Here is a 57,671-nt window from a genome sequence, read left to right on the forward strand (position 1 = left end):
AAGTACAGAAAATTTTTTTATCTGTGAACTGAACTTCAAAAATAACGATTTTTTTAAAACAAATTAATTATTGGAAAAACATTAAAATTCTTCTTTTTTAAAAGAAAAAAACTATAATCATCTTGGGTAGATTATAGTTTTAAAATTTTAAAATCTTTGCGTTTAAATGACGTCGAGATTTTTTGATTCTATTTCTAAAAGTCATTTATGGAAAAACTCTAGAATTTCATCGTTTTGAACAACAATATTCTTTAATGTTTCATCATCTGGATCAAACTTAATTAAAGCTTCTTTAAGCTTAAAAACTAAGTCATCAAGCATTCTATAAAAAGAATAGCCTCTTTTAAATCATTGATATATTTCTTTCGAATATGACTGACTAGAATCAAATTTAAAGTGAATACAAAATTGCTGAAAATCATTTAGCTCCTTGTCTTTTAAAATTTCAGTTTTGTATTCTTTTTGGTTTATTAAGAAACATAAACTTCCATCACTTTTAATAATAAATGCAGCATCGTCATCAGGCGAAATAAATTGCCTTTTGTTTTCTTCATTAACAGCAACATAAAACTTATTTTGAAATTGTACAGTTGATGCGTATATCTTTCTTTTTATTGTTAAGTAGACACTACATTGACTTTCATCCATTTTCGAAAATATATTTTTCTTGTACTCATAATCTTTTTTATTTCTTTTATTATAAGCTTGAATGATTTCTTCTTTATTGTGAATAAAATCTTCAAATGTTTTTATTTTCTTTAAATGTAAATATGGAGGTAAGAATTGTTGTAGAGAATTATTTGCTCTTTCAACATGAGGTTTAAAAATGGCAATACTAGAGCTTTGGAGTTCTATACCTTTTGAATTTAAATACTGTTTTAAAGGCGTATCCGAATAATCAGTACCTCAAAAAGTTCTTCTTTTATCAGTTCTAATTATTTTTGGTTTACCATAATTTCTAAATAAATCTTCCAATAATTTCATATAGCATAGATTAGTCTCTTCTTGTTCAATATGTACTGCTAAAACTCTTGAAGTTGATGAATCTACAGCTACATAAATATTAGATTTTTCGCCATTCATTCAACGATGTTCACAAGCATCAAGTTCAACTATTTCACCAAAATCAAGGTTATTATCTCTACATTTTCTTGCTTTAAACATTGTCGTTTCCATAGTTTCATTATATTTAATTAATCTTTTTATTGCTATTACATCTCCATTATTTTCTTTAAGTTTTCTTAAATTTTCTCTTGCTTTTTTCTTTGTTTTCTTGGTCATATTTTTTGAATAAAAACCCTTAGCAACCAGATTCTTTATGAATAATTTATAAGTCATATTGTTCTTGCCAAAATCTTTTAAGCAATAATCATAAAAAAATATTAATGAAACAGAACAATCGCATTTTCGGTCATATACATCATCAATAAAAGTGAGATATTCATTAATCAACTCATCAATCCTATTAGTGCTAATTTTTCTATGGTGTTGATTACCTTTATTTTTATGAGAAATAATTAAGCAATTGTTTAACACTTTATCTCTAAGTTTCTTTGCTGTATGCCAATTAATTTGCAAATATTTACTAATTCAAGTGATGGATTTATTCATATTTTTTGCTATAAATTCTAATCTGTACTCATTTCTAAGTTCATAATTAAAACAATTTATTTTTTCAATTTTTTTCATAGCATAAATAAAGATACCAAAAAGTTAAAAATTCGTTATTTTTGAAGTTATTATAAGTATCGTATTTTTGAAGTTCACTTCACATTTTATTTTCGTATATGTTTAGCAATTGAATAAATGGTTTTAAACAATAGTATAATTATTTTATGAACAAAAAAGTCATGTTTATTAATATTATGAATTTAAATTTCTCACCAAAATATAAATTAGCAATTTATGATAATCAATTCATAAGTGCACTAACTTATTTTGAACATATGTGCCCTAATGTTGAAATAAAAGATAGTTTTTTAACAAAGGAAGATATTAAAGATTTTTTATCTAAAATTGAATCAAATAAAAAGCTATTTATTTTAACTAATCAAGATAAAAATTGAGAATTAAGTCAAAAAAGCAAAACTGTTTTGGTTGAAAATTTTAAAGAATGAATTAATGTAATTAAAAATATAGATCTAGATTTTGGCTTGAATAACTCTTTTGATTTTATTTATGCACAATATGTTTTTGATAATAAATATATTGAAAATTTACAACTTAAAGATAATTTAGAAGAAGTTGATAGTGCATTATATAACTTGCTTGAAAATAATTTTTTCAGTAATTCCAAATATTTAACAATAATACTTTTTAATAATGATATACAAAATTTTATATGATTTATAAACACAGACAAGCAAACGAAAATGGATTTAAAAACCAAAGATGAAATTATAGAATATATCTATAAAACAGTAGAATAAGAAAAAAGCACACCAACGTGTGCTTCCTTTTTTACATGTTAGAATCTTAGTGAAAGACAGCTTAAACCACCATCAAGTTTTTTGTATTCACTTGTGTCACAAGTTATAACACGGTAAATACCTAAATCTTTAACAGCTTTTAATACTTTTGGATATCCTTCTGGAACAATAACTGTTTCATTAACTCAAATACAGTTTGCTGCATATGCTTCGCTAGCTGGAACTACAATTTGGTTAAATGATTTAAATGTTGGGTATTGTAAAAATTCTCCAGAAATTAATAAGTTATTGTGTTCAAGATAGTTAACTCCAGTTTTAAGGTGAAGCATTTCAGTCATTGGAACTGGAACACATTTTTTATTAACTTTAGCTAAAATGTTGTGGAATTGTCTAATACCTTCGCGGTTTGTTCTTTCAGACATACCAACATAGTATGTATCGCCAACCATCATTACGTCACCACCATCGATTGTTCCTGGTGCTTCAATTTTGAATAAGTGTTTGTCATCAAAGAATTTTTGAAGATATGGCAGCATATCATGTTTTTCACCATTACGGCTAGGTGCTCCTGGGTTTGTTAAAATTGCTATTTCTCCAGTTACGATTACAGCATCATCTTCAACAAAGCATGAATCTGGGAACTTTTCATTTTTATCCATTACTGTAACTTGTACGCCACATGATTTTAAAGCTTCTTGATATGCTTTGTGTTGTTTTAGGGCTAATTCATAATTTGGTTTACCTAATTCAGGTGCTGATGTAATACCATCTACCATGCTACTTGCAGGTGTTCTTACGATTACGTTCTTAAATTTGTTCATCATTTTCTTTTCCATTTTTTAACTCCGTTCTAGTAGTTTATTCTTCTACTAATTAAATTATATTTATATTTATTAAAAGAATAAATATAAGTGATAAAAATGCATTTTTTACACAAAATATTCATAAAAATTATTCATTCCAGAAATAAAAGTCCCAACATTTGAAAATGTCGGGATTTTTCTGTCCTTTTGGTAAAATAAAAATGATAAAAAGAAAGGACAACATAATTATATATGAAAAACGATAAAAAAATTTTCTGTACTTTGGTTAGAAGTAAAAATGTGCATAACAAAATTCAAACTTCACAAATTCATTTCGCTGTTGATAAGAATTACTCTGAAATTTTAAGCCGCTCGAAAAACTACTCGACACACAAAAACCATATCGGTTTTGCAGAAGTGTTTCAGATAATATATGGATTACTAAATTTTCAATCTTTAAAAGAAATATCTCAAAATATTGAAATATCGACTAAAGCGATTAAAAGGTTTTTATTTAAATATTCAAAAGGAATATATTTAGGCAAAGGCGATAGAAAAACCTGTGATTGTTGTGATGCTAAAATTAAAAAAGTTCGTTATTTAAATCTTGATGAATTTATGATAAATGTTGCTAATTTTGATAAAAGTAAAAGAATAGCATATTCAAAAAAGAAAATAGAACAATATCAAGATTTTAGAAATTTTTGAACAGAGCTTTTTGATGATTATACCCAAAATAGAAATAATAAAGATTTAGCAAAAAGAACGCCTAAGCTAAGCGCTAACGAAATATTAAGAAGATTTGAAGAAAAGTATCCAAACAGCTATAAACCTTCAAAATCTATGGTATATAATTTGATATCACAAAGAGTCTTTAAAGACCTTGAAATCGGCATTTTGGTCAATTTATCCACCAAAGGAATTAAACAAAAACGACCCCCAAAAAGAGACAGTCGAAAGCTTAAAAAGATTGGAGTTAGCATTGATCAACGCAGCACAGAAATCAATGAAAGACTTAGAGATAATGATTATGAATTAGATACTGTTATTGGTTCAAAAACTGATCAATGTTGTTTCGTAACGCTAATTAATAGAAAGACTAGACGCTTCTATTTTCATATGGTACGGCGGACTAGCACTGGTGTTAGAGATGGGCTGATATACCTAATGCAAAAATATAACTTGACAATAGATTCGCTAACCATAGATAATGGTAGTGAAAATGCGAAACTAGATGAAGTGCCAGGTATTAAGCAAATATATAAATGTCACCCATATTGTTCGGGAGAAAAAGGCTCTATCGAAAACTGCCACAGGTTATTAAGACGGTATTTTAAAAAAGGCAAGTCTATAGACCCTTACTACGGTCAAGATTTGACTCCTGTTATGGATTTTATAAATAATTACAAGAGAAGCATTCGCTTCTAATCCAAACTTTTTATGTGCTAAAAAGTTTGACAAAAAGGCACTTACTTTTTTGGAAAAAAGTAAGCAAAAACTCAAGTTTTTTACAAAACTTGGTATTTTCGTTTAAATTTTTTTAGGATTTTAAAGCTTTTCTTGGTAATAATTTATAATTTTTGTAACATTTTTGATTTTACGCAAAATTAGGACTTTTAAAATTGGAATTTATAATATTCATAAAAATTATTTTAATTGTTTGTTTATTATAAATAAAATTTATAATATGTAGTAATTGTGTTTTGTTTATAACATTTAAAGGGAGGCATATGGCATTAAAAAGAAAAAATACTAAAATGAACCAAATAATTAATGAAAATGCAAAACTTAGTTTAGTTTATGCTTCCCAAACTAGCAACGAAGAATTATTTGAAAAATATAAAACTTCTGCTCAAGGGATTATTGATGAAGAACAAATCGAAAAAAATCAACTTGAACATGGTAAAAATGTTTTAAGTAAGAAAAGCAAAAATAGTGTTTGAAAAAGAATTGCTGAAGCTTTCTTTAATCCTTTCTCAATTATTTTATTAGTGCTTTCATTGATTTCTGCTGTTACAGACATTATTATTCCTCTTAATCAGCATGAAAAAGCAGAACCAGCGACAGTTATCATTATTTTATTAATGGTTCTTATCAGTGGTATTTTAAATATAGTTGAAAATACAAGGAGTAGTTCATCGGCGGCTAAACTGGTTAAGATGATCGAAACTACTACTAAAGTTGAAAGAAATGGAGTCCATTATGAAATTCCACTTGATCAAGTTGTAGTTGGAGATATTATTATTTTAGCAGCTGGTGATATTATTCCGGCAGATGTTAAAATTTTAAGCGCAAAAGACTTGTTCGTTTCACAATCATCATTAACTGGTGAAAGTGAATCAATTGAAAAGTTTCCAAATTTACCTGAAGGACAAGATTATCAAAATATTACTGATAGACATAATTTAGCATTTATGGGTTCTAATATTATTTCAGGTAGTGCTAGAGCATTAGTTGTTGTAACTGGTGATAGGACATACTTAGGACAAGTAGCTCAAAAAATTAATGAAAAGCCTGTTAAAACAAGTTTTGAAAAAGGTATTAGATCAATTTCTATGTTGCTTCTTAAAATTATGGTGACTGTTGTACCAATTGTCTTTTTAATTTTAGGAATTAAAATTTGAGTTAAGCATCAAGGTGCTAGTCAATGAATTGAAGCATTAATGTTTGCTATCTCAATTGCAATCGGTTTAACCCCTGAAATGTTGCCTATGATTGTAACCAGTACTTTGGCGAAAGGCGCTGTTTCAATGTCGAAAAAGAAAACTATCGTTAAGAGTTTAAACTCAATTCAAAACTTTGGAGCAATGGATGTTTTCTGTACAGATAAGACAGGAACTTTAACCTTAGACCAAGTTGTTCTTGAAAGACACTTAGATGTTTTAGGACAAGAAAATGTTAAAGTTTTAAGATATGGTTTTTTAAATAGTTATTATCAAACTGGTCTTAAAAACTTATTAGATTTATCTATTATTAATAAAACGGATGAACTTAGTGATATTCATGAAGAGTTAAGAAGTTTAGAAACAATCTATGAAAAAGTAGATGAAATACCTTTCGATTTTAACCGTAAAAGAATGAGTGTTTTAGTTAAAAACAAAAACAAAAATGGTCGTTTAGAAATGATTACAAAAGGTGCTGTTGAAGAAATTCTTTCAGTATGTAACAAAATTGAACTTAAAAATGAAGTTATCGATTTAGATGATCACATGATTAAAAAAGTTCTTAAACAAGTTGATGATTTAAACGATAGCGGTATGCGTGTTATCGCAGTTGCTCGTAAAAGCAATCCAAGCTCAGTTGGTAAATTTAGTGCAGCTGATGAAAATAATATGGTTCTTATTGGATATCTAGTCTTCTTAGATCCTCCTAAAGAATCAACAAAAAGCGCTATTAAGAATTTATATGACCACGGTGTTGATGTCAAAATTTTAACAGGTGATAATGCTAGAGTAACAAAAGCTATTTGTGAAAAAGTAGGCATTCCTGCTGAAAACATTATGGTTGGTAAAGACTTACTAGGTTTAAGCGATGAAGAATTAAGAGAAGCTGTTGAAAAACATAATATTTTTGCTAAACTTAGTCCTGATCAAAAAGCTAGAATTATTACGGCTTTAAGAGATAATGGACATGTTGTAGGTTATATGGGTGATGGTATTAATGATGCACCAGCTATGAAAGTTGCTGATGTTTCTATCTCAGTTGATACAGCAGTCGATATCGCTAAAGAAAGTGCTAATATCATTCTTTTAGAAAAAGACTTAAATGTTTTAGCCACTGGAATTATTGAAGGTAGAAAAACTTACGCTAATATGAATAAATACATCAAGATGACTGTAAGTAGTAACTTTGGAAACATCTTAAGCATGATTTTAGCAGCAGCCATTTTACCATTTGTGCCTCTTGCTGCCGCTCAAATATTATTCCTTAACTTAATTTATGATATCTCTTGTGGAGCTATTCCTTGAGATAATGTTGATAAAAAATTCTTATTGAAACCACGGCAATGAAATACAAAAAGTATCTTGCGCTTCATGCTTTGGTTTGGTCCAACAAGTAGTATTGTAGATATAACATCATTTTTAATTTTAAGATACTTATTTATTCCAAAACTTTACCCTGGTTTACAACCAAACGATGCTGAATTCATTGCTTTATTCCAAACTGGTTGATTTATCATTTCGATGTGAACCCAAAGCTTAGTAATTCACTTTATTAGAACTGAAAAGATTCCATTTATTCAATCTCGTCCTGGATGACCATTATTTGTATTTTCAATACTTGGTATTGTTATTGTAACAGTTAGTCCATATATTCCAGGTTTAAATTCAGCCTTAAAAATTCAAGCATTAAATCCTTGATTCTATCTTTTATTAATTAGTCTTGTTGCTTTATATATTGCTCTTGTTATGATTGTTAGAGTGATTTATAAGAAGCTATATAAAGGATTATTATAATAATTAATTATTATGCAATGCCTATCTTATGCGTTGCATAATTTTTTTCCCGAGTTTCCAACTTTTACAATGTAATTTTTAACAACTCATCTGTTTGATGAGCTGTTTTTAATAATTTAAAATTTTAATTCATTTAAAATTCTTAAATATGTTTGATAATCTTGAATTGCTTGATTATTGTTGTCGTTAATAATATATTCTTCACTTTCAATTTTTCCGTCAATAATCTTGCATGTTTTGATTGTTTCTTTTATTACATCTTGTAATTTTTTGATTGTGATTTTTTCATCTACAACACCGAGTTCTTTCAAACCTTTGTTTAAATAATAAATAACAAAATTTAATAAAACAAGAGATAAGAAGCAAAGTACGAAATGACCTTCAATATGCTTTTCACTTCATACATAAATAGGTCTTACAGCTAAAGCACTTTTTAAAGCTCTAAAGTTTGATTCTATTTGTCATTGTTTTGAATATAAATTCACAATTTCTTCAGGTGATAAATCAAATCTAGAGGTTTCATAAGCATAATATCCGTCAAACTTTTCATCTTCGATAATTTTGTCATAGTTAAGTTTGTAATAACCTTTACCACCAACTTTTTCGAAGAATTTAAACTTCTTTTGACCGAACATTACTTGAACATGAACTAGTCCGTCTTTATCTTGTCTTTTAATAAAATTATCGATTAAAATTTGTCTATCATTTTTATCTTTTAATGCTCTTTTTTTACTATATGTTACTACCAATCTTCTCTTGTGTCCGTTTGCTCTTCTATTCTTTCAAAACGAATAAAAAGTAGTTTCTTTATATTCAAAATTATTGTCTCCAAAATAGCCGGATTCATCTATTGCAAAGGTCTTTCGGTCATTTGAAGCCGCTTTTAATCTATAAGATAAAATGTAATCAATATCGTTATCTTCTAAGAATCTTATGTTTCTATTTGTACTCATTCCTCTATCAGCAATGAGTGTTACTTTGTTTAATTCATATTGTGATTTTAAATCCAAAATAAAATTAATAAATGTTGATGCATCAGCAGTGTTCCCTTTGAATAATTTATAGTGAATTGGAATGCCGTTTTCATCTGTTACTAAACCTAAAACAATTTGATCTTCTTTGAATTTTCCATCTTTAGAATAACCTGGATATCTCAATCTTTCTCTTACAAAACTTTCAAAATATACCGTTGAAGAGTCGTATCAAATAATATCTATTTTTCTATTTTTATCTTTGATCAATGCATCGTTAACACTCTTTAAAATGTTATTTTTATTTTCAGCTAAATAGTCTAAAGTATTATAAAATGTCGTCTTTTCAACTTCTAAATTTATATTGAATTTGTCTTTATTTTTAAAGGATGAAAGCATGCTACCCGGATTTACAATTCTATTTGAAATCATATATTTTAATAAATCATTTAAATACTTGGATTTTGATACTTTAGCATCTTTAAAAGGATTTAATTTTTCTAAGAAACTGTATAACAAATCATATCCATAATTGAACTGTTTTGTTTCAATTTTAACCTTGCTTATATCTAACTCTAATTGTCTAATTATCATATTTCTATCTCAATCAGTATTGTAGTTTTGAGATAGTTTTTTATTTTTTTCTACTGGATCAGAACAATATTTTTCTCATTTTTCAACTGTACCGATACCGATAGATTTCTTATAACCTTTGCCAAATCCTCCTGAAAGTGCTAAAGATAAGTAAGTAGAGTTCTTATTTTTTCTTGAAATTAATAGTCATTTGTCTTTTTTCATATCTTTATTATACCACAAATTACAATGTAATTATGTAAAAAAATAACTTTTTTTATTTATATATAAATAACACTGAAAAAAGTAATAAAAAAGAGCTCCAACTTGGAAACTCAGGAATAATTAATTATTATGCAATGCCTATCTTATGCGTTGCATAATTTTTTTATTTTCCCGAGTTTCCAACTTTTACAATGTAATTTTTAACAACTCATCTGTTTGATGAGCTGTTTTTAATAATTTAAAATTTTAATTCATTTAAAATTCTTAAATATGTTTGATAATCTTGAATTGCTTGATTATTGTTGTCGTTAATAATATATTCTTCACTTTCAATTTTTCCGTCAATAATCTTGCATGTTTTGATTGTTTCTTTTATTACATCTTGTAATTTTTTGATTGTGATTTTTTCATCTACAACACCGAGTTCTTTCAAACCTTTGTTTAAATAATAAATAACAAAATTTAATAAAACAAGAGATAAGAAGCAAAGTACGAAATGACCTTCAATATGCTTTTCACTTCATACATAAATAGGTCTTACAGCTAAACCACTTTTTAAAGCTCTAAAGTTTGATTCTATTTGTCATTGTTTTGAATATAAATTCACAATTTCTTCAGGTGATAAATCAAATCTAGAGGTTTCATAAGCATAATATCCGTCAAACTTTTCATCTTCGATAATTTTGTCATAGTTAAGTTTGTAATAACCTTTACCACCAACTTTTTCGAAGAATTTAAACTTCTTTTGACCGAACATTACTTGATCATGAACTAGTCCGTCTTTATCTTGTCTTTTAATAAAATTATCGATTAAAATTTGTCTATCATTTTTATCTTTTAATGCTCTTTTTTCACTATATGTTACTACCAATCTTCTCTTGTGTCCGTTTGCTCTTCTATTCTTTCAAAACGAATAAAAAGTAGTTTCTTTATATTTAAAATTATTGTCTCCAAAATAGCCGGATTCATCTATTGCAAAGGTCTTTCGGTCATTTGAAGCCGCTTTTAATCTATAAGATAAAATGTAATCAATATCGTTATCTTCTAAGAATCTTATGTTTCTATTTGTACTCATTCCTCTATCAGCAATGAGTGTTACTTTGTTTAATTCATATTGTGATTTTATATCCAAAATAAAATTAATAAATGTTGATGCATCAGCAGTGTTCCCTTTGAATAATTTATAGTGAATTGGAATGCCGTTTTCATCTGTTGCTAAACCTAAAACAATTTGATCTTCTTTGAATTTTCCATCTTTAGAATAACCTGGATATCTCAATCCTTCTCTTACAAAACTTTCAAAATATACCGTTGAAGAGTCGTATCAAATAATATCTATTTTTCTATTTTTATCTTTAATCAATGTATCGTTAACACTCTTTAAAATGTTATTTTTATTTTCAGCTAAATAGTCTAAAGTATTATAAAATGTCGTCTTTTCAACTTCTAAATTTATATTGAATTTGTCTTTATTTTTAAAGGATGAAAGCATGCTACCCGGATTTACAATTCTATTTGAAATCATATATTTTAATAAATCATTTAAATACTTGGATTTTGATACTTTAGCATCTTTAAAAGGATTTAATTTTTCTAAGAAACTGTATAACAAATCATATCCATAATTGAACTGTTTTGTTTCAATTTTAACCTTGCTTATATCTAACTCTAATTGTCTAATTATCATATTTCTATCTCAATCAGTATTGTAGTTTTGAGATAGTTTTTTAATTTTTTCTACTGGATCAGAACAATATTTTTCTCATTTTTCAACTGTACCGATACCGATAGATTTCTTATAACCTTTGCCAAATCCTCCTGAAAGTGCTAAAGATAAGTAAGTAGAGTTCTTATTTTTTCTTGAAATTAATAGTCATTTGTCTTTTTTCATATCTTTATTATACCACAAATTACAATGTAATTATGTAAAAAAATAACTTTTTTTATTTATATATAAATAACACTGAAAAAAGTAATAAAAAAGAGCTCCAACTTGGAAACTCAGGAATTCAAGCATTAAATCCTTGATTCTATCTTTTATTAATTAGTCTTGTTGCTTTATATATTGCTCTTGTTATGATTGTTAGAGTGATCTATAAGAAGCTATATAAAGGATTATTATAATAATTAATTATTATGCAATGCCTATCTTATGCGTTGCATAATTTTTTTATTTTAGGGCTTTTTAATAGCATTTTAAGCACTTTTTTGCTTTCTTTATTATTATGCTAATATCAAATATGGTATGATAAGAATAATAATAAAAAAGGAGATAAAAATAATGAATGATTTTTTAGAATTATTAAGATTAGGCGCAGAAAAATACGGTTTTAAAGAAGAAGATGTTAATATTGATTGAAAAAACGAAAAACTAATTTTAAAGGACAAACAATATTCAATTAAAAAGAAATCTACAACACAAATAATGGAACTTTTATATGGTTTATACAAAGAAAACGAAAAAAATATGAACAAAAATAACGAATAATTAAAAATTGAAATTAAATTAATCATTCAATGATTTTATGTGTTATTGTCTTAGAATGATTAAATAGATTTAAATGATTATTAATATATTAATTTTTAGAATGTGTTCTTGTAAAATGTATTTTATTAATCATCACAACAATTTAATATTGCATATTAAAAGCAAGTCTTTTAATATGTTTTTTTATGTTTAAAATTAATATTAAGCAAATTAAAAAAGTCGATTTAAAAAAGAGGGGACAAAACTATCAAAAACATATTTTTATAGGCTTATATGTCAAATAGAACAAACAAAAAATAACACATTTTTTTAAATGATTTTATTTAAGATTTATTCTTGATATTTGCTTAAACCGAAAATAATATTAAGTTGTAATTTTATGTTAGTTTTGTTTAATCTATCTGTATATACAAAACAAATATTGTTGCAAAAATTTTGTTATATTTCAATACAATTTGCATAAAGATATAAGTGATATTATAGCCAAAATATACGTGAGGATTTCGTTTGTAGGCGGTAATTATTATTAATAATGTATAATTTATATGTTGCGTTTCAATAATGGGCGCAATTTATAAAATATTTTTGAAAGATAAAAGAGGAAAAAAATGAAATTTAAAAAATTAATTCTTAGCGCTGCAATGCCATTAAGTGTTATGCCTATCGTTCTTTCAGCTGGTTGTGGTAGTTCAGCTAGCGCAGAAGACTTTAAGAAATTATCAAAAGAAGATCAAGAAAAAGTTCTTAAAGATTTATACAAAAGCTTATCTCCAGAAGACAAATACAAATTTATCGAAGGCTTAGATCCTAAGAAATCACTTACACCAGATCAAAAAGAACAATTAATCAGTTACCTTAACAAAGATGCTGGTAACTTTGGTGGTATTGTATGATACATTAAATCTGTAGAATCATACATTTCTAAATGAGCTACATATCAAAATGCTATTAAAACATTTGATAAGTTAAAAGCAGCAAACGCAGAAAAATTTGACTTTAGTCAAAACTTTAACGCAGCTCAAAAAGTTGTAAGAGCTGCTGGAGGTAAATCAGTTCCAGTTATTTTTATGGACATTGATGAAACAGTATTACAAAATGACTACACAGAAACATATGGTATGTTAAATGGTGGTTATAATGGTACAATGAAAGAAAAAAACGATGTTAAAGCAGTAAGATTTGCTTTACCAGGTGTTGTTGATTTCATTAACTACGTTCAAGAACATGGTGGTTTAGTATTCTATAATTCAGACATGAACCAATCAACTGAAGTTAGAGATAAAGTTAAAGAAAACCTTACAAAAGTTGGAATTAAATATGTTGCTGACTTCCAATTCTGAATGCGTGGATCAATGCCATATGTAGCAGAAAATGAAGCAGATATAACTGATGAAAAAACAAAAGATATGAAGTCAAGTGATTTAGAGGGACTAGCTAAAAACCTTAAATTCACAGATAAATTCTCAGATACTCCATGAAGAACATGAACAAATTCAAAAGCTGCTTATACCTTAGGTAAAAAAGTTTACAAAACTGATAGAATGAATGGACTTGATGACAACAAAGAAGGATGAAACCTTAAATCAGCAGACAAGAAATCTGATGAAAAAGTAGTTCTTAAGACCATTATGAAAATTGGTGATAACTACAATGACTTCTTTGATAGAATGTCTAAAAAGAAATCAAATGATGACAGAGTAACATCATTCTTAAAAACTGAAGTTGAAGGCGCTAAGATGCAAACCTTATTCACTATTGATGGTGGAACAGGTATTAGATATGTTTATGATAAAACAACTAACAAATGAAAATGAGAAAAACTTGATTACACTCAAGCATTTGTAATGGTTCCAGGTAACTGTGAATATGGTGGTTGATTAGACGAATTTGGTTACGAAGATACATACTACAATTTATATCAAGCATTAAAATCTATTCTTAACGATAAAAGATACCAAAATGGTCCAACTCAAGAAGATGTAGAAAAATACGGTGGCGCTTACGTTCCACAAAGTAAATAATTTTCATTAAATTTCGTTAAATTCTGCACATTTTTGTGCGGGATTTTTTCTTTAAATTTTTAATACTTAATTTCCTAATATAACTATTAAACAGTCAAATAATGAAAATGAAATATAAAGCAGACATGGAAAAATTAAAAAAATATACCTTATTATTAATAGGTATATTCAGTATTAATTTTTATGAATTTGGTTCAGTATTAATTCCATAAATGCAATATCTTAAAATACTTCCACCATATTTGTCTTTAAATAAAATTTCACTCGTTTTATTGTTTCGAAGTTCTGAAAAGCTTTGACTAGATACAACATATTCTTTTAAACTAAAATGTTTTAGTAATTCTTTATCTGAAATTAATTTAGGATATGTAAAAATGTATCCAAACACTGAGACTTCAGGAATTGATTTATTATCCTTTGGATTACTATCTGTGATATCAATATTAACTATAAATCCTTCTTTAGTTAACATATAAAAACTAATCTCTTTGTAAGTTTCTGAATCTTCATATACTTGTGTTGTATATTCGAGAATATCATTGGTTTTAGGTGAATAAAAGGCTCCTAATTTTTGTGCATTTTCACGAGTGTTATAATCTGTGTCTGTTATTGAACTTTCGAATCTATCAACATTATTTGGATAGTAAATAAATTTCAAATTATTAAAATGGTATAAATAAAATAATCAATTTTTTCGTGAGAATTCATTAATTAATTTATCACTTTTTTGTAATAAAAGAGGATCAGTTTTTGGCATGTATCACGCGCTAGAACCATCTGGGCGATATTGTCTAACATTATTACTTCCATAATAAAATGCTCACTTTATATCATTTAGATAAGTGTCCTTTATATTCATTTGACTTTTGATGTATTCTTCTTTTTCTTTTAAATTATTTTTATATACATTTTTTAATAGAGCTTGAATATAGTCTTGATTAATGAAATTCTTTCATTTTGCTTCTTCAACATTATTATTAATTACTTGTTTTGAAAGTTTTTGATTATTATGAACTACATTATTAGTATCATAAGTACAAGATAATGTTAATAAAGGAGAAGAGAAAATAACTGGAGCAATAATAGTCTTAAGTTTTTTCATTATTCGCCTCCTTTATACATGAGTAAGAAAATTCCAGGAACACCATATCTTAAATTTTCCACCATATCTTTTTCAAAGCGGTCAAAGCCATCTTGAAAGCGATGAATATAAGCACTATGTACTAAATCTGTAATCAATTTTAATGACACATCTCTATTTGTAATATAAGGAAAACCCCAAACATAAGGATTAAATTGCATAGTAGGTTGTTCAGTTGTTATATCATTGATACTTATTCTAAAGACTAAATTCTTTTTTGCTAAATAATAAATAGTTTTATTTGATAATTCAGCTGATTCATCACCTTCAATCATTGTGCCTAAATAATTATCATGCATTTGAATTTTTTTTAAGTCATCATATTCAATAGACATATTTTCAATCCTATTTTTATATTCATCGGAATGTTTTCCGTCTTTATAATCTGGAAAAGCTAATCATTTGTAAAAAACAAGTTCAAACTTATCTAAGTTAGTTAAAATATAATATCAATTTTCATTATAAAAGTCTTTCATTTCAGAAACTAATCTATCTATTCCATCTGGATTATTATTCTTTTTAATTTCTTTATATTCTTTAAAAAATGAGCTAAACTTATCTTTCATTTGTTTCAAATATTTAGGATTTTTAAATTTATTTAAGTATTCTATCTTCTTCTCTTCGCTAGGAAAAGTTGCTTTGATTAATTGATCAATGTTTTCTTGAGTTCTTTTTTCTTTATAATCAATGCTTAAAGGCATAACATCTTTTGACTTATCAATATAAAGTAAAAGCTTATCTTTATTTCCATAATAAGTACATGAAATTGTCATAGCGCTTATTGGAATTGTTATTAATGAAGCTAATTTAATTTTATTTTTAATCATTGATATCTCTCCAACTAAATCTAAAAATTTCTATTTTATTTTTTTCGTTAGAACTTAATTCTGCTGATGCTTCATAATATGATTGATTATAGCCATTGTCATTAAATAATGTAAGCATCTGTGTATCATTATTCTTTTTATAGAACTCACTAGCGTTAAAGTTACTGAAGTATTGCTCTTCATATTTATACTCATTTTTGATATACTGGCTTCTTTTTTCAAATATTAAATTATCCAATTTATCAATTTGTTTTTTAGTTTCTTCAATAGATTTTGAATTATTGAAATAAAGCAAACTAGGACGAATAATTACATTAATTTTATTTTTATATTGATATGTAAAACCCTTGATAACGATATTGTGTTTATAGAAGTAGTAAATATTTTTAATGTCTGTTCATTCATTATATTTTTTTACTTCTGGCATTGTTTTATAATCACTTTCGTAAAAATCAATAATTTTATTATTAGTTAATTTAAGGGAGATATCAGGAAATATTGATTTTACTTTTTCAAGTAATTCTTCTTCTTTATCAAGTAGTTTATAATCATCACCATACGGATTAAAAACAAAAATAAACTTCGAAATATTATTCAAATATCAAAACCAGTTCTCTGTTAAAGTATTTACTATATTCTTTTTTAAGGAAGCTATAATCTTAGCATTATCGAAGTTAGAAACATTATTTCTAAAAATAGGAAAGAAGTTTAAAGAATACTTTAATTCATCGAATTGTTGATTAGAAATTGAGTTTTCAAAATTAACATATTTTTCAGCTAACTCTTTATCTTTAAATATGTCGAGCAACATTTTATTAATAAACTTGTTATTTTCTAAATATTCCTTTTTAGCTATAGGAACTTCATTTTTCTTAGCTTTTTCAACTTTATAATGTCTAATACTTAAAGCACTTACAATTGCAATAGTTGAAACTCCAGCAGTTATAGCGAGACTAATTGGAAATCACTTTTTCATAAAAAATATTTTCTAATGAATCATATTTTGGTCCATTATATTTTATTTCTCCATTATGAATTAATGTAAGACTGTCAGCATATTTATCGACTTCAGCTAAAACGTGAGTACTTATAAATATAGTTTTGCCTTCACTCTTTAATTCGTTTAAAGTTTGAAATAGTTCAAATCTTGCTGTTGGATCTAAGTAAGCAGATGGTTCATCAAGGATTATTAATTTTGGATCTGTTAATAATGCCTGAATTAATAAAACTTTTTTCTTTTGACCACTTGAAAAATTGTAAGGTTTAAGATTTCTTAAATCATTGATATTAAACTTATTCAAAAAGTAATCAATTTTATCCTTAATTTCACTTTTTGGTATTCCTGATAACAAAGCAAAGCTGTTTAAATATTCATAAGTGGTTAATTCTTTAGGGAAATTTGTGCTTTCAGGAACATAACCTAAAATACTTTTACTTTCAGCTTTACGATTAGATATATTATCAATTAGTATTTGACCTTGAAAATTATAATAGGCACCAATTATTGATTTAATTGTTGTTGTTTTTCCAGATCCATTTTCACCAATGAATGCATGGAACTCACCTTGTTTAACATTAAATGATGCATTATGAACGCCATGGTTTTTCTTATCATAAACTTTAGTTAAATTATTAACTTGCAATACAAATGATGAATTATCATAAATATTTTTCATTATTTATAATCCTTTCTTTTGTATAACAAACCATTTAATCCTAAGAATAGAATAGAAGCACTTGCTCAAATTAATAAATAATAATATTTATTTACAATAGTCTTATCTCTTTTAATTGATACGACATTGTCTACTGTTTGGAACAAGTGATTATTATTATCTTTATATAATTCAAAACGAGTGATAGGTCTTTTTTCATCATTTGAAATTGTTTTAAGAGATTGAATAGGTTCGTATTGACTGATTCCACCTATTTGATAGATATATTTGTCAATCTTAATGTTAATAATTGAAGGTGTAAAAGCATTTACATCAGCATCATTTGCTAAAAGAGCTTTTAACATAAAGCTATCATTAAAATTAAAATACAAGTAATACATTAAGCCAGTAGCAAAATATAATTTTCTTTCTATTTCGCTACTTAATAATTTATTCTTAACTGCGTTTGAATCGAAGACAGGAATATTATTATTTACAATATTATATAATTTGGAAGTTTTATTGTTTATTTCGACAGTTATAGAATCAAGGAGATATTTTTTGGTTAAGAATAAATCATTTTTGTATTTTGGATTTCAATTTTTAAATAGTTCTTGATAAAAATCTTTTGAAAATTCATTGAATTTAGGATCTTTAAGCATTAACACCATATTATCTCAAGTAAGTTTGCCTACTAAATTATTAGGTGCTGAGAAATTCAAGTTATCTTCATCGAAATTACATTTAAAATCATCAGCGCCTTTTCTAGCATAAAATACACCTGAATTTTTGCTATTCTTATTAATTGTATTGTTATCTTTTAACATGCCTGGAACGATATATTTTGAATAATATTTATCATTATCTAAAACATTTAGTCTAATTAAATTGTTGTTTAAGTCTGTTTTATAGGAATAAACAACATTTTCTAAATTTGAATGATATAAATAATCGCTCAAATTATTTTTAGGACTAATGTTAGGACTGAATGTATTAATATTATTTATGTTAAAAATATCAACCATTTGATAAGGAATAATTGATCATGAATAAGCTTGTCAATCTAAAGCACTTGTTTTTGATAATTCTAAAGCTTTATTTATATATGCTAGTTCATTTTTATTGAACTTATTATAGTCAGCACCATTAGGAATAATATAGAATTCATCCTTATTATTGTTTAAATAAAACATTTCAGCATTAAGAGCATTGCCTGCTGGATGATATTTGTATTTATCATTTAAATAATAAGCAACATGATCATTAGTTGGATTAGTATTAGGTAAGATTAAATTGCCACCAATTGCTAAAGGAGCGAATAGTAATATAGGTAATGATAATGCTAATTTTGAATTCATTTTATAAGCTAATAATGATGATAATGATCCAAAAAGTATATAAGCTAAATATGGAACAATAAAACTTAATGGCACTAAAAATTTCAATGATGATAAATTAGCTATAGTTAAAAATACAAAAAGCATTGCTATTAATGAGATTAAACTTCAAATTAATCCCAAAAATAAAAAGGTTAGGATTTTCCCTCATATTATTTCATTTCTTGAAATAGGTTTTGAATAGATTAATAGTTCTATACCTTCATTATCAAGATCTTTAAATATATTTGTTGCTTTTAAAGAGCCATAAAAAATACTTAAAAGTACAACACCGAAAGAGTATGAATACATAACGATATTGCGATAAAAACTTGATAATTTTATAAAACTAAAAATAATTAATAAAGTAAGTGAAATTGCAAGTAAAAATGATGGAATTATATATGAACTTTTTCTCTTTGCTGTTATTTTAAACAAAAAACGAGAATAATTTATAGTTGCATGTTTCATTTTTGCCTTTCTACTGTAAAAACGAAAATGTCTTTAAGTTATCTCGCGCTATACAAATATTATATATTATTTTTTAAAATGAGCAAAATAAAAAAAGAGCTAAAGCTCTTAGTATAAATTCCAATTTTAAAAGTCCTAATTTTGCGTAAAATCAAAAATGTTACAAAAATTATAAATTATTACCAAGAAAAGCTTTAAAATCCTAAAAAAATTTAAACGAAAATACCAAGTTTTGTAAAAAACTTGAGTTTTTTGCTTACTTTTTTCCAAAAAAGTAAGTGCCTTTTTGTCAAACTTTTTAGCACATAAAAAGTTTGGATTAGAAGCGAATGCTTCTCTTGTAATTATTTATAAAATCCATAACAGGAGTCAAATCTTGACCGTAGTAAGGGTCTATAGACTTGCCTTTTTTAAAATACCGTCTTAATAACCTGTGGCAGTTTTCGATAGAGCCTTTTTCTCCCGAACAATATGGGTGACATTTATATATTTGCTTAATACCTGGCACTTCATCTAGTTTCGCATTTTCACTACCATTATCTATGGTTAGCGAATCTATTGTCAAGTTATATTTTTGCATTAGGTATATCAGCCCATCTCTAACACCAGTGCTAGTCCGCCGTACCATATGAAAATAGAAGCGTCTAGTCTTTCTATTAATTAGCGTTACGAAACAACATTGATCAGTTTTTGAACCAATAACAGTATCTAATTCATAATCATTATCTCTAAGTCTTTCATTGATTTCTGTGCTGCGTTGATCAATGCTAACTCCAATCTTTTTAAGCTTTCGACTGTCTCTTTTTGGGGGTCGTTTTTGTTTAATTCCTTTGGTGGATAAATTGACCAAAATGCCTATTTCAAGGTCTTTAAAGACTCTTTGTGATATCAAATTATATACCATAGATTTTGAAGGTTTATAGCTGTTTGGATACTTTTCTTCAAATCTTCTTAATATTTCGTTAGCGCTTAGCTTAGGCGTTCTTTTTGCTAAATCTTTATTATTTCTATTTTGGGTATAATCATCAAAAAGCTCTGTTCAAAAATTTCTAAAATCTTGATATTGTTCTATTTTCTTTTTTGAATATGCTATTCTTTTACTTTTATCAAAATTAGCAACATTTATCATAAATTCATCAAGATTTAAATAACGAACTTTTTTAATTTTAGCATCACAACAATCACAGGTTTTTCTATCGCCTTTGCCTAAATATATTCCTTTTGAATATTTAAATAAAAACCTTTTAATCGCTTTAGTCGATATTTCAATATTTTGAGATATTTCTTTTAAAGATTGAAAATTTAGTAATCCATATATTATCTGAAACACTTCTGCAAAACCGATATGGTTTTTGTGTGTCGAGTAGTTTTTCGAGCGGCTTAAAATTTCAGAGTAATTCTTATCAACAGCGAAATGAATTTGTGAAGTTTGAATTTTGTTATGCACATTTTTACTTCTAACCAAAGTACAGAAAATTTTTTTATCGTTTTTCATATATAATTATGTTGTCCTTTCTTTTTATCATTTTTATTTTACCAAAAGGACAGAAAAATCCCGACATTTTCAAATGTTGGGACTTTTATTTCTGGAATGAATAGCTAAAGCTCTTAGTGTGAAGTGAACTTCAAAAATACGATACTTATAATAACTTCAAAAATAACGAATTTTTAACTTTTTGGTATCTTTATTTATGCTATGAAAAAAATTGAAAAAATAAATTGTTCTGAATTATGAACTTAGAAATGAGTACAGATTAGAATTTATAGCAAAAAATATGAATAAATCCATCACTTGAATTAGTAAATATTTGCAAATTAATTGGCATACAGCAAAGAAACTTAGAGATAAAGTGTTAAACAATTGCTTAATTATTTCTCATAAAAATAAAGGTAATCAACACCATAGAAAAATTAGCGCTAATAGGATTGATGAGTTGATTAATGAATATCTCACTTTTATTGATGATGTATATGACCGAAAATGCGATTGTTCTGTTTCATTAATATTTTTTTATGATTATTGCTTAAAAGATTTTGACAAGAACAATATGACTTATAAATCATTCATAAAGAATCTGGTTGCTAAGGGTTTTTATTCAAAAAATATGACCAAGAAAACAAAGAAAAAAGCAAGAGAAAATTTAAGAAAACTTAAAGAAAATAATGGAGATGTAATAGCAATAAAAAGATTAATTAAATATAATGAAACTATGGAAACGACAATGTTTAAAGCAAGAAAATGTAGAGATAATAACCTTGATTTTGGTGAAATAGTTGAACTTGATGCTTGTGAACATCGTTGAATGAATGGCGAAAAATCTCATATTTATGTAGCTGTAGATTCATCAACTTCAAGAGTTTTAGCAGTACATATTGAACAAGAAGAGACTAATCTAGGCTATATGAAATTATTGGAAGATTTATTTAGAAATTATGGTAAACCAAAAATAATTAGAACTGATAAAAGAAGAACTTTTTGAGGTACTGATTATTCGGATACGCCTTTAAAACAGTATTTAAATTCAAAAGGTATAGAACTCCAAAGCTCTAGTATTGCCATTTTTAAACCTCATGTTGAAAGAGCAAATAATTCTCTACAACAATTCTTACCTCCATATTTACATTTAAAGAAAATAAAAACATTTGAAGATTTTATTCACAATAAAGAAGAAATCATTCAAGCTTATAATAAAAGAAATAAAAAAGATTATGAGCACAAGAAAAATATATTTTCTAAAATGGATGAAAGTCAATGTAGTGTCTACTTAACAATAAAAAGAAAGATATATGCATCAACTGTACAATTTCAAAATAAGTTTTATGTTGCTGTTAATGAAGAAAACAAAAGGCAATTTATTTCGCCTGATGACGATGCTGCATTTATTATTAAAAGTGATGGAAGTTTATGTTTCTTAATAAACCAAAAAGAATACAAAACTGAAATTTTAAAAGACAAGGAGCTAAATGATTTTCAGCAATTTTGTATTCACTTTAAATTTGATTCTAGTCAGTCATATTCGAAAGAAATATATCAATGATTTAAAAGAGGCTATTCTTTTTATAGAATGCTTGATGACTTAGTTTTTAAGCTTAAAGAAGCTTTAATTAAGTTTGATCCAGATGATGAAACATTAAAGAATATTGTTGTTCAAAACGATGAAATTCTAGAGTTTTTCCATAAATGACTTTTAGAAATAGAATCAAAAAATCTCGACGTCATTTAAACGCAAAGATTTTAAAATTTTAAAACTATAATCTACCCAAGATGATTATAGTTTTTTTCTTTAAAAAAGAAGAATTTTAATGTTTTTCCTGAGTTTCCAAGTTGGAGCTCTTTTTTATTACTTTTTTCAGTGTTATTTATATATAAATAAAAAAAGTTATTTTTTTACATAATTACATTGTAATTTGTGGTATAATAAAGATATGAAAAAAGACAAATGACTATTAATTTCAAGAAAAAATAAGAACTCTACTTACTTATCTTTAGCACTTTCAGGAGGATTTGGCAAAGGTTATAAGAAATCTATCGGTATCGGTACAGTTGAAAAATGAGAAAAATATTGTTCTGATCCAGTAGAAAAAATTAAAAAACTATCTCAAAACTACAATACTGATTGAGATAGAAATATGATAATTAGACAATTAGAGTTAGATATAAGCAAGGTTAAAATTGAAACAAAACAGTTCAATTATGGATATGATTTGTTATACAGTTTCTTAGAAAAATTAAATCCTTTTAAAGATGCTAAAGTATCAAAATCCAAGTATTTAAATGATTTATTAAAATATATGATTTCAAATAGAATTGTAAATCCGGGTAGCATGCTTTCATCCTTTAAAAATAAAGACAAATTCAATATAAATTTAGAAGTTGAAAAGACGACATTTTATAATACTTTAGACTATTTAGCTGAAAATAAAAATAACATTTTAAAGAGTGTTAACGATACATTGATCAAAGATAAAAATAGAAAAATAGATATTATTTGATACGACTCTTCAACGGTATATTTTGAAAGTTTTGTAAGAGAAGGATTGAGATATCCAGGTTATTCTAAAGAGGGAAAATTCAAAGAAGATCAAATTGTTTTAGGTTTAGCAACAGATGAAAACGGCATTCCAATTCACTATAAATTATTCAAAGGGAACACTGCTGATGCATCAACATTTATTAATTTTATTTTGAATATAAAATCACAATATGAATTAAACAAAGTAACACTCATTGCTGATAGAGGAATGAGTACAAATAGAAACATAAGATTCTTAGAAGATAACGATATTGATTACATTTTATCTTATAGATTAAAAGCGGCTTCAAATGACCGAAAGACCTTTGCAATAGATGAATCCGGCTATTTTGGAGACAATAATTTTAAATATAAAGAAACTACTTTTTATTCGTTTTGAAAGAATAGAAGAGCAAACGGACACAAGAGAAGATTGGTAGTAACATATAGTAAAAAAAGAGCATTAAAAGATAAAAATGATAGACAAATTTTAATCGATAATTTTATTAAAAGACAAGATAAAGACGGACTAGTTCATGATCAAGTAATGTTCGGTCAAAAGAAGTTTAAATTCTTCGAAAAAGTTGGTGGTAAAGGTTATTACAAACTTAACTATGACAAAATTATCGAAGATGAAAAGTTTGACGGATATTATGCTTATGAAACCTCTAGATTTGATTTATCACCTGAAGAAATTGTGAATTTATATTCAAAACAATGACAAATAGAATCAAACTTTAGAGCTTTAAAAAGTGCTTTAGCTGTAAGACCTATTTATGTATGAAGTGAAAAGCATATTGAAGGTCATTTCGTACTTTGCTTCTTATCTCTTGTTTTATTAAATTTTGTTATTAATTATTTAAACAAAGGTTTGAAAGAACTCGGTGTTGTAGATGAAAAAATCACAATCAAAAAATTACAAGATGTAATAAAAGAAACAATCAAAACATGCAAGATTATTGACGGAAAAATTGAAAGTGAAGAATATATTATTAACGACAACAATAATCAAGCAATTCAAGATTATCAAACATATTTAAGAATTTTAAATGAATTAAAATTTTAAATTATTAAAAACAGCTCATCAAACAGATGAGTTGTTAAAAATTACATTGTAAAAGTTGGAAACTCGGGAGAAGAATTTTAATGTTTTTCCAATAATTAATTTGTTTTAAAAAAATCGTTATTTTTGAAGTTCAGTTCACAAAAATGAGCAAAATAAAAAAAGAGCTAAAGCTCTTAGTGTTTATCTTCGGGATTTAATTCAAGTGTAAAGCCAACACATGTATGATCGCTTATACCAGAGTTAATATAAGAATAATCTCTATCATACACTTTTCCAAAAGAATTAATAAATTCTTTTCAACTTTCAAAACTTGAAATAGTTACATTTTTATTGTTTTGGTTCTTTAAAACAAAATTTTGTTCAGGAAAACTAAAGATGTCATATTTTTTACTATTATTGAATTTTAAATCACTATAGATAAAAAATTTATCAAAAGTTTCTGAGTACTTATTAAGCGTTCTTGCTAAACTTGTTTTATTTTCTTCGGTTGCTTTTAATAAAGATTTATAACCTTCTTGTCTTAAATATTTAAATGCTTCTTCATCATTTTGGATTTTAATATTTGTATCGCCGGCAAAAATTAAGTCATCATTATCACCATCATGATCATCAAATCATTTCATTACATTTTTTAAGTTTCAGGCTTCAACCCATTCTTGTGTTCCTTGTGAAGTTTTCTTATATTTTTTCTCATTATCTTTTGCCCCTGGAGAATCTAAATGATCTATAACATATGTAAAATCATTTTTAATTTTGCCTAATGTTCTAAATTTAACACCTACAGGTGGTCTCATATATCCAACTTGTAATAAACCATTTTCCAAGCCAAAACTATTTCAATTTGAATTATCATAAACCAATAGATTTTTCTTATTTTCAAATGGTACAACCTCAAGTAAATGTTTGTTATAAATAAATGATGCATATTCTGGAACATTAGATCTCGAACTTAAGTTTTTATGCCCAACTTTAGTATCAGATTGTATATAAGCATAAGTATCTGATTTTGCTAATTTATTTAAATGTTCTGTTAATGATTTAACTGAATTGTCTCCATCAACTTCGACCAAACCAATTAAATTATAGTTGTTTTGGTAAATAATATGTGATAATGACTGAACTTTATAAGTATTATCATTTCTTACATTTCCAAAATTACAAACATTTCAAAAGCCAATATTTATTTTAGAATTTTCATTATGTTCTGGATCTGGATTTACTGGTTTTGGATCTTCATTACCTGGGTCTGGATTTTCATTACCTGGGTTCGGATCTGGATTTACTGGTTTTGGATCTTCATTACCTGGGTCTGGATTTTCATTGCCTGGTTTTGGATCCTCATTTCCCGGCTTTGGATTTTCATTACCCGGCTTTGGATCCTGATTTCCTGTTTCAGGCTGTTCATTAGGTTTAGGATTTACAGGTGTTTCGTTATTAGTTGTATCTATAATAGTAGTAGATGTTGTATTATCTTTAATATCTATTTCTGCATTTTTGGTATCTTTATTGTTATAGCATGATTGCACGAAAACTGGTAAAGATATAACTGAGAATGAGCCTAAACTTAAAATTAAACGTTTAATATTTTTCATATTTAAATCATATTATTTTTAACGAAAAACAAAAATCGATATGAAATTTTTCCACACTATAATATTTTTAATTTTATTTTGTGAACTGAACTTCAAAAATAACGATTTTTTTAAAACAAATTAATTATTGGAAAAACATTAAAATTCTTCTTTTTTTGTGAACTGAACTTCAAAAATAACGATTTTTTTAAAACAAATTAATTATTGGAAAAACATTAAAATTCTTCTTTTTTAAAAGAAAAAAACTATAATCATCTTGGGTAGATTATAGTTTTAAAATTTTAAAATCTTTGCGTTTAAATGACGTCGAGATTTTTTGATTCTATTTCTAAAAGTCATTTATGGAAAAACTCTAGAATTTCATCGTTTTGAACAACAATATTCTTTAATGTTTCATCATCTGGATCAAACTTAATTAAAGCTTCTTTAAGCTTAAAAACTAAGTCATCAAGCATTCTATAAAAAGAATAGCCTCTTTTAAATCATTGATATATTTCTTTCGAATATGACTGACTAGAATCAAATTTAAAGTGAATACAAAATTGCTGAAAATCATTTAGCTCCTTGTCTTTTAAAATTTCAGTTTTGTATTCTTTTTGGTTTATTGAGAAACATAAACTTCCATCACTTTTAATAATAAATGCAGCATCGTCATCAGGCGAAATAAATTGCCTTTTGTTTTCTTCATTAACAGCAACATAAAACTTATTTTGAAATTGTACAGTTGATGCGTATATCTTTCTTTTTATTGTTAAGTAGACACTACATTGACTTTCATCCATTTTAGAAAATATATTTTTCTTGTGCTCATAATCTTTTTTATTTCTTTTATTATAAGCTTGAATGATTTCTTCTTTATTGTGAATAAAATCTTCAAATGTTTTTATTTTCTTTAAATGTAAATATGGAGGTAAGAATTGTTGTAGAGAATTATTTGCTCTTTCAACATGAGGTTTAAAAATGGCAATACTAGAGCTTTGGAGTTCTATACCTTTTGAATTTAAATACTGTTTTAAAGGCGTATCCGAATAATCAGTACCTCAAAAAGTTCTTCTTTTATCAGTTCTAATTATTTTTGGTTTACCATAATTTCTAAATAGATCTTCCAATAATTTCATATAGCCTAGATTAGTCTCTTCTTGTTCAATATGTACTGCTAAAACTCTTGAAGTTGATGAATCTACAGCTACATAAATATTAGATTTTTCGCCATTCATTCAACGATGTTCACAAGCATCAAGTTCAACTATTTCACCAAAATCAAGGTTATTATCTCTACATTTTCTTGCTTTAAACATTGTCGTTTCCATAGTTTCATTATATTTAATTAATCTTTTTATTGCTATTACATCTCCATTATTTTCTTTAAGTTTTCTTAAATTTTCTCTTGCTTTTTTCTTTGTTTTCTTGGTCATATTTTTTGAATAAAAACCCTTAGCAACCAGATTCTTTATGAATGATTTATAAGTCATATTGTTCTTGTCAAAATCTTTTAAGCAATAATCATAAAAAAATATTAATGAAACAGAACAATCGCATTTTCGGTCATATACATCATCAATAAAAGTGAGATATTCATTAATCAACTCATCAATCCTATTAGTGCTAATTTTTCTATGGTGTTGATTACCTTTATTTTTATGAGAAATAATTAAGCAATTGTTTAACACTTTATCTCTAAGTTTCTTTGCTGTATGCCAATTAATTTGCAAATATTTACTAATTCAAGTGATGGATTTATTCATATTTTTTGCTATAAATTCTAATCTGTACTCATTTCTAAGTTCATAATTCAGAACAATTTATTTTTTCAATTTTTTTCATAGCATAAATAAAGATACCAAAAAGTTAAAAATTCGTTATTTTTGAAGTTATTATAAGTATCGTATTTTTGAAGTTCACTTCACAGAAATTTTTCCACACTATAATATTTTTAATTTTATTTTAATAATAAAATATAATATTTAATATATATTGATTATTTTGACTTTAAATATGTAGATAGATATTGTACAAATAATTAATTTTTAAAGGTAGGAGGCTAAATACATGATTAATAGAATTAAAGGAACTAGAGACTATTCACCTCTTGAAAAATCTGTTTTAGAATTAATCAGAAAAACATTTGTAATGCAAAGCAGAAATTATAATTTTAGTTTAATCGAAACACCAGTTATTGAAATGGCTCAACTTTATAAAAGAAGTGTTGCTGCAAGTGATATTGTAAAAAAAGAAATGTATGAATTTAAAGACAAGGGAAATAGAGAAATTGCTCTAAGACCTGAAGGAACTGCTGGTTTTGTTCGTGCTTTAATAGAAAACAAATGGTATGCAACTTTAAAAACTACAAAATTTGCTTATTTTGGTCCAATGTTTAGATATGAACAACCCCAAAAAGGTAGACAAAGACAATTTTATCAAGGCGGAGTTGAGTTAATTTCACAAGAACCTAATCCATATCAAGATGCTGAATTAATTATTTTAGCTGATAGTATTTTAAAAACTTTAGATATTAAAACTAGATTAGTAATCAATTCAATTGGAGATGAAGAATCAAGACAAAATTACCAAAATGTTTTGAAAGAATATTTTTCAAAATATATAAATGAATTAAATGAAATCAGTAAAGAAAGATTGAACTCAAATGTTTTAAGAATTCTTGATGATAAAGAAATGTCTCAAAAAGATTTTGTTAAAAAAGCTCCTAAAATTAATAAATATTTATCACAAAAAAGTCAAGATTATTTTGCAAAACTATTATCAATTTTAGATGATGCGGGAGTAAAATATCAAGTTAATTATTCACTTGTTAGAGGTTTAGATTACTACGATGAAGTAGTATATGAATTTATATCACAAAGCCAAAATGCTGGCGCTCAATCAACTGTAATTGGTGGAGGAAGATATTCACATTTAATTAGTGAACTAGGTGGCCCAGCATTAACAGCATCAGGTTGAGGCTTGGGTGTTGATAGAGTTTTAGAGTTATTAATTGATGATGTTTTAGCACCTGATGAAATTAATCCAGAAGATGTAGATATAATTGTAGCTTCTGTAAATGAAGAAAATAAAAATCAATTATTTAACTTAGCAAATGAATTAAGACAATATGGCGTAAAAATCGAATTTGCCTATGAAACAGTCAAAAGTAAAAAAATATTTGAAAGAGCAAAGAAGTTAAATGCTCAATTTGCAATCTTTAGTGACGAGAAAAATGACGCTAATATGTTCACAGTTAAAGAACTTGAAACAGGCGATAAAATTATATTTAGTAATACTGAAGATGGCTTCGCTAACTTGCTTGAATTTTTAAGCGAACATAATTTAGAAGCAATTAATAATTTAGAAGAAGACTTAGAAGATGAAGAGGAAACATGATAAGCAAATATATTAAAAATAATGAATTAACAATTAAAGATGTTAATAGGAAAGTTACATTACATGGTTGAATAGCCAACAAACGTAGATTTGGTCCCCTTACTTTTATTGATTTAAGAGACCGTTATGGAATCACTCAATGTGTATTTGAAGAAGACATTAATATTCCGAGAGAAAGTGTGATTGAAGTTGAAGGTACTGTAGTTGCTAGACAAACACCTAATAAAAATATTCCAACAGGTGAAATTGAAATTAAAGTTAAAAAATATGAAATACTTTCAAAAGCTAATGCTGAAATTCCTTTTGCAATTCGTGATGATGTAGAAGCTAAAGAAGAAACTAGATTAAGATATCGTTATTTAGATCTACGTAGACCAATCATGCAAAAGAATATAGAAATGAGACATAAAATTATTCATCAAATTAGAAACTTTATGTATGACAATAATTTTATAGACATTGAAACACCATTGCTTGCTAAAAGTACACCAGAAGGAGCTAGAGACTTTTTAGTACCTACTAGAAATAAAGGACATTTTTGAGCATTACCACAAAGTCCACAATTATTTAAACAATTATTAATGATTTCAGGTTTTGAAAGATACTATCAAATCGTTAGATGTTTTAGAGACGAAGATAGTCGTAAAGATAGAATACCCGAATTTACTCAAGTTGATATTGAAACATCATTTTTAGATGTTGAATCTTTCCGAGCAATTATGGAAAAACTTGTTGCAGAAATTATGAAATTGGTTGGCTACAAAGCAAAAATTCCTTTTGAAAGAATTAAATTTGATGATGCTATTAGAGACTATGGTTCAGATAAGCCTGATTTAAGATTTGGTTATAAAATTCAAGACATCAATGATTTTTGTAATAATACAAACTTCGATATTATCAAAAATGCTAAAAGTAAAAGAATGCTTTTTGTAGATACTGAAATTACAAAAGCTAACTTCAAAACTTTAGAAGAAATCGCTCTTAAAAATAAAGCAAACATTTTATTCTATTTTGTTTATCATGATGGCGAATTTACAAGTAGCAACTTTGCTAAAAAAGTTCCTGAAGAATGTTTAAAATTAGTAAAAAATAATAAAAACAAAAATGGTACTTACTTTATAGTAGCTAATGAATATGAAAATGCTTCACAAGCTTTAGGTGCAATCAGAGTAGAATTAAACGATATGTTTAATTATGCTAAAGAACAATATCATTTTGCTTGAATAGTTGATTGACCAATGTTTGAATACAATGAAGAAGAAAAGAAATGAGATGCTGCTCACCATCCATTTACTCGTTTTGCTCACACTGAAGAAGAATTAGATAAATTACCAATGAATAAAATTAGAGCTATAGCATATGACTTAGTTTTAAATGGTTTTGAAATTGGTGGCGGTAGTGCCAGAATTTATACTAAATCAATGCAAGAAAAAATGTTTAATTTAATTGGTTTAACTAAAGAACAACAAGAATCTAAATTCGGATGATTTTTAAAAGCATTTGATTATGGTGTTCCTCCTCACTGTGGTATGGCTTTCGGTATCGATAGATTAATTATGATCTTAACAAATCAAAAATCATTACGTGACGTTATTGCCTTTCCAAAAAATGCAAAAAATCAAGATATGATGATGGAAGCCCCAAGCTCAGTTACTGAAGACCAACTTGAAGAACTCGGATTAGCATTACTTAAAGATAAAGAATAACTATTGATAGAAGATTGAAGATTTTGAAAGTCTTTAATTTTTTATTTTTTGTTGGATTTCTACCAATGAAAAATTTACTAATTTTTGGCATTTTTACTAAAAATATAAATAATCAAGTTTTTGATATTTTCATAAAAGATCCAAAAACTGCATTTATGAAAAATTCGTACATGTGTGGAATATTTTTGAAAATTTATTATTATAAATTTTGTCTAAATAATCTATAAAACAAACGAATACGGCAAAAAATGAGATATTTCATTTTGTGAAAAATTCCACATTAAATAAAAAAATAAAAATATTGATATATATATTTAATATAATTTAATCGACACATTCAAGTTGTGTCAAATTCATTAAGATGTTTAAGGAGACAAAAATGAAAAAAATTAATGTTTACAGTGAAATAGGAAAACTCAAAGAAGTTCTAGTTCATACACCAGGCGATGAAATTAGGCGGGTAGCCCCATCACGCCTTGATGAATTATTGTTCTCAGCAATCTTAGAACCAGATGCTGCTATTAGAGAACATGAAAGATTCTGTGAAATCTTAAAAGAAAATGGTGTAAAACCAATTCAATTAGTTGACTTAGTTGCTGACACTTGAAAGAAAGTTTCAGAATCAACAAGAGAAGATTTCATTGAAAGATGATTAGACGAATGTGAACCAAAATTAAATAGTAATTTAAGACAAATAGTTAAGGAATACATCACTAACCTCGAAACCAAATCTGTTAAAAAAATGATCAGAACCATGATGGCTGGTATTGAAAGAAGAGAATTAGGTTTAAGTGAAGAAGAAGCACCTACAGAATTAGTTGTAGACCCAATGCCAAACTTATACTTCACACGTGACCCATTTGCTTCAGTAGGTAATGGTATTTCATTACACCACATGAAATATGTTACAAGACAAAGAGAAACAATTTTCTCAGAATTTGTATTTGACAACCACCCAGACTACAAATCAACACCACGTTGATTCGATCGTAACGATGAAGGTAGAATCGAAGGTGGGGATGTATTTATTTATAACTCTAAGACTTTAGTAATCGGTGTTAGTGAAAGAACTAACAAAGAAGCTATTAAAGTAATGGCAAGAAAGATTCAAGCTGACTCAGAAACAACATTTGAAAGAATTTTTGCTATTAACGTACCTCCAATGCCAAACTTAATGCACTTGGATACATGATTAACAATGTTAGATAAGAACAAATTCTTATACTCACCTAACATGTTATCAGTACTTAAAGTATGAGAAATCGATCTTAGTGATCCAGAATTAGTATGACACGAAATTGATGGCTCATTAGAAGAAATTCTTACAAGAATTATCGGCAAGAAACCAGTTTTAATCCCTATTGCTGGTCAAGGAGCTCAACAATTAGATATTGATATCGAAACACACTTCGATGGTACAAACTACTTAGCAATTGCACCAGGTGTTGTTGTAGGTTACTCAAGAAACAAATTAACTGAAAAAGCTCTTAAGAAAGCTGGAATTAAAGTTCTTTCATTTGATGGAAACCAACTTTCATTAGGTATGGGTTCAGCAAGATGTATGTCAATGCCTCTTGTTAGAGAAAACTTAAAATAATATTTAATTTTCAATGTAAATAATAATTTAATATACTACCTTATTTATTTAAGGTTAGTATATTCGAAAGGATTAATATGCCAATGAATTTAAAAGGTAGAAGTTTAGACTCAGCTTTAAACTTTACCACAGACGAAGTTAATTATGTATTAGACTTATCATTAGACTTAAAAAAATCTAAAGCACAAGGCTTACATGTAAACAGTAGACCACTTGTTGGTAAGAACATTGTTATTATGTTCCAAAAAGACTCAACAAGAACACGTTGTTCATTTGAAGTTGCTGCTGCTGATTTAGGTGCTTCATGTACATACATCGGACCTGCAGGTTCAAACTTCGGTAAAAAAGAATCTATTGAAGATACCGCTATGGTTTTAGGTCAAATCTACGACGGTATTGAATTCCGTGGATTCAAACAAGCTGATGTTGATGCATTAGTTAAATACTCAGGTGTTCCTGTATGAAACGGTTTAACAGATGCTGAACACCCAACACAAATGTTCGCAGACTACTTAACAATGAAAGAATGCTGTGGCGACTTAAAAGGCAAAAAATTAGTTTTTGCTGGTGATATCAAAAATAACGTTGCTCGTTCATTAATGATTGGTGCCGCATTCTTCGGTGTTAATATTGTACTTTGTGGTCCTAAAGCTCAATGAGACATTGTTAAAAATGGACCAGACCACAAAGAAGTTTACAAGAAATGTCAAGAATTATTTAAACGTAACGGTGGTTCTGTTTCATTCTCAGACGATAAAATTAAAGCTGCTAAAGACGCAGATGCTATCTATACAGACGTATGAGTATCATTAGGTGAAGACTTTTCATTATTTGAACCTCGTATTAAAGAATTAGGTGCATTCCAAGTTGACATGGACATGATTAAAGCTGCTAAAGAAGATGTTATCTTCTTACACTGCTTACCAGCATTCCATGATGACCACACAATTTTCTCAGCTGAAATTAAAGAAAAATTTGGCAAGAAATACCCAGTTGTAGCTACAGGTGCTATGGAAGTTACAGATGAAGTGTTTAAATCAAAACACAACAAATCAATCCAACAAGCGGGAAACCGTATGCACACCATTAAAGCAATTATTTTAGCAACACTTGGTTACTAATTTAACGAAAACTACTATAAAACAAATGTTTTAATAAAAATAGGAAGGTTAAATTAATGTCAAAAATTGTTATTGCTTTAGGTGGAAACGCTTTAGGAAACAATCCTGAAGAACAAAAAGAATTAGTTAAATTACCTGCTAAAAAAATAGCAGAATTAGTTAAAGAAGGTCACAAGGTACTTGTGGGACATGGTAACGGACCACAAGTAGGAATGATCTTCAACGCATTTGCTGATGCTAAAAAAGTAAATGAAAAGACTCCATTAGTTCCATTTGCTGAAGCTGGTGGTATGTCACAAGGTTATATAGGTTACCATATGTTAACTGCTATTACAAATGAGTTAAAGAAAAACAAAATCGACAAAGATGTTGTTTACTTCTTAACTCAAACAATTGTTGATGCTAAAGATAAAGCATTCAAAAACCCAACAAAACCAGTTGGTCCATTCTACAAAACAAAAGAAGAAGCTGAAAAAGCTAACCCAAATTCAACAATCGTTGAAGATGCTGGTAGAGGTTTTAGAAAGGTTGTTCCTTCACCATTACCTCTGGACTTTGTAGGTATGCGTACTATTAAATCAGTTTTTGATGCTGATAACATCGTAATAGCAGGCGGTGGTGGAGGAATTCCAACCATCGAAGAAAAAGGTCAATACAAAGGTGTTGACGGTGTTATTGATAAAGACTTTGCTTTAAGTAAATTAGCTACAAAAGTTGAAGCAAACATGTTCATTATCTTAACAGCAGTTGATCATGTATGTGTAAATTACAACAAACCTGATCAAAAATCATTAAAAGAAGTAACAGTTGCAGAACTTGAAAAATACATTGATGAAAATCAATTTGCCCCAGGAAGCATGCTTCCAAAAGTTAAAGCAGCGATTGCTTTCGTAAATGAAAACCCCAAAAATGTAGCTATTATCGCTAGTTTAGATAAAGTTGCTGAAGCAATTGAAGGAACTAGTGGTACAAGAATTATCAAAGGATAATTTCTAAATATAATCAAACTAAAATTTTAGTTTATGTGTTTAAGGAATATAAAAAATGGAAGAAAACGTAACTCAAACAAAAGAAAAGAAGATTTCGTTTATATCTGCCATGTTGATTGTTATAGGTGGATCAATTGGTGCTGGTATCTTCTTTAAATCAGGTAGCGTTTTATCAAGCTCACACAATAGTTTGGTATTAGCTATCTTCTGTTGAATAATTGCTTCTTGTGCAGTTATTGCAATGGCTCTTGCTTTAGTTGAAATTTCATCAGTTAGAAATGACAACTTGTCACTTATGAGCTGAACAAAAGTCTTTAATAGCAAACGGATTTACCGTGCTTCAAAAGACTTTATGACATACATCTATTTACCATTGACATACTTATTTATGCCTTTATATGTAATTATGTCATTACAAGACGGTGTTGGTGCTTTAATAAATAAAGATGCATTAACATTCGGTACACAAGCAGACTGAGCTATCTGATTAGTAATTGGATTAGTAATGTCAGTTTATTTCTTAACAATTCCAGCTTACTGATCAAAAGTTGGTGATATTCAAAATATAATTGTTTTAGCTGTTAAATTCATACCTCTTGCATTTATTGCAATTATTGGATTTGTTTTAGCTGGAACAGGTAATGGTGGTTTAGATAACGTTCAACCTTTAGTTAAATCATCTGGTGAATCATACCGTGATTTAATTAAAGGCGGTGCCGGACTTCAAGACTTAGGTGGACTTGGTGCAGGTTTAGGTGTATTCCTTGCTGTAGCAGCTATCTTCTTCGCATATGACGGTTTCTATGTAGCCGCTGGTATTCAATCAGAAATGAAAGAACCTAAAAAGACTCCTAGTGCTATTTTCTTAGGTTTATCAATTACAACCTTAATTTATGTTATTATTGCTGTATCAATGTCAATCAATGGTGGTTCATTCTTCTCAATGAAAGACTACATGTCTCAATTAATGGGTGACAAAGCCGGTAGAGTAGTATTCGGAATTATCAACATTTGTATCTCAATTGGTGTTCTTGGTATTATTAACGGTTTCTCAATGTGAGCACCACGTTATGTTGAAGACTTATTAGCAACTGGTGATTTACCATTCTGAGAAAAAGTACAAGGTAAATTAAACGCTAACAAACCTAAAGTTGGTATTATCTACTCATTAGTATTAACAATTCCTATTGTTATTGTATTTACAATTATAGGTGCTTTAGCTTACTTACCTACTAATTCTGATTACAACATCTATAGTAATGATGCTAGATTATCTATGTCAAGACTTTATGCATTTGCTGACTTAATGGCTAACTGAACAGCCTTATTCACATTTGGATTTATCGCAACTGCAATTCTTGGTGGTATCATCAATAGAAAGAAAAACTTTGTTGAAGTTAAAGACAAGAAGAGATACTTCTTACCTTCAGCATATATAGCAGTTATTGTTGTTTATGCAGCATTAATTGTTACAGCTATCGTTCCAATTATTGATATGTTCTTATTAATTGGTATTGATAGAACTCTTGCAGCATTTACAGACTTAGTTGTTGGTAGAGTAATGTTAGTTGTAGTATTAATTATATTTGCATTATTAACATTCCTTCCAACAGTTATCGAAGATGCAGTACATGCTAAGAAATTCGGTTCAGTTCAAGCATATGATGAATATGTTGAATCAAAATTAAAACCTCACGCAGATGTTCAATAATTTGCTTAATGGTTTTAGTGCTAGCGAAAGCTAGCATTTTTTATGCCTTGCTATTAGCATGGACAGATTCTAAATATGATTGCGCCTCATGAAATTCGTATTTACCACAAAGGGCTTTAAAACAGTTATAAAGAATAAATTATATGAGTTAATTACTTAACAGATTAAGGTTCAATTCATCATCTGAAAATGTACTCAAATTAGGCATAAAGAATCGGTTGTAACCTGAGTTTCCAAGTTGGAGCTCTTTTTTATTACTTTTTTCAGTGTTATTTATATATAAATAAAAAAAAGTTATTTTTTTACATAATTACATTGTAATTTGTGGTATAATAAAGATATGAAAAAAGACAAATGACTATTAATTTCAAGAAAAAATAAGAACTCTACTTACTTATCTTTAGCACTTTCAGGAGGATTTGGCAAAGGTTATAAGAAATCTATCGGTATCGGTACAGTTGAAAAATGAGAAAAATATTGTTCTGATCCAGTAGAAAAAATTAAAAAACTATCTCAAAACTACAATACTGATTGAGATAGAAATATGATAATTAGACAATTAGAGTTAGATATAAGCAAGGTTAAATTGAAACAAAACAGTTCAATTATGATATGATTTGTTATACAGTTTCTTAAAAAATTAAATCCTTTTAAAGATGCTAAAGTATCAAAATCCAAGTATTTAAATGATTTATTAAAATATATGATTTCAAATAGAATTGTAAATCCGGGTAACATGCTTTCATCCTTTAAAAATAAAGACAAATTCAATATAAATTTAGAAGTTGAAAAGACGACATTTTATAATACTTTAGACTATTTAGCTGAAAATAAAAATAACATTTTAAAGAGTGTTAACGATACATTGATCAAAGATAAAAATAGAAAAATAGATATTATTTGATACGACTCTTCAGCGGTATATTTTGAAAGTTTTGTAAGAGAAGGATTGAGATATCCAGGTTATTCTAAAGATGGAAAATTCAAAGAAGATCAAATTGTTTTAGGTTTAGCAACAGATGAAAACGGCATTCCAATTCACTATAAATTATTCAAAGGGAACACTGCTGATGCATCAACATTTATTAATTTTATTTTGAATATAAAATCACAATATGAATTAAACAAAGTAACACTCATTGCTGATAGAGGAATGAGTACAAATAGAAACATAAGATTCTTAGAAGATAACGATATTGATTACATTTTATCTTATAGATTAAAAGCGGCTTCAAATGACCGAAAGACCTTTGCAATAGATGAATCCGGCTATTTTGGAGACAATAATTTTAAATATAAAGAAACTACTTTTTATTCGTTTTGAAAGAATAGAAGAGCAAACGGACACAAGAGAAGATTGGTAGTAACATATAGTAAAAAAAGAGCATTAAAAGATAAAAATGATAGACAAATTTTAATCGATAATTTTATTAAAAGACAAGATAAAGACGGACTAGTTCATGATCAAGTAATGTTCGGTCAAAAGAAGTTTAAATTCTTCGAAAAAGTTGGTGGTAAAGGTTATTACAAACTTAACTATGACAAAATTATCGAAGATGAAAAGTTTGACGGATATTATGCTTATGAAACCTCTAGATTTGATTTATCACCTGAAGAAATTGTGAATTTATATTCAAAACAATGACAAATAGAATCAAACTTTAGAGCTTTAAAAAGTGCTTTAGCTGTAAGACCTATTTATGTATGAAGTGAAAAGCATATTGAAGGTCATTTCGTACTTTGCTTCTTATCTCTTGTTTTATTAAATTTTGTTATTTATTATTTAAACAAAGGTTTGAAAGAACTCGGTGTTGTAGATGAAAAAATCACAATCAAAAAATTACAAGATGTAATAAAAGAAACAATCAAAACATGCAAGATTATTGACGGAAAAATTGAAAGTGAAGAATATATTATTAACGACAACAATAATCAAGCAATTCAAGATTATCAAACATATTTAAGAATTTTAAATGAATTAAAATTTTAAATTATTAAAAACAGCTCATCAAACAGATGAGTTGTTAAAAATTACATTGTAAAAGTTGGAAACTCGGGATGAGTTAATTACTTAACAGATTAAGGTTCAATTCATCATCTGAAAATGTACTCAAATTAGGCATAAAGAATCGGTTGTAATTTTAGCTAGCTCATCCAAATATCTTTTCATTTTTGCTTGAAATATCAGAAAATAAAAAAAGAAAAACCAATATGATTTTTCTATAAAGTTCTTAATAATATTTAATATTTTTAACTTATAACCACACACAAAATTATTTCTTATTTTGAGTAGATACATCGACAATCGCAACAGTAATTACTCTATCGTGTAATTTATAACCTGGTGAGTGAACTTTTACAATTGTATTAGGAGCAGCTTTTTTATCGTAAATTAATTCATTTACTTTTTGATAGCTAGGATCAAATTCTTGTCCTAAAGTTGGTTGAAGTTCTACTAAACCATATTTTTGTAATAAATCATCAAATTGTCTTGAAATCATCATATTACCTGATGCAAATGATTGTAATTTTTTATCTTTTGATTTAGTAGCATCATCATTTGCTTTGAGAGTGCTTAATTTGAAATATTTATAATATGAAACAAAATCTTCAAAGAATTTTTGTAAAGCATATTTTTCAATTTCTTGTTTCATTTCTTTTGGAACAACTAAAGCTTTAGGTGCTTCATCTTTAGCTTTAATTTCATTCATTAATTTTTGATTATTAAATTTAAGTTCTTCAATTACAAAGTGATTATCATGTAATAAACCACGTAATGAATTAATTTCTTTTTCATATTCCTTGATGATTTTAGAATTTAATTTTGAATTTTTCTTTTCTGTTTTTTGACTATCACCTTTTGATCCAGTACTATTTTTTGCTTCAGATTTAGCAGCTTTATTAATGTCACTTTTTTCTTTCTTGAGCTTTTTAATAGTAGTTTTAGTCTTATCTATTTCTTCTTGTAAAGCATCTATTGTACGAGTTGATTCCATATTTTCGAATTTAAGACCTTCGATTAGTTTTTCATAATTTTCTTTTTCTTTCTTAAATTCAGAAGCTGATTTTTTAAGTTTCTTATTTTCTTCTTCTAATTTAACAACACTAGCTTCTTTGTATGAATTGATAGTAATAGATAATTTAACTTCTTTTATATCATCATAATATGGTTCTAGGTGTTTTGGTAAAGGAATAACTAAATCAAAGTGATCATTATATTCAGTACCGATTAATCATTTATCAAAACCTTTATATAATTCGTCTTTACCTAGAGTAATTTTTACATTTTCAACACATAATTCTTCAATTAATGTTTTTTTATTAGCAATAGCTGAAATGGTTAGATTTAATACATCACCTTTTTCTAAAATTATTTTGTTATCTTTTTTAGCCATTTTTGTCTCCTATTATTTATTCTTGTTTATCTTCTTTTTCATTTCCGTTTTCAGGATTATTAGTAAGTAATTCTTCTAATAATTCCAAAGCGGTAATACCTTTAGCATAATCCATTCTATTTGCTCCAACTAAAGATATTTCCTTAATTTTGGCATTTTCAATTTTTTTAGCAATAAATGAACTATGATCATCACAAATTGCGATTTTAACGTTTTCTTCTTCATTTAAGTCTGATTCGATTGTTTCTCAAATCGATTTGTTTTCAATTCTATCAAGTATTTTCAATAAATCCGCTCTTGAAATATCATTAGCAAGAATAATATTATCCTTTCCATAAATAATATTTTTGTTGTTAAAATGAAACTCAAAAACTTGATTTGTGAAACTTTCTAAAAGTGCTTCATAGTTTTTAATAGATTCAGCTAGAATAGGCTTTAAAGCATTTGCTGCTTCTACTAATTTACATAAAGGAACATTTGTTAATCTTTCCTTAAAAATTCTCATTGCTATTCTCATATCATTCATTGTTACTTTTTCAGGATCAATGGTGATAATTTTTGATGTTGTTCCACCATAAGAGTCAACCAAAACAATAGTGCCTTGATAATCATTGATTGGAACAAGTTGTAGCAAGATTAATGCAGCATCTGAATTACTTTCTGTTGCTACTAAAGTAACCCCAATTGTATCAGCAATAATATTAGCAACTTCCTTTATTGTTTGATCAATCGAAACTCTTCTTTTAGCAAAGACATCTTTCATCTTTTCTTTGAGACGAGTTACATCGTTTTTAGTTAAAAAACGAGCATAGTAGTTATAACCTTTTGCTGATGGAATTCTTCCACTTGATAAGTGAGTTTTTTCCAAAAAACCCTTATTTTCAAGTTTATTCATTAAACTTCTAATTTTTGCACTAGAGAATTTTAAATGAAAATTTTCAATTAAAGCTTGTGAACTTACGGGTTGACCTAATTGGATATATAAGTCAATCGTAAGTTTTAAAACAATCTTTTCATCTTCCTTTTTTATTTCATTTATATCAACAGTATTGTTCATATATATATTATATTATAATAATCGGTATTTGCTTATAAGAGTGCTAAATTATAGACCTAACGAATTATGCTAATTTATAGACTAATTAGTCAAAAAAGTTTATCAAAAGTTTATTTATTTTATTTTAGAGTGCTAAATTATTGATAGTTCTGCTAAAAACAGAGGAAAATAAAAACTCACCGTTAGGCAAGTTTTTAGTAAAAATATTATTTTTTGTCTTTTTTGTTGTTCATTTTAGCAAGTCTTTGGTTAAATTTATCAACCATACCTGTAGCTTTAGTTTTAGCTTTATCACCAGTATAAACTACGTGGCAACCTGAGCAAACATCAACTGAAATAGATTGTTTTGTAGAACCGAATTTAAATTTTTTACCACATGTTGTGCATTGAGCATCAATTTCGTAGTATTTTGGATGAATATCTTTTTTCATAATTCTCTCCTTAAAGTCTTAACTATTTTGAGTAGAACTCAATTACGAAGTTTTCTTTAACATCTGGGTTTAATTCGCTTCTATCTGGTAATCTATCATATTTAGCTTTAAAGTCTTTAACTGTTAATCAAGCAGCTGGAGTTCTTGTTTCTAAAGCTTGTTTAATTTGAACGTTGTTTCTTGATTTTTCTTTTAATTCAATAACATCGTTTACTGAAATGATCATTGATGGAATATTAGCTTTTTTACCATTTAAAGTAAAGTGTCCGTGACTTACTAATTGACGAGCTTGTCTTCTTGTTAAAGCAAAACCAGCACGATATACAAGGTTGTCTAAACGACTTTCTAATAATTGAAGTAAGTTTGTACCAGCAACACCCTTCATTTTAGCTGCACGAGTGAAAACTTTGTGCATTTGTTTTTCGTTTAAACCATAAATGTATCTAATTTTTTGTTTTTCGTATAAGTGTTGACCGTAGCCTGATAATTTAGCACGTTTGTTACCATGTTGACCTGGTGCATATGTACGTTTTTTGCCTTTAGCAAATTCTTTTCCGTTTTCAAGAATTGAAATTCCGTAACGACGAGATTTTTTGAAAACTGGACCTAAGTATCTCATATTTTCCTCTTTCTGCATAAAACATTGAGGAGTTATTCTCTATCTTAAAAATAAAATTTTAATGATTTTGGTTATTCAGCTTAACCTACTATCAAATCAAAATGAAATTTTATTGACTTAATGATATGGATAACAGCTGTTAAATGCAATTTACATTTTATCAAAAAAGTGATATTTTCAAAATTAAAAATTTTTCTAACATTTAATAAGTAATATAATTAAAATTATATTGTTATAAAACGGAGGATAAATGGATAAGAAAAGATTATTAAGTGGCATTAAACCAACCGGCGACTTAACTTTAGGGAATTACATCGGAGCACTTAGAAATTTTGTTAATTTACAAAATGAATTTGATTCATATTTCTTTGTTGCTGATTTGCATGCTCTAACAACTGGTGCAGTTGATCCAATTGAATTAAGAAAAGCTAGAAAAACAATTGTTGCTTTATATTTAGCTTGCGGTTTAAATCCCGAAAAAGCTACCATTTTTTATCAATCACAAGTTGAAGAACACGCGATGATGCAATGATTATGCGCTTCAGAAACCACACTTGGCGAATTGCAAAGAATGACGCAATATAAAGATAAAGCTACTAAGTTAAAACAAGCTAATGGAACTAATAAAATACCTACTAACTTGTTAATGTATCCTACATTAATGGCTGGTGATGTACTTTTATATAATGCCGAAATTGTTCCAATTGGTGAAGATCAAATTCAACATTTAGAATTAACAAGAAATATAGCTGAACGTCTAAATTCAAAATACAATATGAATTTAACAATGCCAGAAGGTTATGTTCCTAAAGTTGGTGCTAGAATTAAATCATTAACAGATCCAACCTCTAAAATGTCTAAAAGTGAAAAAGGAACTAAGAGTACAATTTATTTACTTGAAGATCCTCAACAAGCTTATAACAAAATTATGAAGGCAGTTACTGATTCAGAAAACAAAGTTTATATTTCGGAATCAAAACCAGGAATTTTAAATTTATTAAACATTTATGCTGCTTTAAAAAATATTACTTTAAAAGAAGCTGAAGAAGAATTTAAGAACGCTAATTATCAAGAATTCAAGCAAGCTGTAGCAACAGCTGTTAAAGAACTTTTAATTGATATTCAATCAAAATATCAACAAGCTTTAAAAATCGTAGATGAAATTACAGAAGAAGGAGCTAAAAAAGCATCTATGATTGCTAAACCTGTTTTAAACAAGTTAATGAAAAAAATGGGCTTATATGCAAAATAACTAAAATAACTATAAAACAGTTATATTAAACAAAAAAGAAAGAATATTAAGGAGACTTTATGAAAGCCAATAAATTATTAAATCATACAACAAGTCACTTACTTGGGGCTGCTGTTGAAAAACTTTATCCAAATGTTAAATTAGGTTTTGGACCAGCAACTGATGAAGGTTTTTACTATGATTTTGATTTCGCCGAAAGTTTTAGTGAAACTGAATTACCTAAAATTGAAAAAATGATGAAAAAGCTAGCAAGTAGGAATCTTGTAACTATTCAAATTCCTGAATCAGAATATGACTTTACAAATAAACCATACAAAAAAGAACTTTATGATGAATTAAAAGCGCAAGGTAAAGAAATTACTTTTTATGCTTTACAAGATCCACTTAACAAAGAAATTGTATTTAAAGATTTATGTGCTGGTGGTCATGTTGAAAGTACTAAAAATATAAAACATTTTAAATTGCTTAATATTGCTGGAGCTTATTGAAGAGGTGATAGCAACAATAAACAATTAACTAGAATTTACGGAACTTCATGAGAAACTAAAGAAGAATTAGACTCATATTTAGCTCTTCTAGCTGATAGAAAAGAAAGAGAACACCGTAAAATTGGTAAAGAAATGAAAATCTTTACTTTCAATCCTTTATGTGGTCAAGGTTTTCCAATTTGATTAGAAGATGGAATGTACATCCACAATGAAATTAGAAATTTAGTTCTTAAATTAGATCGTAAATATGGTTTTACTGAAGTATTAACCCCACATTTTGGTGCTGAAGAGTTATATAAAATTAGTGGTCACTTAGCACACTACAAAGATGATATGTTTAGCCCACTTGTTGTTGAAAATGAAAGATTAATTCCACGTCCAATGACTTGTCCTCACCACATTGTTTGCTACAACACTGAAAAAAGATCATATCGTGACTTACCTATTAGATATAGCGAACAATCACAATTATATAGATATGAAAAATCAGGTGCTTTAACAGGTTTAGAAAGAGTTAGAGGAATGCTCTTAACTGAAGGACACTTATTTGTTAGACCAGATCAAATTGAACAAGAAGTTAGAAGCATGTTCTCACAAATTAAAGAAATTCTTAAAATCTTTAATATTAAAATTAGCTATATTTCACTTTCATTGAGAGATCCAAATGATAAAGAAAAATACTTTAATGATGATGCTATGTGAAATACAGCAGAAGCAATGCTTCAAAAAGCATTAGATGATATGAAAATCAAATATGAAAAAGTTATTGGTGAAGCAGCATTCTATGGACCAAAAATCGATATTCAAATTGATACAGCTTTAGTTCATGAAATTACTGTTTCAACAGTTCAATTAGACTTCTTACAACCTGAAAGATTTAATATAACATACATCGATAAAGAAGGTAAAGAAGCACGTCCAGTTATGATCCACCGCGGATTAATTGGAACATATGAAAGATTTGTTGCTATTTTACTTGAACAAACAAAAGGTAATTTACCATTTTGAATTGCTCCAAAACAAATTACTATTATTCCAGTTAATTTAGATGAAAACTTAGATTATGCTAAAGAAGTTTACAATGAATTATGAAGACATGATTTCAGAGTAAAAATAGATGATTCAGATGAAAGATTAAACAAAAAGATTCGTAATGCTCAAGTATCTAAATCTAAATATCAATTAATTTTAGGCGCTAACGAAATTAAAGATAAAACCGTTTCATATCGTGAATATGGTAAGGAAGAAACTCACACAGTTTCATTAAAAGATTTTATTAAGATGTTGAACAAATTAAGATTGAATTATGAATAACAAAGACAATAAACAAAAAAATACAAATAAGAAAAATAAATTAGTAAGTTTATCTCCCTTACTAATTGTTTTGTTTATTTCAATTTTCATTGTAATTCCAATGACAGCTGTATGAATAATTAGTGCTCCTGAATTTGGAAATCAAAAACTTACAAGCAGTTTATGAATTTGCTTAATTCCCTGTTTTATAGGTTTATTTGCTATTTTTATGAATTGATTATTTTATTTTTTTAAAATACTAAATTTACGTAGCTTTAACTTTAGTGTTCCAATTATTTTTGCTTTTTGAATTCTGATTATGTTTATTTTAATTCCAATGGCTTTTTGAATTAAATATATTATTGCTCCAATTGTCGGTATAGTAGTTGCCTTAATTTGTAATATTGTTACAGGCAAAATAGAAGATAGGCAAGAAGAAGCTTTAATAAAAAATAACACTAATAATACAAATATTAATTTATAATAGAAATATGACTCATAAAGAAAAATTTTTGATTGTTATTTTAACGATTTTTACATTAGGTTTTTGTTGATTATATTGACACTGCAAAAATAAAAAACAACAAGAACTTAAAAAAGGTAATGTTACAAAACTTGATTCAAGAATCAATATTGAAGAACTAATTACACTTTTGGGTGGTAAAGAAAACATTACTGGAATTGAACCATCTTTATCAAAAGTTAAAATTTTATTTAAGAATAAAGCTAATGTAAATTTTGAAGAAATTAAAAACTTAAAATATGTTTCAGGTATTTTAATTTCAAGTAATTCAACTAATATTATAGTTGGAGAATATGCCAAAAAAATAGCTGAAGTTATGAAAGAAGAACTTAAATCGAAATAAAAATAGATAGCCTAACAAGCTATCTTTCTTTAATATTTTTAGTTGTATTTATCCCCGAGTTTCCAACTTTTACAATGTAATTTTTAACAACTCATCTGTTTGATGAGCTGTTTTTAATAATTTAAAATTTTAATTCATTTAAAATTCTTAAATATGTTTGATAATCTTGAATTGCTTGATTATTGTTGTCGTTAATAATATATTCTTCACTTTCAATTTTTCCGTCAATAATCTTGCATGTTTTGATTGTTTCTTTTATTACATCTTGTAATTTTTTGATTGTGATTTTTTCATCTACAACACCGAGTTCTTTCAAACCTTTGTTTAAATAATAAATAACAAAATTTAATAAAACAAGAGATAAGAAGCAAAGTACGAAATGACCTTCAATATGCTTTTCACTTCATACATAAATAGGTCTTACAGCTAAAGCACTTTTTAAAGCTCTAAAGTTTGATTCTATTTGTCATTGTTTTGAATATAAATTCACAATTTCTTCAGGTGATAAATCAAATCTAGAGGTTTCATAAGCATAATATCCGTCAAACTTTTCATCTTCGATAATTTTGTCATAGTTAAGTTTGTAATAACCTTTACCACCAACTTTTTCGAAGAATTTAAATTTCTTTTGACCGAACATTACTTGATCATGAACTAGTCCGTCTTTATCTTGTCTTTTAATAAAATTATCGATTAAAATTTGTCTATCATTTTTATCTTTTAATGCTCTTTTTTTACTATATGTTACTACCAATCTTCTCTTGTGTCCGTTTGCTCTTCTATTCTTTCAAAACGAATAAAAAGTAGTTTCTTTATATTTAAAATTATTGTCTCCAAAATAGCCGGATTCATCTATTGCAAAGGTCTTTCGGTCATTTGAAGCCGCTTTTAATCTATAAGATAAAATGTAATCAATATCGTTATCTTCTAAGAATCTTATGTTTCTATTTGTACTCATTCCTCTATCAGCAATGAGTGTTACTTTGTTTAATTCATATTGTGATTTTATATTCAAAATAAAATTAATAAATGTTGATGCATCAGCAGTGTTCCCTTTGAATAATTTATAGTGAATTGGAATGCCGTTTTCATCTGTTGCTAAACCTAAAACAATTCAATCTTCTTTGAATTTTCCATCTTTAGAATAACCTGGATATCTCAATCCTTCTCTTACAAAACTTTCAAAATATACCGTTGAAGAGTCGTATCAAATAATATCTATTTTTCTATTTTTATCTTTGATCAATGTATCGTTAACACTCTTTAAAATGTTATTTTTATTTTCAGCTAAATAGTCTAAAGTATTATAAAATGTCGTCTTTTCAACTTCTAAATTTATATTGAATTTGTCTTTATTTTTAAAGGATGAAAGCATGCTACCCGGATTTACAATTCTATTTGAAATCATATATTTTAATAAATCATTTAAATACTTGGATTTTGATACTTTAGCATCTTTAAAAGGATTTAATTTTTCTAAGAAACTGTATAACAAATCATATCCATAATTGAACTGTTTTGTTTCAATTTTAACCTTGCTTATATCTAACTCTAATTGTCTAATTATCATATTTCTATCTCAATCAGTATTGTAGTTTTGAGATAGTTTTTTAATTTTTTCTACTGGATCAGAACAATATTTTTCTCATTTTTCAACTGTACCGATACCGATAGATTTCTTATAACCTTTGCCAAATCCTCCTGAAAGTGCTAAAGATAAGTAAGTAGAGTTCTTATTTTTTCTTGAAATTAATAGTCATTTGTCTTTTTTCATATCTTTATTATACCACAAATTACAATGTAATTATGTAAAAAAATAACTTTTTTTTATTTATATATAAATAACACTGAAAAAAGTAATAAAAAAAGAGCTCCAACTTGGAAACTCAGGAGCTATCTTTCTTTAATATTTTTAGTTGTATTTATCACTATCAAGTGGGTCTTCTTCAACTTCATCTGTAATATTAATAATAAATGATGAAGTATCAGGTTCTTCATAGTATTGATGACCTTCTTTAATAAGCATATCTTCAACACTAGTTTTTAAAGCACCGCTTCCTTTGCCTGTGATAACTTGTAATTCATCACAGTAATTTTCAAAAGCATCATCTCAAGCAAGCATTACTTTTGAAAGTGCTTCTTGAACGGTTAAACCGTGTAAATCAACTACATGTCTTTTTTTCATGATTGTATCTCCACTCCTGCATTACGCATGATATTTAAAGCAAAATTATTATACTCTTTATAATTGTGCTCATTAGTATTAAAAGTATTTACACATTCTTTAATAACAATTACTTTTTTATCAAGATTTATTTTATTAAAATAAACTTTTAAACTTAATGCAAATTGCATAATACATATATCTGTACAGCAACCTACAATAATAATTTCATTATAGTTTTGAAGCTCTTCTATATTTATATAATAGAAAGCATTAGTTGAATTTTTAAAAATTATATCTTTTACATAAGGTTTTAATTCATCAACAATTTCTGCTTCTTTTGTATTTTTTAAACAATGAACAGGATATTGTTTCATTTCTAAATCTTTTTTACTGTGAGCATCATTAATAAAAGTAATTGAATCATTTTTATGTTCTCTTAAATATGAAGCAATATTTGGAATAATTGTAGCAACTTCTTTAGATTGAAGAGCACCCATATTGCAAAAACCATTAAGCATGTCTACTACGAAAATTTTATTTTTCATATTTTTCCTTTTGACAATTTGGACAATAATAAGTCATTCTTTGATTTAACATCTTTGATTCAATTTTGTTTTTACATTTAAGACATTCTTTATTTTTTCTAAGATGCACTTTTAGTAAATTTTGAAAGCCACCTTTCACAGCATTAACAGAAGCGTAGCTATTTATTGTGCTACCTCTTAATTCAATTGCTTTATTGAAAATGCGTTTAGTGCTTTCAAGTATTTCTTCTCATTTTTCAAGAGGAATTAGATTTACTTTAGTTTCAGGTTCTAAGTTAACATCAAAAAGAATTTCATTAGCATAAATATTCCCAATACCTAAAATATAGCTTTGATCTAATAAAAAAGTTTTAATTGGTACTGTCTTTTTTCTAACAGCATAATATAAAGCTTCAGCATCAAGATCTCAAGGTTCTTTACCCAATTTATTTAATAGGGCTGTGGATTTTAAATCTTTTTCATCTTTTAAATAGAATGCTCCAAATTGACGAGAATCATTATAAAACAGCGTAATATGGTCGCTTAAATCAAATTGAACATAGTCATGTTTCATACGAACCGGTTCATTATGATACACAAAATATTTTCCAGTCATCCGTAAATGGCTTATTAAGTTTTTGTTATGTGTAAGTTTAATAATAATATATTTACCAAGAGCATTTATATCGATAATCGTTTCATTTTTTAAGTAAGAAACGAACTCATCTTTTGAAGCATTTTTAATTAATTTAGGCAAAAATACATCAACATCTAAAATAGTTTTGTTTAAGATTTGTTTCTTTAAATCTGCAACAACAGTTCTAACTTCAGGCAATTCAGGCATTATTATTTTTGTTCCTTATTAAGTAATTTGAACATATTAGCTTTATATACTTCAACGCCAGGTTGATTAAATGGATTAACACCAAGTAAGTATGCACTAATAGCTAAAGCTCTTTCGAAAAATTGGAATAAATATCCTAATGTATATTCATCAAATTTATTAAACTCAATTACAATGTTAGGAACATTTCCGGTTTTAACATGAGCCTCAAGAGTTCCTTTATAAGCTGATAAATTAACTTCATGTAATGTTTGACCATCAAGGTAATTCAATTTATCTAAGTCTTCTTTTTCTTTTTTAAGTAAGATATCAGCAACTGGATTCTTAACTAATAAAATAGTTTCAAATAAGATTTTATTACCATCTTGGATCATTTGTCCAATTGAGTGTAAATCAGTTGAGAAAATAGCACTAGTTGGTAATAATCCTTTGCCATCTTTTCCTTCACTTTCAGCAAATAATTGTTTTCATCATTCAGCAAAATAAGCCATTTTAGGTTCATAACTTGCTAGCATTTCAACATGATATTTTTTATTTAAAATATGACGAGCAACTGCATATTTGTATGCATTATTTTCTAAAATGTTTTCAATATTAGCATCATCATTTGCTTCTTTAGCTCCTAAAAGCATTTTATCAATATCAATTCCAGCACAAACAAACGGGAATAAACCAACTGGGCTTAAGGTACTAAAACGACCACCAACATTATCAGGAATAATGAATTTTTCATAACCTTTAACATTAGCTAATTCAAAAAGAACACCTTTTTTAGCATCGGTAGTTGTCACAATAAGTTTTTTAGCAAGTTCAGCGCCAACTTTAGATTCAAGTAATTTTCTAAATTCTCTGAAAGCAATAGAAGGTTCTAAAGTAGTTCCACTTTTTGAAATAACATTAATAGCAAATTTCTTATTTTGAACATAGTTTAATAAGCTAATTAATTGTTCACTGCTAATTGAATTACCAGCAAAAACTAATTCAATGTCTGGTTTTTTAAGTGAATAAGGACCATAAATATATTCATAACCAGCTTTAGTTCCTAAGTAACTACCACCTATACCAATAACAACTAAAACTTCAATATTTTGCATTTTTCAAGCTTTAGCTATTTCTTTCATTTTAGCAATTTCAGGACTATTAATTTTATTAGGTAAATCAATTCAGCCTAATCAATCTTTTTCAGCAACTGTTTTATTCATAATATTTTTATGAATATTTCATACTTTATCTTGATATTTAATAACTTCTTTTTCATCAACTGCATTGTTAATATTTAAATTTAATGTTTTCATAATTACCTCTTTTTTATTTCATTTTAAAGTACAAAATCAAATGGATTTTGTTTATTTAAATATGCTTCATAAATTGCAACTCAATAGATAAAACATATTAATGTGCCTAATGTAAAAGCACTATTATCAGCTAATAAGATTATGCAACCATTTATATTTGCAATATCACGAACTGTGTTTATAATTCCATCATTAGCGTTTTTTTGAAACTCACTTAAAGTGATATTAGCAAATTTTTCGAGTCCATCTTTTGAATTTAATTCATCCGACAATCTATAATCCATTTGTTCATACAGGACTTCATAATGAGTTAAATAGATTTGTTTAGCATTATCGATAATGTATTGACCATAAGTATAAATTGCGTTCGGAAAAATTAATGTTGTCGCAAAACGATTTTCATGACCAAATAATAAATTTTCCATATTTGCCTGTAAAACTAGTGAATTCGTTAGAATTGGATTATCACCAGATATAAAATCAAATTGATAATTCTTGCGTTGCAAGTGTTTAACGAAAGCATATTGGAACGCATAATTTTCTTCTAAGTTTTCAGAATTCCAAAGTCGAGCCGCTGATTGATAACCTTCAAGTAAAGATAATAAATCGCAGCCTTTTAATAAAAGCAAGAACAAATTACTTTCAGCAAAGAATAAATAATTATTAGTTAATATTTCAGGCATAATGAGTTTATGATCTTCTGCTAATTGCATAAATCCTAGTTGCAATTCTAAAATTCTTTTTCCAATTAAAAAGCATCTTTCAAGAGCTCGATAATAACCGAAATCTTGTTGAATATCATTTAAGATTAATTTAATAAAATTGATAAAAGCTTCACTATAGCATTCTTGCCCTATAAATAAAAATCCTGTAGTTAGATTTTTAATTAATTGTTCATTTTGCTGATAAATTTTATCTCATAAATATGGTTCATCATTATTTACAAAAATATACTTTATTTTCGATTCTTTTAAAATGTCATTCTTAAATAAATAAGTATAACCGGCATTGTAATTCATGATATCAGCTGAATTGCAGAAAACAAAAATTGTTCTAATATTTTTATCATGTATTTTTTTACTAAATAAATCCAATTCTAAAGCATTATCTTCATTAAAGTTTAATGCTAATTCATGAAACCCAAAATTTTCAAAACCAACCACATTTTTAGTTCTAATATCTTTAAATAATTTATTACTTCTATTTATTAAACTTTCATTTTTAAAATCGGATGAAAAATTAATAAATTTTAAAGTTAATCTCTCCATTATTTATCTCCACTTGGTTCGTATTCTTCAATAAACTTGTCAAAGCTTTCTTTAATATTTTTAAAGCCATTTTTTGTTTCAAAAAGCAATGCTTTATACGGAGATCTTAAATAAAGTGGATGGTTTTCTTTAAAACTGCCAATCCCATGTTGTTTTTCTTGATCAAAAGAAATAACAACAAAATTGATTTTGTCTTTAATATTAAATGTATCAACTCTTTGATACTTTGCTAAATCACTAATTAAATTAAGAGGTATAAAAAAATGAATATTGTTATGTGCAGAGACAAACAATCCATTTTTATTTTTATTCCTAATTCAACCTGTTATTATGTCACCTTTTTTAATCATAGTTTAATTATATATTTTTACTTAATTTGTTAATGAAAATAATTCTTTTTACATATATGTAAAAGGATTTAAAAAGTTAAATTTAAATAGTTAAATATATTAGGTTTTTCATAGAGATGTAACTAGCTCAACATTATAGATAGCAAAAACTTTGAATAATATGCATAAACACAAAGATTATTATCTACATTTAAAGCTATCAAAATAACGAATTTGATTTAGTATAAAAAACTTAAATGAAACTCAAAGTTTTATATTTACATATATGCTAATGAGAAAACAAAAAATAAACCTTTAAACTTTAAACAAGTTATTAGGTTTGCTACATTGTAATTACAAACGCAACACATTTTAGATTAAAATTTAATGTGGATGCGTTTTTTTATATAAAAAAAGTATCCAAAACAAGAACAATCACGCATTCCAATTTATTATGAAAAATAATAAAAAGTTTAACTATAATCTGCGTGTTAAGCTTGAATTCTTGCTTTGAACAACTAATAATAGTATATCAAAAATCGCCAATAAATTAGGTTTTAATAGAGTTTCTATCATTAGAGAAATCAAAAATAATTCTACATTTTACGGTTATTTTGCAGAAGACGCTGAAATTAAAAACCGGATTAGATGTAATTGGAATCATCATTTTAGAATGATTAATAATATGGAAAAATATAAAGAATTTAGCAAAAAATTTAAACAAATATATGATGGAAAAATTTGAACAGTTGAATTAACTTATGAAAGAATTAAAAATAATTTTCCAGCTTTAAAAGTTCCTTCATTAAAAACAGTTTATAACTGAATCAATACTAATCAATGAGTAATTAAGAGAAAACATTTATTAAGAAAATACTACAAAAAGGATGGTAAAAGAGGTAAAGAAAGCGCGGTTAGACGACTTGTGGGCTCAAGATGAATTAGACCTATATGAACTAGACCACGCTCAATTAATGAAAGATCGGAATTCGGGCGTTGAGAAATAGATCTTATAGTTGGTAAGAGATCAACTAATAGCCCACATATAATGACTTTTACCGAAAGAGTAAGTAGAATAGGCTTTTTGGTCAAATTGCAAAACAAAAATCCTTGAAAATTAGCTAGTGCTTTGTGAGATTTAATTAAGAGAAAACATTTAAATGTTAAATCGATAACGCAAGATAACGGTTTCGAATTTAGCTCACTTTTTGCAATAGCAAGCAAATTAAAAATTTATATTTATAAAGCTGATCCTTACACTTCTTTTCAAAGAGGATCTGATGAAAACTTTAATGGAATGGTAAGAAGATTTTTTAAAAAGCATAGTGATTTTTCTACAATAACAAACGAGCGATTAATGGAAGTTCAAGATAAGATGAACTCAAGACCTAGAAAGTTTTTAAATTATCTTTCCACTATTGATGTTTACGCAAAATTAAATCAAGAAGACCCTTGAAAAGAAATTCCTATTGATGAACCCTTATATAGTTGACAAAGAAAAAAGATACCAAGTAACACACGCAGAAATGAATTCTTTCATTTATTTAAAAAGAAGAAATTTTAAGTAGCAGGAAATGGATTGTTTCTTGTTTTTTATTTTTACGCCAATAACTATATTTTTCCCCATATTATTATTTTGGTTACACCAATAAAACTAAAAAAGATATACCCTATATAAAGATATATCTTCTTGTTTTTAAGACTGTAGCTTTTGAGATTATAATCTAGCAAACCTTTAAACTTTAAACAAGTTATTAGGTTTATTATTTTTGATCAAGAAACAGCAATTATTTTACAGATGTTGTAGCAGTAGGACTTACCGGTTCACTAACGTTAGCAAAATCATCATTTGGACGAACATCCACTTCATTAGCTTCATTTACTTCTTTTTCAGAAATTTTTAATGTTAAATCTAAGCCAAAAGGAGCAAGAAGTTGAATAACTAAATAAATTAAGTAAAAATCATCTAAAAGTTTATTAGTAATAGCATCAATGATATTTTTTGGATTTAATGTTTTTGTTATATAAGCAACATCTAAAAGTTCACAATTGGTATCAAATCAAATAAATGCTTCTTGATTTCTTAAAACTAAAGAAAGGTTTTTAACTAAGCTTTTATTGCTTCTTCTTTTAGCAACAGGATTATTAATTTTCAATGATGTAATTTGATTTCTTAAATCTTTTATGTATTTTAAGTTGTTTTCATCTTTTAATCAATTTCTTAATAATTGGTTATCAATAGCATTTAAAACGATTGATTCATATTCTTTATCTAAGGTTATTAATTTTAATTCTGGGGCTGTAAAACAGTCATTATTGTCAAATAGTGTTATATTGAAATCTTTATTAATATTTCCAATTCTTGTAGCAATACCAAAACGTAATTTTCTTTCATCAAGTTCAATTTTGTTTTTATATGTGCTTGCATTCATACGATATAAACTACGTAAAGTTTTTTTATCTAAATCAGTAGTATCAACTCATGAATTATCAACATAAAGTAAGTTTTGCATCTTGAAAAATTGATTTACTGTAGAAGCTTCATACATTTCATATTTTCCTAAAGTTAAATTGTAAGTACTTAAATCACGGAAGTTATGAATGTTTTTATAAAAGTTTATAACATTATAGCTAATTATATTTTTACCAATTTCATCGGTGTTATATTAAGGTGTTAATCCAAAATATCTAAATAAATAATCAGTAATATCTCGATTATTGAATGAGCTAATTACATCTTTTTCTAGCATTGTTTTTTCTCGTTTAGCAATTAAATGAGCAATACCTGAAGAAAGAAACATTGCAATTGAAATTATGTAAAATGATCAGAAGAATGGTTTTTGATGGTCATATAATCAATCATTTTGCTTTAGTTTTAAGGTTGTGTAAATATTTAAACCGATTGTAATAATTAATCAAATAAACCCAAGAAGCATAAATGCAAATGAGCATCAAAAACCGCTAGTTGCTAATGAAATTCTTCGACTATTTTCCTTATTTTTATAAAAAGCATTTATCTTGCTTTCGACAGCATTTTTAACTGTCATGAATTGTTGTTGTTTAAACTTCTCATTAGAAAGAATTAAGTTATAGTTATTCATAAAACCTCCAGAAACACTATTATTAAATACTTATTAATATTATACTATTAATAGCATTAAGTATATTTTAGACTTTTTAAGCTTATAAAAAGTATTTTTTTACTTTTTCCTAAAACATATGGAAAAGTATGAAATATTTATATTTTTAACTTTTAAATACGTTATTTATTTTAGAATAAACATATACAAATTAAAGGAGTTCAATTATGTCAACACATATCAATGCGAAAAAAGATGAAATAGCGAGAGTATGCTTTCTTTCCGGGGATCCATTAAGAGCAAAATACATGGCTCATAAATATTTAAAAAATGTAAAAGAAGTAAGTAATGTTAGAAATGAAACATACTTTACTGGGGAATACAACGGAATTAAAGTAACATTTGGAGGACATGGCATGGGTATGTTTTCAATCGGTGCTTATGCTCATGAATTATTTACTGAATACAATGTAGATGTTATTATTCGTTTAGGAGCAACTGGCTCATATTATGATGAATATAATGTGATGGATACAGTGATTATTAATCGAGCTTTTAGCGATAATTTTTCAGTAGCTGAATTAGTAAATAATGAGAAAACTTTTGAATATTTTCCTAGTGAAGAAGTTACTAAAAAATTGATTGAATCTGCTAAGGAATTAAAAATCAAAGCACCAGTAGTTTCTGTACATTCAACTGATGTGTTTTATGCAGTTAGACCACTTGAAGAAACTAAGAAAATTACAAATTGTCAAGTCGTTGAAGCTGAGAGCTATATTCTTTTTGCTGAAGCTAAAAGATGTAATAAAAAAGCAGCCACCATTTTACAAGTTAGTGATTCATTAGCAAAAATGGAATTTAGTGATTATAAAACTAGAGAAACCGGATTCACTAACATGTTTGAAATAGCACTTAATGCACTTAAAAATTTATAATTTAATTGTTTTATAGTGCTTTTAGAAAAATATAAGCAAGTAAAAATTTCAATCTTAATTATTTTAGATTGATTTTTATTATGTGATTAATAGATAATTATGATTAAAAATAAAGTGTTAAATTTTATATAATTTATATATTAAATAAGATATCTATCTTATTGTTAAGGAGCCATCATGACTAAAGAAAATGCTAAAAAAAGAATTGAAGAATTAGTTGCTTTAATTAATAAATGAAATGAAGAATATTATGTAGAAAATAATCCTAGTGTTTCTGATTTAGAATATGATAAAGCATTACTAGAATTAGAAAAATTAGAACAAGAATTTCCGATGTTTGTTTTAGCAAATAGTCCTACTAATTTTGTTGGTGGTTTTGCTGAAAATAAATTTAAAAAAGTAATTCATGAAAAGCCTATGCTTTCACTAGCTAAAGCTTATGATTATGACGAAATTGAAAAATACATTGATAACATTTCTAAATTTGTGTCAGTCGAAGATATTCAATTTAGCATTGAACCTAAAATCGATGGTTTAAGCATTAGTTTAGTTTATGAAAATGGCAAATTAGTTCAAGCAACAACTCGGGGTGATGGTATTGAAGGTGAAGATGTGACTCAAAATGTCTATCAAATTAAAAGTATTCCAAAAGCAATTAATTATTTCAAAAAACTTGAAGTACGTGGTGAAGTATTCATAATGAAAAAAGATTTTGAAAAAATTAATGAAAGCATGCAAAAAGAAAATAGCAAAGTTTACTCTAACGCAAGAAATATTGCTAGCGGTACTTTAAGACAACTAGATCCAAAAATAGTTGCTAAAAGAAATTTGAGCAGTTATTTATATGAATTAGTTGATCCAGCTAGTTATAATATTCATAGTCAAAAAGATGCTCTTGATTTTATTAAAAGTTTTAATATTCCAACTAATCCATATGAAAAATTAGTTGAAGTAGAAGAATTAGAAGAAGCCATTGAAAACTTTGCTGAAATTAAAAATACACTTCCTTATGATGCTGATGGTTTAGTTATCAAACTTAATGATTTAGATTTATGAGATAAATTAGGTAAAACAAGCAAATTTCCTAAACATTCAATTGCATTTAAATATGATGTTGAATTTGCAATTAGCCCAATTAAAAAAATTTATGCAACTGTAGGTAGAACTGGAAAAATTACTTATGTTGCTAATTTAGAACCTGTTGAATTAAATCAAACA

General features: G+C 26.9%; 46 protein-coding genes (1 of these 46 only partly in view). 21 read left to right on the forward strand and 25 right to left on the reverse strand.

Annotated features, from left to right (window positions below; all coding sequences use genetic code 4):
• Positions 1–162: 162 nt before the first annotated feature.
• Positions 163–1,689, reverse strand: a complete 1,527-nt coding sequence (locus tag ACJA22_RS02940) for a hypothetical protein (protein WP_406616784.1) — start codon at positions 1,687–1,689, stop codon at positions 163–165.
• 146 nt (positions 1,690–1,835) lie between these two features.
• Here ACJA22_RS02940 and ACJA22_RS02945 point away from each other — a divergent pair, with 146 nt between their 5' ends.
• Positions 1,836–2,429, forward strand: a complete 594-nt coding sequence (locus ACJA22_RS02945; RefSeq protein WP_406616785.1) for a hypothetical protein — start codon at positions 1,836–1,838, stop codon at positions 2,427–2,429.
• A 38-nt stretch (positions 2,430–2,467) separates the two neighbouring features.
• Here ACJA22_RS02945 and ACJA22_RS02950 read toward each other — a convergent pair whose 3' ends face one another.
• Positions 2,468–3,265, reverse strand: coding sequence for a dimethylarginine dimethylaminohydrolase family protein (locus ACJA22_RS02950; RefSeq protein WP_406616786.1), 798 nt, complete (start codon positions 3,263–3,265; stop codon positions 2,468–2,470).
• 219 nt (positions 3,266–3,484) lie between these two features.
• Here ACJA22_RS02950 and ACJA22_RS02955 point away from each other — a divergent pair, with 219 nt between their 5' ends.
• Positions 3,485–4,660: an IS30 family transposase gene (locus ACJA22_RS02955; protein ID WP_406616729.1), complete on the forward strand. Its 1,176-nt coding sequence runs from the start codon at positions 3,485–3,487 to the stop codon at positions 4,658–4,660.
• 302 nt (positions 4,661–4,962) lie between these two features.
• Positions 4,963–7,689 (forward strand): magnesium-translocating P-type ATPase, encoded by a 2,727-nt coding sequence (gene mgtA, locus ACJA22_RS02960; RefSeq protein WP_406616787.1) that lies wholly within the window; start codon positions 4,963–4,965, stop codon positions 7,687–7,689.
• A 116-nt stretch (positions 7,690–7,805) separates the two neighbouring features.
• On the opposite strand, the gene ACJA22_RS02965 is transcribed toward mgtA, so the two are convergent.
• The gene (locus ACJA22_RS02965) at positions 7,806–9,458 is read right to left on the reverse strand and encodes an IS1634 family transposase (RefSeq protein ID WP_406616788.1); all 1,653 of its coding nucleotides are present in this window, start codon (positions 9,456–9,458) and stop codon (positions 7,806–7,808) included.
• A gap of 238 nt (positions 9,459–9,696) precedes the next feature.
• Positions 9,697–11,349 (reverse strand): IS1634 family transposase, encoded by a 1,653-nt coding sequence (locus ACJA22_RS02970; protein WP_406616790.1) that lies wholly within the window; start codon positions 11,347–11,349, stop codon positions 9,697–9,699.
• Positions 11,350–11,739: 390 nt separating this feature from the next.
• Here ACJA22_RS02970 and ACJA22_RS02975 point away from each other — a divergent pair, with 390 nt between their 5' ends.
• Both ACJA22_RS02975 and ACJA22_RS02980 read left to right on the forward strand, forming a co-directional pair.
• Positions 11,740–11,946 (forward strand): hypothetical protein, encoded by a 207-nt coding sequence (locus ACJA22_RS02975; RefSeq protein ID WP_406616791.1) that lies wholly within the window; start codon positions 11,740–11,742, stop codon positions 11,944–11,946.
• Positions 11,947–12,554: 608 nt separating this feature from the next.
• The gene (locus tag ACJA22_RS02980) at positions 12,555–13,967 is read left to right on the forward strand and encodes an HAD family acid phosphatase (protein ID WP_406616792.1); all 1,413 of its coding nucleotides are present in this window, start codon (positions 12,555–12,557) and stop codon (positions 13,965–13,967) included.
• 181 nt (positions 13,968–14,148) lie between these two features.
• Here the strand turns inward: ACJA22_RS02980 and ACJA22_RS02985 are convergent, their stop codons facing one another.
• The 6 genes from ACJA22_RS02985 to ACJA22_RS03010 all read right to left on the reverse strand — a co-directional run bounded on the left by ACJA22_RS02985 (position 14,149) and on the right by ACJA22_RS03010 (position 20,932).
• The gene (locus ACJA22_RS02985) at positions 14,149–15,069 is read right to left on the reverse strand and encodes an aromatic motif membrane protein (protein ID WP_406616793.1); all 921 of its coding nucleotides are present in this window, start codon (positions 15,067–15,069) and stop codon (positions 14,149–14,151) included.
• Positions 15,069–15,935: an aromatic motif membrane protein gene (locus ACJA22_RS02990; protein WP_406616794.1), complete on the reverse strand. Its 867-nt coding sequence runs from the start codon at positions 15,933–15,935 to the stop codon at positions 15,069–15,071. Before ACJA22_RS02990 ends, ACJA22_RS02985 begins: the two co-directional genes overlap by 1 nt.
• Positions 15,928–16,911 carry an aromatic motif membrane protein gene (locus tag ACJA22_RS02995; protein ID WP_406616795.1) on the reverse strand — a complete coding sequence of 328 codons (984 nt, stop codon included), beginning with the start codon at positions 16,909–16,911 and terminating at the stop codon, positions 15,928–15,930. The genes ACJA22_RS02990 and ACJA22_RS02995 overlap by 8 nt, the downstream gene beginning before the upstream one ends.
• Entirely contained in the window at positions 16,889–17,611 is a 723-nt protein-coding gene (locus tag ACJA22_RS03000; RefSeq protein WP_406616796.1) for an ABC transporter ATP-binding protein, read from the reverse strand. The genes ACJA22_RS02995 and ACJA22_RS03000 overlap by 23 nt, the downstream gene beginning before the upstream one ends.
• Entirely contained in the window at positions 17,611–19,278 is a 1,668-nt protein-coding gene (locus tag ACJA22_RS03005; RefSeq protein WP_406616797.1) for an ABC transporter permease, read from the reverse strand. The genes ACJA22_RS03000 and ACJA22_RS03005 overlap by 1 nt, the downstream gene beginning before the upstream one ends.
• A 478-nt stretch (positions 19,279–19,756) precedes the next feature.
• The gene (locus tag ACJA22_RS03010; protein WP_406616729.1) at positions 19,757–20,932 is read right to left on the reverse strand and encodes an IS30 family transposase; all 1,176 of its coding nucleotides are present in this window, start codon (positions 20,930–20,932) and stop codon (positions 19,757–19,759) included.
• A 280-nt stretch (positions 20,933–21,212) separates the two neighbouring features.
• On the opposite strand from ACJA22_RS03010, the gene ACJA22_RS03015 reads away from it, so the two are divergent.
• Positions 21,213–22,661: a hypothetical protein gene (locus tag ACJA22_RS03015; RefSeq protein WP_406616798.1), complete on the forward strand. Its 1,449-nt coding sequence runs from the start codon at positions 21,213–21,215 to the stop codon at positions 22,659–22,661.
• Positions 22,662–22,863: 202 nt separating this feature from the next.
• A complete protein-coding gene (locus ACJA22_RS03020) occupies positions 22,864–24,516 on the forward strand; it encodes an IS1634 family transposase (protein ID WP_406616799.1) in 1,653 nt (550 codons plus the stop codon).
• A gap of 173 nt (positions 24,517–24,689) precedes the next feature.
• On the opposite strand, the gene ACJA22_RS03025 is transcribed toward ACJA22_RS03020, so the two are convergent.
• Together ACJA22_RS03025 and ACJA22_RS03030 are read right to left on the reverse strand one after the other, a co-directional pair.
• On the reverse strand, positions 24,690–26,108 hold the full coding sequence (locus ACJA22_RS03025) for an MnuA family membrane nuclease (protein WP_406616800.1): 1,419 nt from the start codon (positions 26,106–26,108) through the stop codon (positions 24,690–24,692).
• 296 nt (positions 26,109–26,404) lie between these two features.
• Positions 26,405–27,853, reverse strand: a complete 1,449-nt coding sequence (locus tag ACJA22_RS03030; RefSeq protein ID WP_406616801.1) for a hypothetical protein — start codon at positions 27,851–27,853, stop codon at positions 26,405–26,407.
• A 304-nt stretch (positions 27,854–28,157) separates the two neighbouring features.
• Here ACJA22_RS03030 and hisS point away from each other — a divergent pair, with 304 nt between their 5' ends.
• The 7 genes from hisS to ACJA22_RS03065 all read left to right on the forward strand — a co-directional run bounded on the left by hisS (position 28,158) and on the right by ACJA22_RS03065 (position 38,600).
• Entirely contained in the window at positions 28,158–29,489 is a 1,332-nt protein-coding gene (hisS, locus tag ACJA22_RS03035) for a histidine--tRNA ligase (protein ID WP_406616802.1), read from the forward strand.
• On the forward strand, positions 29,483–31,192 hold the full coding sequence (aspS, locus tag ACJA22_RS03040; protein ID WP_406616803.1) for an aspartate--tRNA ligase: 1,710 nt from the start codon (positions 29,483–29,485) through the stop codon (positions 31,190–31,192). The genes hisS and aspS overlap by 7 nt, the downstream gene beginning before the upstream one ends.
• A gap of 379 nt (positions 31,193–31,571) precedes the next feature.
• On the forward strand, positions 31,572–32,789 hold the full coding sequence (locus ACJA22_RS03045) for an arginine deiminase family protein (protein WP_406616804.1): 1,218 nt from the start codon (positions 31,572–31,574) through the stop codon (positions 32,787–32,789).
• A 77-nt stretch (positions 32,790–32,866) separates the two neighbouring features.
• Positions 32,867–33,910 (forward strand): ornithine carbamoyltransferase, encoded by a 1,044-nt coding sequence (argF, locus tag ACJA22_RS03050; protein ID WP_406616805.1) that lies wholly within the window; start codon positions 32,867–32,869, stop codon positions 33,908–33,910.
• Positions 33,911–33,966: 56 nt separating this feature from the next.
• Positions 33,967–34,899 (forward strand): carbamate kinase, encoded by a 933-nt coding sequence (gene arcC / locus ACJA22_RS03055; protein WP_406616806.1) that lies wholly within the window; start codon positions 33,967–33,969, stop codon positions 34,897–34,899.
• Between the two features lie 55 nt (positions 34,900–34,954).
• Positions 34,955–36,610 (forward strand): APC family permease, encoded by a 1,656-nt coding sequence (locus ACJA22_RS03060; RefSeq protein ID WP_406616807.1) that lies wholly within the window; start codon positions 34,955–34,957, stop codon positions 36,608–36,610.
• Positions 36,611–36,950: 340 nt separating this feature from the next.
• Positions 36,951–38,600 (forward strand): IS1634 family transposase, encoded by a 1,650-nt coding sequence (locus ACJA22_RS03065; protein WP_406616808.1) that lies wholly within the window; start codon positions 36,951–36,953, stop codon positions 38,598–38,600.
• 283 nt (positions 38,601–38,883) lie between these two features.
• Here ACJA22_RS03065 and grpE read toward each other — a convergent pair whose 3' ends face one another.
• The 4 genes from grpE to rpsD all read right to left on the reverse strand — a co-directional run bounded on the left by grpE (position 38,884) and on the right by rpsD (position 42,112).
• The gene (gene grpE, locus ACJA22_RS03070) at positions 38,884–40,005 is read right to left on the reverse strand and encodes a nucleotide exchange factor GrpE (protein WP_406616809.1); all 1,122 of its coding nucleotides are present in this window, start codon (positions 40,003–40,005) and stop codon (positions 38,884–38,886) included.
• A 16-nt stretch (positions 40,006–40,021) separates the two neighbouring features.
• Entirely contained in the window at positions 40,022–41,062 is a 1,041-nt protein-coding gene (gene hrcA, locus ACJA22_RS03075; RefSeq protein WP_406616810.1) for a heat-inducible transcriptional repressor HrcA, read from the reverse strand.
• A 206-nt stretch (positions 41,063–41,268) separates the two neighbouring features.
• Positions 41,269–41,493: a 50S ribosomal protein L31 gene (rpmE, locus tag ACJA22_RS03080; RefSeq protein ID WP_406616811.1), complete on the reverse strand. Its 225-nt coding sequence runs from the start codon at positions 41,491–41,493 to the stop codon at positions 41,269–41,271.
• A 22-nt stretch (positions 41,494–41,515) separates the two neighbouring features.
• Complete coding sequence (rpsD, locus tag ACJA22_RS03085) at positions 41,516–42,112, reverse strand: 30S ribosomal protein S4 (protein ID WP_406617568.1); 597 nt, start codon at positions 42,110–42,112, stop codon at positions 41,516–41,518.
• A gap of 250 nt (positions 42,113–42,362) precedes the next feature.
• Here rpsD and trpS point away from each other — a divergent pair, with 250 nt between their 5' ends.
• From trpS to ACJA22_RS03105, 4 genes are read left to right on the forward strand one after another with little or no spacing between them, the layout of a single operon-like run.
• Complete coding sequence (gene trpS, locus ACJA22_RS03090; protein WP_406616812.1) at positions 42,363–43,364, forward strand: tryptophan--tRNA ligase; 1,002 nt, start codon at positions 42,363–42,365, stop codon at positions 43,362–43,364.
• A gap of 59 nt (positions 43,365–43,423) precedes the next feature.
• A complete protein-coding gene (gene thrS, locus ACJA22_RS03095; RefSeq protein ID WP_406616813.1) occupies positions 43,424–45,166 on the forward strand; it encodes a threonine--tRNA ligase in 1,743 nt (580 codons plus the stop codon).
• Positions 45,159–45,629: an MAG3450 family membrane protein gene (locus ACJA22_RS03100; protein ID WP_406616814.1), complete on the forward strand. Its 471-nt coding sequence runs from the start codon at positions 45,159–45,161 to the stop codon at positions 45,627–45,629. The genes thrS and ACJA22_RS03100 overlap by 8 nt, the downstream gene beginning before the upstream one ends.
• Positions 45,630–45,636: 7 nt before the next feature.
• Entirely contained in the window at positions 45,637–46,011 is a 375-nt protein-coding gene (locus ACJA22_RS03105; protein WP_406616815.1) for a PTS sugar transporter subunit IIA, read from the forward strand.
• Positions 46,012–46,132: 121 nt separating this feature from the next.
• Here ACJA22_RS03105 and ACJA22_RS03110 read toward each other — a convergent pair whose 3' ends face one another.
• The 7 genes from ACJA22_RS03110 to ACJA22_RS03140 form a co-directional block, all read right to left on the reverse strand.
• On the reverse strand, positions 46,133–47,785 hold the full coding sequence (locus tag ACJA22_RS03110; protein WP_406616816.1) for an IS1634 family transposase: 1,653 nt from the start codon (positions 47,783–47,785) through the stop codon (positions 46,133–46,135).
• A gap of 138 nt (positions 47,786–47,923) precedes the next feature.
• On the reverse strand, positions 47,924–48,196 hold the full coding sequence (locus ACJA22_RS03115) for a Smr/MutS family protein (protein ID WP_406616817.1): 273 nt from the start codon (positions 48,194–48,196) through the stop codon (positions 47,924–47,926).
• Positions 48,178–48,723 (reverse strand): cysteine hydrolase family protein, encoded by a 546-nt coding sequence (locus ACJA22_RS03120; protein ID WP_406616818.1) that lies wholly within the window; start codon positions 48,721–48,723, stop codon positions 48,178–48,180. Before ACJA22_RS03120 ends, ACJA22_RS03115 begins: the two co-directional genes overlap by 19 nt.
• On the reverse strand, positions 48,713–49,546 hold the full coding sequence (gene mutM, locus ACJA22_RS03125; protein WP_406616819.1) for a bifunctional DNA-formamidopyrimidine glycosylase/DNA-(apurinic or apyrimidinic site) lyase: 834 nt from the start codon (positions 49,544–49,546) through the stop codon (positions 48,713–48,715). The genes ACJA22_RS03120 and mutM overlap by 11 nt, the downstream gene beginning before the upstream one ends.
• Before the next feature lie 2 nt (positions 49,547–49,548).
• Entirely contained in the window at positions 49,549–50,841 is a 1,293-nt protein-coding gene (locus ACJA22_RS03130) for a glucose-6-phosphate isomerase (RefSeq protein ID WP_406616820.1), read from the reverse strand.
• Positions 50,842–50,864: 23 nt separating this feature from the next.
• Complete coding sequence (locus ACJA22_RS03135; RefSeq protein WP_406616821.1) at positions 50,865–52,109, reverse strand: glucose-6-phosphate isomerase; 1,245 nt, start codon at positions 52,107–52,109, stop codon at positions 50,865–50,867.
• Entirely contained in the window at positions 52,109–52,459 is a 351-nt protein-coding gene (locus ACJA22_RS03140) for a S1 RNA-binding domain-containing protein (RefSeq protein WP_406616822.1), read from the reverse strand. Before ACJA22_RS03140 ends, ACJA22_RS03135 begins: the two co-directional genes overlap by 1 nt.
• A gap of 433 nt (positions 52,460–52,892) precedes the next feature.
• On the opposite strand from ACJA22_RS03140, the gene ACJA22_RS03145 reads away from it, so the two are divergent.
• A complete protein-coding gene (locus ACJA22_RS03145) occupies positions 52,893–54,002 on the forward strand; it encodes an IS30 family transposase (protein ID WP_406616823.1) in 1,110 nt (369 codons plus the stop codon).
• A 223-nt stretch (positions 54,003–54,225) separates the two neighbouring features.
• On the opposite strand, the gene ACJA22_RS03150 is transcribed toward ACJA22_RS03145, so the two are convergent.
• Together ACJA22_RS03150 and ACJA22_RS03155 are read right to left on the reverse strand one after the other, a co-directional pair.
• A complete protein-coding gene (locus tag ACJA22_RS03150; RefSeq protein WP_406617569.1) occupies positions 54,226–55,089 on the reverse strand; it encodes an MAG2810 family protein in 864 nt (287 codons plus the stop codon).
• 15 nt (positions 55,090–55,104) lie between these two features.
• On the reverse strand, positions 55,105–55,539 hold the full coding sequence (locus tag ACJA22_RS03155) for a hypothetical protein (RefSeq protein ID WP_406616825.1): 435 nt from the start codon (positions 55,537–55,539) through the stop codon (positions 55,105–55,107).
• A gap of 206 nt (positions 55,540–55,745) precedes the next feature.
• Here ACJA22_RS03155 and ACJA22_RS03160 point away from each other — a divergent pair, with 206 nt between their 5' ends.
• Positions 55,746–56,453, forward strand: a complete 708-nt coding sequence (locus ACJA22_RS03160) for a purine nucleoside phosphorylase DeoD-type (RefSeq protein ID WP_406616827.1) — start codon at positions 55,746–55,748, stop codon at positions 56,451–56,453.
• Between the two features lie 177 nt (positions 56,454–56,630).
• On the forward strand, positions 56,631–57,671 hold the 5' portion of the coding sequence (gene ligA / locus ACJA22_RS03165; RefSeq protein ID WP_406616828.1) for an NAD-dependent DNA ligase LigA. 942 nt of this gene lie beyond the right edge of the window; 1,041 of the gene's 1,983 nt are visible here — the first part of the coding sequence; its start codon is at positions 56,631–56,633; the stop codon falls past the right edge of the window.

The sequence above is a fragment of the Mycoplasmopsis adleri genome, from assembly GCF_045276205.1.
In the GTDB taxonomy this organism is placed as follows: domain Bacteria; phylum Bacillota_I; class Bacilli_A; order Mycoplasmatales; family Metamycoplasmataceae; genus Mycoplasmopsis; species Mycoplasmopsis adleri.